Here is a 56,716-nt window from a genome sequence, read left to right as displayed (position 1 = left end):
TACAAGCGGGTTACCGCCAATGACAAACGTTCCAAATGTCGCAATCACTCCTCCAGCTTCTGCTTCAGAGAGAATGGAACGAGTAGTGGAAACGTTCAACCCCAAGCGGAATAAAGTTAGTAATAATAGCAATGTCGGGAAGACAGCAAACTGCAGAGCTTCATCCATGTTCATAGACACAAGGATGACAATCAGGGCAAGGGTAATATTAATAAGTATGAAAAAGCTAAGGAGCCACCCCGGCAACGGTATGACAAGCATGACGATAATTAAAATCACGCCGATAAGTACAGATAAATCTCTTGCTGACATAAGGGTTTACTCCTTTCTTACATTTTTCTTTCTAATTGATAGACATAAGCCAATACTTCAGCAACAGCTTTATAAAACTGTTCATCGATCGGCTTATCAATTTCTGAATGCTGGTACAAAGCTCTCGCCAGTGGCCTATTTTCCACAGTCACCACATTGTTTGATTTCGCCACTTCCTTGATTTTAAGAGCGATAAAGTCCACGCCCATCGCGACCACATAGGGAGCATCTGACTGCGCCTCATCATATTTGATCGCTATGGCATAGTGAGTAGGGTTGGTAATGACAACATCAGCTTCCGGAACCTCACTCATCATTCTCGCTGCTGACATCTGGCGCTGCTTTTCCTTGATTTTGGCTTTAATTTGCGGATCACCTTCCATGTTCTTGTGTTCATCTTTAATGTCTTTTTTGGACATCCGTATATTTTTTTCATGGTCATATTTTTGATAGGTGTAATCCAGAACAGATAAGATCAACAAGGCTAGCGCAGAAGCCAGCCCCATGATGGTCGTAATCGTTCCAAAAAAAGCCAGTGCCGATTCCACCGACTTCTGGGACATCATCATCATTTGGTCTTTATTGACCCAAATGATGGCAAACGTGATGACCCCAACCATGCTGATCTTTAAGAGTGATTTAAGCAACTCGACCAATGCTCTTGCAGAAAAAATCCTTTTCGCACCTTTGATGGGATCCAATTTTTTCAAATCCATTTTCAAAGGTTCTGCTGTGAACATAATCCCTACCTGAAGGAGATTCGAAGCAATACCAGCAACAACCGCTACCCCCATGATGGGTGCGATGATTTTGGTTATTTCCATCGTCATCTCCACGAACATGGCATGGGTCTGTTCTTGAGAAAGATCTTTATGTATGTACTCATTGAACGCCACTTTGTACATGCCTTTGAGTGTCCCTTCCATATAACCCCCTAGAAGGAAAAGCGTTCCGAATATGAGGAGCAGTAAAAAGCCGGTATTCACATCCTGGCTTTTCGGGACCTGCCCTTTTTTTCTTGTATCTTCACGTTTTTTCGGTGTGGCTTTCTCTGTTTTTTCATCTGCAGCAAAATACTGGAGATCAAGCTTTAACCAAACCATTATTCTCAACCTCCGAATACTTGCATAAGATCACGCATCGTCACCAGCATCGTTTCAAATAAATTCTGTATGAGCATGACATAAAAAGTCATGGCAATGACAAGCACAGACAGGGCTACAAAAATTTTCAATGGTAAACCAACAACAAATACATTCAGCTGAGGTACTGTTCTCGCGATGATGCCAAGAGCGATATCCACTAAAAACAGACAGCCGACGATTGGAACGGCCATAAGAAAAGCAACAACGAACATTTGGTTGAAAGATTGAATGACGAACATAATCCATCCTTCTTCTCTTAAAGGTAAAAATTGATCGATGGCAATCATTTCATAGCTGTAAAACACGCCGTCAATCATCAGATGGTGACCATCCACAGCTAAAATAAATAATAGAGTGATAATATATAAATACTGTCCAATTAATGGACTTTGAGCACCCGTCTGCGGGTCAATGACGTTAGCAATGGCAAAGCCCATCTGGAAATCTATGAATCCCCCTGCGATTTGGATTGCTGAGAGAATTATGTAGGCTAAGAGTCCGACACCGATCCCTACGGCCATTTCTTTAAACAATAATAGAAAATACTCTGCATCAATGGTCAGTTCAGGCGCAGGAACGGTGAAGTACATGATCGCAGCCAAGAAAAAACTGAAGGCGACTTTATGTCTCGTCGGAACGGTCCGATATGAAAAGAGAGGAAGCGTTACAAAAAAAGACGTCACCCTTACTAATATGAGCAAAAACGCTGGCACATTGGCCCAATCGATCGTATCCAGCATCTTATCCCACCAGGATATTCAAGTTATTAAAAATATTAGCAGTGAATTCAACCATATTGGTAAGCATCCACGGCCCGAAGACGATGAGACCAATCATAACAGCCACGATTTTTGGAATGAAAGCAAGCGTTTGTTCCTGAATTTGCGTCGTTGCCTGAAAAATACTGACAAGTAATCCAATGGCCAGTGCCAAAATCAATAATGGACCCGAAATGAGGAGGACGGTATAAATGCCTTCTTTAGCAAACGAGATCACCATATTACTGTTCATTCTTTAAACCTCCGATCTTAAAAGCCTTCCAATAAAGATTTTGATATTAAGTACCACCCATCCACTAGGACAAAGAGTAGAATTTTAAATGGCAGGGAGATCATGACGGGCGGAAGCATCATCATTCCCATGGACATAAGGACACTCGCTACAGCCATATCAATGACTAGAAAAGGAACAAAGATCATAAATCCCATTTGAAAAGCCGTTTTCAATTCACTGATGGCAAAGGCTGGAACAAGAGTCGTGAGCGGGACATCTTGAATGCTTTCAGGTGCTTCCAAGCCTGAATAATTCATAAATAATGCGAGATCCTTTTGTCTCGTATGTTTTCCCATGAATTCTTTCATAGGTTCACTTGCTTCCTCATAGGCTTCATCTAACGTAATTTCTTCATTGAAAAGCGGTGTCAATGCTTCTTCATTCACTTCCTGAAATGTGGGGGCCATAATGAAGAAAGTGAGGAATAATGCGATCCCGATGAGAACTTGATTGGGGGGCATGGATTGAGTAGCCAGTGAAGTCCTGACAAATGACAAAACGATCAAAATTCTTGTGAAGCTTGTCATTAATATTAAAATGCCCGGTGCCAAGGATAGGACCGTCAGCAATAAAAGTAATTTGACTGAAGTTGCGACACTCTCCGGGTCAGAACTTGAGAAGATATCAATGAATTCATTCATGCTCAGAATCCCTCCTCTTCTCATCCATAACTTTCTTCCTTTTATCTTTCATATCGTTCAATTGATTTTCAAACAGTTGTTGAAATTGGATAGAAGAGGAACCGCTTGATTCCTGTCTGTCTTTCCATTTGTTCGTCCATTTTTTTATGTTCAAGTTTGGAGATGGACTCCCGTTCTGCTCCTGATTCAACAACGTCTGCTTTGTCTCTTCTTCGGTAATTTCAGTTATGATTTGTACCGTCTCCCCCACTCCCAGGATAAAGACTTGTTCACCAATACGTACAGCCTGGATCGAGAGGCTCGGGCCCAGGTTCATTCCACCCAGGTTCTCCATCGTACGGTTCTGATTAAACATTTTATTTTTTTGGTTAAAGAACTTAAGCAAACCATATAGAAGAGCCACTACAAAGATCAATGCAAAGATCAGTTTAACTACATTCCAAACAAGACTACCCCCGCCCTTCATTTCTACAGGAGAATCTGATGTCTGCTGATCTTCTTTCTGCCCACCTTCAGAGGAAGGACAACCCTCAAGCTGAGGGTTCTCCAAACATTCGAAGGCCGAGGGCTGGGCAAATCCTTGTACAGGAAAAACTGCCATCATCAGGATGATGAGCACGGCTGCCACTGTCACTCTTGTTGTAGAAATCATGGACATTCTTCTTAACTCAACGCTTTTTGAATAGCCTCGATTACACGATCAGCCTGGAATGGTTTAACGATAAAATCTTTCGCTCCAGCCTGAATGGCATCCACAACCATGGCTTGCTGTCCCATAGCGGAACACATAATCACTTTGGCATCCGGGTGTTGGCCTTTAATTTCCTTCAATGCCGTAATTCCATCCATCTCCGGCATTGTAATATCCATCGTAACCAAATCCGGCTGTTCCTCTTTATAGAGTTCAACGGCTTTTTTGCCATCTTCCGCTTCCCCAGCAATTTCATAACCGTTTTTCGTTAAAATGTCTTTTACCATCATTCTCATAAATGCTGCGTCGTCTACGATCAGTATTCTTTCTGCCATATTAAATCCTCCCTAATAATGCACTATTTATCGTAATTTTGTTAAACGTTCTTTAGGACTCAAGATATCCGTCACACGTACGCCGAAGTTCTCATCAATAACAACAACTTCCCCTTTGGCCATCAATTTTTCATTGACATGGATATCCACGGGCTCTCCCGCTAATTTATCAAGTTCAAGCACAGAACCTGATGATAATTCCAGTATTTCTCTGACAGAACGTTTCGTCCGCCCAAGCTCTACCGTCACCTTCAAAGGAATGTCCATCAACATATCCAAATTCTTTTGTTCAGACCCATTCAATTGCACAGGCGTGAAACTTTGAAACTCGGCCGTTTGAACATTTGCATCATCTGCTGACTGTCCGGCCGGTCCTCCTACATATTGCGGAGAATGAGGCGGCTCTTCTGTCATGGGAGATTCATAGAATGTATGTTCAGACATGTTGTCCCCCTGCTTCTCATGATTTTGAACAGAAGGTTGCTCTTTCACCGGTTCAGTTTCACTCTTTGAAAGTGGTTCTTCTGCAGACGTAAAGCTCTCTCCAGCCTTAGATTCTTCCTGCTGTGGGTTCATTAATTCTTCCACAAGCTCTTTAGCGAAACTCACCGGGATGAGCTGCATGATATTGGAATCAATCAAATGCCCTACCTGGAGTTGGAAGGAGACTTTTACCAGCACTTCCTCGTCCGGAATCTTGTGCGTACCTTCATCTTCCTCCAAATTCAGCACATCGATGGCTGGCGGAGATATGTCTACTTTTTTATTAAAGATCGTCGACATACTCGTAGCCGCAGATCCCATCATCTGATTCATCGCTTCCTGTACGGCACTCAATGCAATTTCATTCAGGTGATCATCCGGGTCGGTACCGTCACCGCCAAGCATTAAATCAGCAATAATGGCGGCATCCTTCGTTCGAATTACGAATACATTTTCACCTGAAAAACCGTGGGTATAAGTAACGCCGACCGCTACGTGCGGCTTCGGGAATTCATCCGGTAAATTCTTTCTTTCCAAGACGGAAATCTGCGGTGTTGTAATATCAACCTTCTGATTCAAAAGTGAAGATAGGGCAGTCGCTGAACTCCCGAATGAAATGTTGCCGATCTCACCTAAGGCGTCTTCCTCCAATAACGATAACGTTTCTTCATTATCCGAGAGGCCCTCTTCGTTGTCATTGTCACCCCCGCCGTTTAATAGCGCATCAATTTCATCTTGGGATAACATATCATCACTCATTTTCTCCGGCACCCCCTTGATATTCCTCTAATACTTGCACAGCCAGTTTATTTCTTGATTTCCCTGGCTGTATGTAAAATTTAACTTCATCATCCACCTTCATTTTCAGCGGTTGATCGATGGGCTGGTCAAGACGGATGACATCCTCTTTACTCAACCCTAAAAATTGTTCGATGCTCATGTCAGCCTCTCCGAGGACCGCCCTAACATCCAGCTCTGCTTCCTTGATGGTATGACTGATGGCTTGGACTTCTTCTGGATCCCGTTCTTTTGGTTTTTCTTTCTGCATCCAGTAGTGCACAGATAATCTTGGGATAATCGGCTCCAGTACAACATGCGGAATACAAATGTTGATCATCCCGCTTGTCTCGCCTATGGTCGTGTTCAATGACACAACGACTACGGTTTCATTTGGTGAGACCATTTGTAGAAATTGCGGATTCACTTCAAATTCTTCCAGTAAAGGATCGATATCGACAATCGAGCCCCATGCTTCTTGATAATTCTCTAAAGACCTTTCAAAAAGATGAGACATGATCGTTGTTTCAATTTCGGTTAAATTCTCGATCTTGTTGACGCTGCTTCCTTTACCTCCAAGCACACGATCCATCATGGCGTAAGAAACGTTGGGATTTGCCTCTAAGAGAATCCGTCCTTCAAGGGGAGGCACGCTGAAAATATTCAGGATCGTCATCGTAGGAATCGACCGGATAAATTCTTCATAAGGCAACTGATCCACTGATGCCACTTCAATGTTCACATAAGTTCTCAGTTGCGCTGAAAAATAAGTCGTCAACAACCTGGAAAAATTTTCGTGTATTCGTGTTAAACTTCTGATCTGATCCTTAGAAAAGCGGAGCGCTCTCTTAAAATCATAAACTTTTACCTTTTTTTCATTATTTTCGTTCTTTAACTCCTCTGCATTCATCTCCCCGGTAGATAGGGCCGAAAGCAATGAATCGATCTCATTCTGCGAGAGAACCTCTTCTGCCAAAACCTCACCCCCCTTTCTTTTTCTCTATTATTGAAGGACCTTGTTTACCGTATAGACGTCTGTGACTTCTCCTTCATCCATGAAATCATTCAGTCTTAATTTGACTTTCGCTTCAAGATCTGAGAGTCCAGACTGAAACGTATCTGAATCCATAGTCGATAATTCTTTCAGAAGAACATTTTGCATTTGAAAGTCTCTTTTCTTCATTTCTTCCATCGATTCTTTGCTATCCGTCACAACCCGAAAGCTGATCCGGACATAATCTCCGTTTTGCAAATCCGTAGTAATCTCTTCTGTTAAAAAAGAGGCTTCACGAATATCATCAATCGATCTTTCCCCACTCGCTTCGCTTTCTCCATTAAAATTGAGAACAAGCACAAGTGCTACGACACCGATGACGGTCAACGTGCTTAACGTAATCACCATCACTTTAAATCCATTCATTCGTCATCCCCTGCCTTGTCTCTCACCCCGACAATACCGATGTTTTTATAAAAACTCGTGACCTTTTCAACGACCTCAGCTTCACTTTCTTTCACGAGGATCGTCCGGCCTGTTGTTGTGATCACTGTCGTATCAGGGTTCGATTGGATTTGCTCTATGTAGATAGCATTGAAAGTAAAAAGCTGGCCGTTTAATTTAGTTAAAGTAATCATTGATATATAGAGAGGGGCGGATATTCAACCCCTCTACCCCCTTTTATCGTTTCAAGTTGACGAGTTCTTGTAAGATTTCATCCGATGTAGTGATGATTCTTGTGTTTGCCTGGAATCCACGTTGAGCCGTTATCATTTCAGTGAAGGACTCCGCAAGATCGACGTTGGACATTTCCAGTGCTCCAGATACTGTCTGCCCCGTACCGTTTTGACCAGGAGCAATTAAATCATCGATACCTGCTAAACCTTCGCCATCAACGGAGTAAACTCCAGCGTTATTCGTATTCTGGAACGCATTTCCTCCAATTTTCTGAAGACCACTCGGGTTAGAGAATTGCGCCAAACGAATTTGACCAGCTACAGCAGTATTACCAGTACTATCGATGTAGTTGACTGTGCCGTCGGTCTGTATACTGAAACTTTGGGCATCTGTAGGAATGGTGATTGCTCCTGCTCCTCCACCTTCGCCGTTCTGACCAATCAAGTATTTTCCTTCACCATTTACAATGGCTCCATCACTATCCAGATAAAAGTTCCCTGCACGTGTAAAAGATAAATTAACAGCTTGCAAATCCAGAGCAGCATCATCCGTCGAAATGGGAAGCTCTGCTGTACCTTCACCCAAAACGAACATCCCATCTCCTTCTAAAGCTAAATCCAATGGACGGTTCGTCGTTTGCCTGTTTCCCTGAGTGTGGATGGTATCAATTGAACCCACTTGAGACCCAAGCCCCACCTGGGAAGGATTCAATCCCCCTCTTATATTCTCTCCGTCAGCCAAAGCGGTAGGCCCTTGAGCGGCAGACATCGTCTGGCTCATCATATCCTGAAAAGTGACTCTCCCTTTTTTAAAACCATAAGTGTTGACGTTTGCGATGTTATTTCCAATCGTATCGAGTTTTGTCTGAAAGCCTTTCATACCAGAAATCCCTGAGTACATTGAACGTAGCATATTGACGACATTCCTTTCCTTCGGTAGGTTCACCTGCATCAATCGGTCAGCAGATGGTAAGGCCTCCCGTTAAGGGTCCAGCCTATTCGTTTACAAAAATTGTTCCATTAATATTGGTGAAAATCTGAGATTGTGTCTCCTCGCGGTCCATGGCGGTTACAACCGTTCGATTTTTTGAGCTGACCACGAGGGCTGCTTCCTTAAGTACGACCAAGGATTGGTCGACCCCTTTTTTGCGGGCTTCGATCATTTTCTCTCCAATTTTTGACCAGGTTTTTTCACTGATCTCAATCTTCCGCTCTTGTAACCTGTCCATCGCATGTTTACTTACTTTGATTTCTTTCGCTCCATGAAGGAACTGTTGAAAAGGAACATTAGCCTTCTTAGCCCGCGGCTGCTTTTTTGGTATGGATAACGGCCTGTGTAAAGATTGAATGCGCGGGTCCATCTTATCCCTCTTCAACCTCTTTCTCAGAATTTCCGTCCACTTCACCTACTTTGGTAATGTATGCCACTGAGATTTTCTCTCCTGATTCGAGTTCCAGGTAAGTTTCTCCTCCGGACTGGTTGACCGCTTGGACAATGTCTGATTCCGTACGATCCACTAGTCCTGTTTCCTGATCATAAACTGGATAAGAAACTTCTTTTCCAATCAGCCCACTGTATTGAATAAGCGGAGGGAGATTCTGGGTGTCTATGAATCTTTGAAAGGACTGTGACATATTTGTCATCTGTTCAAGGCTTGAGAACTCTGTCATTTGTGAAATAAACTCTTTGTCTTTCATAGGGTCCAGCGGATTTTGGTTTTTTATTTGAGCCATGAGGATTTTCAAGAAATCATCTTTACCGAGCGTGCTGCTCCCGGTCCCTCGAACCTGCTGATTCTGCAAATAGAGAGAGGGATCAATACTTGTCATACCATCACCTATACTTTCTCATTCATTAAGATTTCGTGGAAACTGAGTTCTTCGTTCTCTGTCATTTCCATATCATCCTGCTCTTCAACATGCTGATTATGGTCATTTGGTTGCTCCCGGTCTTTACTGCTGCTATCCATCTGCTCATGGAGCTGTTGCTGCAAAGCAGATGATTCCACCTTTTCTATCACCACTTGCTGAGGGGAAAACATATGTCTCAGTTGCGTTTTGTTCCCTTCGAGCATCTCTTTAGCGGCTTGACTCGTTACTAATATCTTCACTGCCATTTCCCCATTAACCTGAGCAAATTTTACGGTTAGATCCCCAAGGTTCCCCGGTTTCAACTTAATCAGCATTTCCATACTGCCTTTAGGATTTGTGAGCAGCCGACTGGATTGAATGATTTTCTCCAGCTGCTGGATCATCTGTTTTTGAGAAGATGCGCTCTCTTGATTCTGGTTCATATGGATGACATGTTGTTCCACTTTAGTCATGGGCATCGTTACATTATTGGATAATGGCTGATACTTGGGGGCTTGAAGTTTAGGCTCTTGTTGAAGATCTTCCCCCATTGCCTGCTTCACCCATTTAACGATGTCCTTTCCTGTTAGAGGTGTTTGTTGATGGTAAGTTTTTGGAACATCCGTCCGGTTTTGATACATATGGATCAATTTACTGAACACCTGTCGCTCTTGAAGCGTACCTTCCTGAGTAATCCTTTCAAGAACACCCTGCCCTGTTGATTTATGATTAGGTAGCGACTCAACAAGATGCATGAACTTCTGTAACAATTCCTTCATTTCTTTCCCAGCTTTATGAGAAGCTTGAGGAGAAGGATCTTTCTCATGAAAAGTCTGAATGATGCTCTTCATCTCCTGCCATGTCTTATGTAAGTTTTTTTCTATGTGGTCAGGATTTGAAGCAGATACAACCTCTTCCCCAGTAAATAAAGGAGTAAGGTGCTGCAGGGAGCTTTCACTCTTTGTCGTCACTGTTTTCAGAAGTAATGCCAGTTCTTTGAATGTTCCTGCCAGTTCCTGGGTCTGTTCGGATAAATCAGCAAGGGGTTCTTCAGCGATGAGTTGCTGTCCCAGTTCTTCCATGGGTGAAATTATTTTTGAGAAAAGTCCTTCAGAGACAGCTCCTTTAGCATTGCGAATGGTTTCATTCCAATACGCACCTTGACCATCAGACCATTCACCTTGTTCTATCAGGTTCGAAATCATGGCCTCGATTTTATTAAAAAGCTCCATGAATTTTTCTTTTGTTTCCTTCAGGTTGCTTTCCTCTGGAATTGACACTGTGGTCCTTCCTTGAAGATCGAGAAGAATAGATCCAAACAAAACTTCTTCAGTGGCTCCCTCTTCCTCTTTTTTCATAATAGAATTCATCACTTTTTTGTGAGATGGCCCAGAGAGCGTCATTAAAGCTGTATTCATTTTTTGCACCCCCTTTCAAGGAAGTCTTACTCTTCAATCAGCATACTTGCAATGTTAGCTGCAGCTTCAGGGTCCATCTGACCCAGGATTTCTCCTTTTTCTTCACTGGCTACTTCACTCAAGACTTGGACCGCTAGATTTTGGTTCATACTTTCGAGGATAGGAGCCGCTTCTTCTGGATCCATCTCCTGAAAGGAGCGAGCCATTGCTGATACTTTTGAATCCTCATTGTTCCCCTCTTCTGCCACTGCCTCTTCCAAATCAGCTTTCAACTGCACCACTTGTTGTTCCAGTTCATTGATTTGACTCTGTTTACTATCAGCTTCTGATTGGAGTTCTTCCACTTCCGCTTCTTTGTTGGCAATGACGGCCTTCAATCGGTCCATCTCGCCACAATCTGTATCTTTACCTTCAGATGAAGCAACAGAGGATAGACCTGGAATACGACTGGCGTACCTCTCAACCTCCTCAAAAACATTTACGCCACTCAAGGTGAGTACAATCAATGTCAGTGTGATAAGAAAAATCAAGGGAAAGATAATGGCGGTGATGATTTTCAAAAAGGATTTTTTGTCTTTTTTCGTGTATGTACTCTTTGTCATTCCATCACCTATTCTGAAAATTCAAGTATTGTTGCATGGATAGTTCATCCATCTGCTTGGTTTCTTCATGTTTCATAAAATTCCATTGCTCTTCCTGCTTATGCTCCACAATCTTTTCAAACTTCTTCACCTCTATATGAGCCCTGGAAAGTTTGGCTTGTTTTTGCTGCATATTCACTCTGGCATTTTGCACAGCAGGTTGGAGGTGGTCGATCGTTTCCTGTAAACTTTGTATGTATCGCTGGTGCCGCACGATCGCATCCGCTCTCACTGTTTGGTTCTTCATTTCTTCTTCAAAGCTTTTTTCCGCTAATTCCTTTTTTCTCAGGCATTCATAAAGTTTTTCTGCCTGTTTTTCGAAATCATTGACCGCATCCTGATAGACCTTGTGGTTTTGTTGTTTCTCTCTATCTCTCAAGTCTCTAATTCTTTGGAATGTTTGAATTTCAGCCATGTCATTCAGCCTCCTATAGGAACAGATTTCTCAAATCTTCCACGGACTTCTCAAATCTTGCTGGTTCGTGAATCCCTTGTCTTAAAAATTGAATGATGGCAGAGTGATAGGATATCGCTTGGTCGATTTCTTTACTGGACCCTTTTTTATAGGCCCCGATTTGAATCAACTCACTATTTTCTTCATACGTAGCTAAAAGAGCTCGCAACTTCTCAGCTGATTCCTTATGCTCGTAAGAGACAATTTGCTTCATCACTCGGCTGATGGACTTCAAAATATTGATGGCTGGAAAATGTCCTTGTTCCGCGAGTTTACGATCAAGAACAAAATGACCATCTAGAATTCCCCTTACAGTATCAGAGATCGGTTCATTCAAATCATCACCATCAACTAAAACTGTGTAAAAGGCTGTAATCGTTCCATTTGTACTGGACCCCGTTCTTTCTAATAGTTTGGGTAAGAGTGCAAAAACGGAGGGCGTATAGCCTTTGGTCGTCGGTGGTTCTCCAGTTGCAAGACCGATCTCACGCTGCGCCATGGCAAAACGAGTGACAGAATCCATCATCAAATTGACGTTATACCCAAGGTCACGAAAATATTCACTGATGGCTGTCGCTGTGTAAGCTCCCTTTACTCTCATCAAAGCTGGCTGGTCGGAAGTAGCAACGACAAGAATGGAGTTTTTTAACCCCTCATCACCGAGATCATTCTCAATGAACTCCCTCACTTCCCGCCCTCTTTCCCCAATCAAGGCGATCACATTTAAATCGGCGGAGCTGTTTCTGGCGATCATTCCCATCAAGGTACTTTTACCAACACCGCTTCCTGCAAATATACCGATTCTCTGTCCTTTGCCGACCGTCAACATGGTGTCAACAGCTCTCACGCCTACTTGAATCGGTTCATGAATCGGTGGACGCATGAGAGGGTTGGGAGGATTCTGGTCTGTAGGATACCCCCTTAAACCTAGTGGCATCGATGCACCATCTAACGGGTGCCCTGTAGCATCCAGGATCTTACCGACAAGCCCCATCCCGACTTTGATTCGCATAGGTTCACCGGTAGCTTCGACAATGCTTCCAGGCCCCACTTCCTTTAATTCTCGAAAAGGCATCAAAAGGATGTTTTCATTGTTGAAACCGACCACTTCGGCTGCGATTTTTTCTTTTTGTTCAGAAGTATGGATATAACACAAATCACCGACAGAGGCTTCCGGCCCTTTGGATTCAATCATAAGTCCGACAACCCTATGAATTTTCCCGTACCTTTTCATAGATTTTGCATTGGCGATCGCATCAAAATAACGCTGACTATTCATTTCCCATCTCCTCATATGCCACCGAGAGCAGTTGATGCCTAAGTTCTGATAACTGAGTATCTATGCTTCCATCAAGTCTTCCAAACCGTGACTCCACGATACATGCGTTAGGGTCTAACTCTTCTTCTGCATAAATACTTAAGTATGAGGATGGTGTAATCAGCCTTTCAAGTTCATCAGACTGCTTATGGACCAAACTATATTTTTCCGGGTGGACATACAAGGCGACTTCTGGTTGTCCTTTGACCTCTTCCATCACTTTTTTAACCACCGGCATAAACGAAGTCGGATCTTCTTCCAGTTTCTTGTTAAGAATCTTTTCGGCAGTTTTCATAGCTACTTCTACAATCGTTCTTTCACTATTTGTAACCATACGGTCATGCGAATCTTTCGCTTGAAGGATCATATCATTAGCCTGGGATAACCGGGTTTGGAAGGTTTCGTATCCTTCTTTATGACCTTGTTGAAATCCCTCTTTCATCCCTTTCTGATAGGCTTCACTTTCAATCATTTTTCTTTCTTCTTCCCAAGTGGCTTTCAAAGACTCTATTTCTTCTTCCGTGGAACGAATCAATTGATTCCTTTGCTTCCTGGCGGCCTCTAAATCTTCTTGAGCCTGCTGTAAGTGCTGCTTGATTTGCAGCCTTTGCTGGTCTTGTTCTTCTTCATTTGTGCGATGTCCTTGAAAATGAACAGGTCTTAAGCCAATGACACGGCCATTGGAAGAAGATCCGCCATTAGACAATGATGTCATCTCCTCCACCTCTTGCTATTACGATTTCTCCAACATCTTCTAAACGGCGAATGGTGGAAACTACTCTCGTCTGCGCTTCTTCCACATCCCGCAGTCTGACAGGTCCCATAAATTCCATCTCTTCTTTAAAAGTGGTTGCCATCCGTTCAGACATGTTACTGAATACGATGTCCTTCACTTCTTCACTGGACACTTTAAGTGACAGTCGCAGATCATCATTTTCAACATCACGGATGATCCTCTGTATCGCTCTGTTATCCAGAGCAACAATATCCTCAAACACAAACATCCGTTTCTTAATTTCTTCTGCGAGTTCCGGATCTTGTATTTCAAGGGAGTCAAGGATCGTCCTTTCTGTACTACGATCAACACCATTTAAAACTTCCACAACCGCTTGAATTCCACCCGTTTCTGTATAGTCCTGAGTGACTGTTGCAGACAACTTTTTCTCAAGAATTTGTTCTACCTGACTGATCACTTCAGGGGAAGTGGAATCCATAGTGGCAATCCTTCGAGCCACATCTGCCTGAAGTTCCTGGGGGAGTTCTGATAATATCTGTCCAGACTGTTCAGGGTCGAGGTAGGACAATACTAGTGCTATGGTTTGTGGGTGCTCGTTTTGAATAAAGTTCAAGATCTGATGAGCATCCGCTTTTCTCGCGAAGTCAAATGGCTTCACTTGCAAAGATGAAGTGAGTCGCCCGATGATATTTGATGCTTCATCCGAACCAAGTGCTTTCTCAAGAATCGTTTTAGCATAGCCGATTCCACCCTGTGAAATATAATCCTGAGCTAATGCAATTTGATGAAACTGATCCAGGATTTCTTCTTTTTCTTTACTATCCACTTTTTGAACAGAAGAGATTTCCAATGTCAATTGTTCAATCTCTTCTTCATCTAAATGTTTGTAAACTTGAGCAGCAACATCCGGACCAAGAGAGATCAACAGAACAGCCGCTTTCTGCTTGCCAGTCAACTTTGTTTTTCTTAAGGCCATACATAGACCTCCTTAATCTTCCGCAATCCAAGATCGCAATAATTTCGCGAAATCTTCCGGTTTTTCTTTCGCCATTTTTTCCAACTGTTTCCGTTTACGCGTTCCTTCATCTTCCCGCTCTTCTATAGAAGGGATTTCCTGAGGTCTGGATTCTTGTACCTCTTCTTCAAAGAACCTATAGTCTTCCTCATCCTCGTCTACCTTCGCTCTCTTTCTTCTAGCGATAACGATGAGAAGTACGAGAATCGTAAATAAGAGTAGGGCTCCGATAATGTAAACCCATAGAGGAATGCCTTCCCGTGCATCAGGGAATTCGGGTTCCCCATTGAATTCCTGGAACACGATGGATACTTTCTCCTGTGTATCTATTTCTCCGTATTCGCCATTAATCGACGTGGTAATCATTGAATCCACAATGGACTGTACGCTCTCTTGCACAGTTTGTTGTTCAGCAGCAGTCAGGTATTCGATCTCTCCTTCTGTACCGACACTCTTAGTATTATCAATCGCTACTTGAATTCCTAAATCCCTGACCTTATATGGACTTTCTTCAATATTCTTCTTGATTCTGTTGAACTCATTGTTGATGGTTTCACGATTCATTTCGTAATCTCCACCAGAACCTTCTGTGCCAGCCGGGTATTCAGGTATGTCCCCTTCTTCTGTACCTACAGGGCCACCTTCAGGAATACCCCCTTCGTAAGTTTCTTCAATTCTTTCTACACTCACAGGCAGCCCTTCCATTGTTTCAGGGTCTACGGGCTCAACCAGTTCCTCTACACGATTTTCCTTAGTGAAATCAATATCTGCTGTAACCGTTGCTATCACTTTTTGCTGGCCGATCATCATGCCCAGCATACGCTGAAGACGCTGCTTAATGTCTCTTTCAATGTCTTTTTTTACATTCTGCTGATATGTATAAGCATTGTCAGAACCACCCATTTGAGATTTGTTGATATCAAAATAGTTGAAATTCTGGTCCATAATGACGATATTATCTTTAGGCAGATTCGGTACAGATTTTGAAGCTAAGTTATAAAGTGCTTCGATTTGACCGTCCTCAATTTGGTGCCCCGGCTGTACATTGAGCACAATAGAGGCAGAGGCCGGTTGCGCGGATTCAGAAACGAAAACCTGTTCTTCCGGCATATTGATCATGACTTGAGCATCCTGAATGCCTGTGATGCCTTTCATTAAATTAGCAAGTTCAGTCTGCATCGCATCCAGTTTAATGACATCAAACTCATTATCCGTCATCCCCCAGGATGTATTTCCACTGAAAAAACCATAATCTATGGTTCCACTATTAGGCAGGCCAGCAGCTGCGAGATCAACAAGTAAACCTTCTGCCTGCGTGTCTGGAACAAGTATCGTAGATCCTCCTTGATCCAGTTCATATGTAACTCCTCTTGTTTCCAGTTCCGTCTTAATTTGACCAATTTCCTGTAATGTCAAATCTCTGTATAAGGGAACCATATTCGTACGTGAAGCGAACACACCAGTTAGGATAAAGATAAAAATAATGGCAGCCACCCCACCGATTATCCACCCCTTTTGTGATGTTTTCCGCTCTTTCCAAAAGGTTGTCATTCTTCCTTGATATTTTTTTATTTTTTCTTTCATAGTTGCCCCCAAAAAAAGCACGACCTAAGCGAATGGTTTAGTGCGAATTAAATATAAAGCAGAGTTATACCTGCATACGCATAATTTCTTTATATGCTTCCACGACTTTACTCTGCATTTCCACAGTTGTCTTCATCGTGATGCTTGCCTTTTGTGAAGAGATCATCACATCGTGCAAATCGTTGATATCTCCCCGTGCGAGTGCTTTTGTCTTTTCATTAGACAAAATTTGAGCTTTGTTCACTCCTGCAACAGCATCCTTTAATTGATTGGCAAATGTTGCATGAGCTTCACCAGGAGAAATATTTTTCTTCCATTGGGTTTGAGAAGGTTGGCTTAAGGGGATTGTGTTAATTATAGGGTTGGACATTCTCTATTCTCCTTACTTTATCTTCCGATTTCCAAAGCTTTCATTAACATACTTTTAGAAGCATTGACGGCCGTCACATTCGCCTCATACGAACGTGTGGCACTCATCATATCAACCATTTCTTTTAAAGGGTCGACATTAGGCAGTTCTACATAACCATCCCCGTTGGCATCTGGATGATTTGGGTTGTATACGAGTTTAAAAGGCTCTTCGTCCTCAATGATTGCTGTTGCTTCCACACCACTTCCTTGTGATGAATCGCTGACTGCTTTATGTAAGAAACTCTTGAAGTTGTTTTCAGACGGCTCAAAGACGACCATCTTGCGCCGGTAAGGCTGCCATTCCCCATTTTCATCAAAAGTGGCTCTTGTTGTGTTTGCGTTCGCCATGTTCGATGAAGCTACATCCATACGTAAGCGCTGAGCTGTGAGTGCGCTTGCACTATTGTTCATTGCATGAAAGATACTCATCTGTTAATTCCCTCCCCTGATAACAGATTCCAGGCTGCGGAATTTACCACTCATGCGGTCAACTAAAGCCTGATACTGGATTTGATTTTGTGCCAGTTCATTCATTTCTTTATCGATGTCCACGTTATTTCCGTTATGATTGTATACCGTATCTGTTTTTGTAAACGTCCGGTACGGTTGGCCAGTGTTATTCGTAAAGGGTAAATGACGATCATTCGTTCTTTTCGCCTGCAGGAATGAATGTTCCTGATTTAAGACATCTTTGAAAGCAACGCCTTTAGCTTTATACCCCGGTGTATCCACGTTGGCAATATTATTAGAGATCGCTCTGTTTTTAGCTGATGAATAATCCAAGGCATTCTCTAAACTTGTAAAAGTGCTACTGAAAAGAGCCATTACTCCACCTCTATTCGACATTTTTCCATACTCACAGACACAATTGTAAAAAAATTCACGTACTTGTGTCTATATAAAAAGCTACTTTTTTACGAGAGTATTACAAACACCCCAAAAGAATCAGGTCTATATTCCTTAATTTTTAACTTTTGTTTCCAAGTGTCGAAATCTTTCCCATAATGAACATTATTACATAACTTTTTGTCGAATAGTGAATATATTTTGGATATTTTTAAAACACGACATAAGATAGTGAAAATAGGTTAAACTGTTAAAAAACACATCAGCCTGGAAAAAATGGTCTTTCTTCGTTTTAATATATGGAATTAATGTAAAAGGTTGCTATCACGACGATTATAGAGGAGAGAAATCCACCCTTTTTCGTGAAGTTCAGTAAGCCTTTTGAATCACATTCGAATTTCTGCGTTCTTTTTGTTTACTTCATGGGCTTCATCCAGCGTTTATATCACAGATTAGCGTAGCTGCAGATTTCATGTGAAAACCCTCCATTCCCGCTTCCGTTCTCCGACTTCTCAATGTTCTTCAAGAACTCTTATGATAATAACGACTTCATGAAAGTGAGTCATTTCCTCTCCTGATCAGGTATTGAGGTAAAAATAATCATTTTTTATAGCATGAGAGTGAGTAAAAGAGAGCTCTCGCGCATGAAGGTTCTTCTGTAACATCAATCGGGTGGGCCCGCTTAAGAAACTTCAGATCTCCCGCTGGCCGACGGATATTGAATAGAACAGGCCGGACGCTGTGCTAAAGCCTCGCTACACCCTACAGGAAAGTGTCATTGCAGAATTTCCAGGAGATAAACGTGTCTGAACGATGAAGCTCATCCCATCACCACGATGTTAAGGAATAACAGGGCCTATTGAAACTCAATAAACGCATAAAAAAAACCGCCACTTTGTAAAAAGTGGCGGTTTGGTTTTACTTAATTGGTACGAAGCTTTTGAAGCTCCAGTAGGAAGTTGTTATTCAACACTTTGATATAGGTTCCCTTCATCCCTAATGAACGAGACTCGATAACCCCTGCACTTTCCAGTTTTCTAAGGGCATTAACAATCACTGACCTTGTAATTCCTACACGGTCGGCAATTTTACTTGCTACAAGCAGCCCTTCGTTCCCTTCCAGCTCTTCAAAAATGTGTTCGATAGCTTCAAGTTCACTATAGGATAGGGAGCTGATCGCCATTTGTACGACGGCTTTGCTTCGTGCTTCCTGTTCGATTTCTTCTGTTTTTTCATGAAGAATTTCCATACCAACTACAGTAGCCCCGTATTCAGCTAGCAGAAGGTCATCTTCATTAAAATTACTATTCAGACGGCTCAGAATAAGCGTACCTAAACGCTGGCCACCACCAATGATCGGAACGATTGTTGTTAGACCATTTTCAAACAGTTCACGGTTTTCAACAGGGAAAGCCGTGTATTCACTGTTGATATCGATATCCGGCGTAGTTTCTTCTATTTTGAATAGGTTTTGTGTGTACTCTTCCGGGAATTGACGCTCAGAAAGCATGGCCTTCATTCGCTCATTCTCAATTTCCTGATTAATGGCAAAGCCTAAAAGCTTCCCTCGACGGCTTAAGACGAATGTATTCGCCTCAATCACGTCTCGCATTGTTGCGGACATATCATTGAAGTCCACGGATTTACCTGTGGTTTTTTGCAGCATTGCATTGATTTTACGTGCACGGTCTAATAGTTTCATGTTCATTTCCTCCTTGTTGTTCACCCTATAAAATAAATCGACTCAAATCTTTGTTTTTTACAATAGATGATAGTTTGCTGTCTACATACTGCGGTGTGATTTCAATGGTTTCCATCGTTACGTCAGGGGCTTCAAAAGATAAATCCTCAAGCAGTTTTTCTAAAATCGTATGCAGTCTCCGCGCCCCAATGTTATCTGTTTCCTGATTTACTTCATGAGCGATTTCTGCGAGTCTAGTAATAGCATCGTCAGAAAATTCAACCTTTATACCTTCTATTTCAAGTAATGCCTTATATTGTTTCAAAAGAGCATTCGAAGGCTCAGTTAAAATGTTCTTGAAGTCAGAAACACTGAGTTTATTCAACTCTACACGGATGGGAAACCTTCCCTGCAGTTCTGGAATTAAGTCCGAAGGCTTCGCCATATGGAAAGCACCGGCAGCAACAAATAGAATATGGTCAGTTGCAACAGGTCCGTATTTCGTGACGACCGTCGAGCCTTCGACGATTGGAAGGATGTCTCTTTGCACACCTTCCCGTGATACATTCGCCTGGTTGTCAACCTTGGCCGCCACTTTATCGATCTCATCAATAAAGATCATCCCGGCTTGTTCTACTTTAGCTACAGCATCCTGACCGACTTCATCCATATCCACCAATTTGCCTGCTTCTTCCTGTGTTAATACTTTTCGTGCTTCGGAAACAGGAAGTTTACGTTTCTTTTTCTTTTTCGGCATGAATTGACTGAATGCATCCTGCATATTCATACCCATCTGTTCCATACCGGAGCCTTGCATCATGTCAAACATGGAAGATTGAGATTCTTCCACCTCGATGGTTACCATACGGTCCTCCAGCTCACCAAGATCCAATTGATGACGAATACGGCTTCTTTTTGTCTCTATTTCCGCTTCTTCGCTCTTTTCATCAGGCTCAACTTCCTGTTGATTGCCTTGATTAAAGATCATCTCAAATGGGTTTTTGAAATTATTGGACTGTTTTTTCTTAGAAGGGACGAGCAGTTTTACAAGGCGCTTGTTCGCTTGTTCTTCTGCTCTGTCTTTCACAGCCTCCATTTTCTCTTCCTTCACCATACGTACGGCCATTTCCACTAAGTCACGTACCATGGATTCCACATCACGTCCTACGTAACCGACCTCAGTGAATTTGGTAGCTTCTACTTTAACAAAAGGAGCCCCGACTAATTTCGCTAAACGACGGGCAATTTCAGTTTTACCTACTCCTGTAGGCCCCATCATCAAGATGTTTTTCGGTACGATTTCATCTTTTAAATCATCTGTTAGCTGCATGCGGCGATACCTGTTACGAAGAGCAATGGCTACAGATCGCTTCGCGCTCTCCTGGCCAATAATATATTGATCAAGTTTTTCAACAATTTGTCTTGGAGTCAAGTTTAATGACATACATGGTCCCCCTTAATCGAGAACTTCCAGAATTATTTGATCATTAGTAAACACGCAGATCTCTCCTGCAACCTCAAGTGCTGCTTTGGCAATTTGAGAAGCAGATTGTTCCGGTGAATAACGTTTCAAGGCTCTCCCTGCACTCAGAGCGAAGTTACCACCTGAACCGATAGCAAGAATACCATCGTCCGGTTCTATTACTTCCCCAGTACCTGATACAAGAAACATATTTTCTTTATCCATGACGATCAGCATCGCTTCTAATTTCCTCAGAACGCGATCACTCCGCCACTCTTTGGCAAGTTCTACAGAAGCTCTAGCAAGGTTCCCATCATAGCTTTCCAGCTTTCCTTCAAACTTCTCAAATAGAGTAAAAGCATCGGCCACAGAACCAGCGAAGCCTGCTAATACTTGATCATTAAATAATCGGCGGACTTTCCTTGCCTTGTGTTTCATCACTACTTGATTTCCTAATGTAACCTGACCATCTCCGCTCATCGCACACTCTCCGTTGTGCTGGACGGCGAAGATCGTTGTTGCATGAAATTGCTGCTCCATTATTTTCACCTCTTATTCGCTCGGGGATGACTGTTCATATATACATTTTTCAATCGATCTTTCGATACGTGCGTATAAATCTGAGTGGAAGAGAGCCGTTCATGCCCTAACAATTCCTGTACAGAGCGCAGATCTGCCCCTTCGTTCAGCAGGTGGGTAGCAAACGAATGCCTCAATTTATGGGGGTGAATATCCACCGTCATTGCAGCATTTTCCACCATTTTTTTCAATATAAGCCTGATCCCATCGGCTGTTAAAGGACCGCCTTTAGCATTCAAAAACAACCGTTTACTCGATGTATTTTTCTTAGAAGCCAATTGATTCCTGCCATCATTTATATATGTGTGAAGTGATTTTGCAGCAAACTGCCCATATGGAACGTAGCGGTCTTTACTTCCTTTTCCATGAACAAGAGCTGTATTCAATGAAAAATCAAGATCAGAGAGGTCCATTTTCACACATTCACTGACACGTATACCCGTTCCATAAAGAAGTTCGATGAGAGCCTGGTTTCTCTGTCCTAAGGGCGTATGAAGATCACTCACTGTGAATAGTTTCTCTAATTCTTCTTCATAGAAGAAGTTCGGTATAGGACTTTCTTTCTTAGGCAACACCACATTTAAAAATGGGTTCTGACCGACAATTTCTTCTCGTTCTAAAAAACGGAAATAGCTTCTCAAACTTGATATTTTTCTGGAGACTGTCCTTCTTGAATGCTGCGCATCATACTGCCTTGATAAAAAGATTCGAATGATGGGGTATTCACATTCCTGAATCGTTACCCCCTCGGATGTGAGAAACGATTCAAATTCATCCAAATCCCTTCCGTAATGTTTTAAAGTAAGAGGCGAAGCGTTTTTTTCAATTTGAAGGTATTCCATAAAAAGATCTTTGTATGACTGCATAATTCCTGCCACCTCTCAAAGGCGTCTAAATTTTATCACAACACTCATAGACATAACAATGCATTTAATTAAAATGTAACAAAATTCTGAATTGTTTCCAACTCTTAATAACCAAGGAGTCTCAGAAATCGTAGTTTCATTAGGATATGTGTCAAGTATGTATACTTACCAAAGCGTAATTATAGCGTCCCATATTATAGCTGTCAATCAAAAACTTACGTTCCATAAAAACTGGTCATCGATTTCATAATTTATCCCTATTCTTTAAGTCTTAGGTTGCACCTTTGATCTGTTTAGCAGCTGTCATGTAATCCAACATCTGTTGAAACAAATAAAAAAGAGTCTATAACTAAAAGGATAGTCATAGACTCTTGGTTTTATAACTAGATCATGATTGAGGCTCTTCTTTATAGTCACATTCGGTACACTGAATCTGAGTGCCCTTCTTCGACTTCTTCTCCACAAGGAGAGATTCACATTTCGGACAAGGTCTGCTGATTGGCTTATCCCAAGATATGAAGTCACAATCAGGATAGTTTTCACAACCAAAGAACTTGCGGTTTTTCTTACTTTTCCGTTCAACGACTTCTCCATCTTTACATTTCGGACAAGTGACTCCGACCTTTTTAAGAATCGGTTTCGTATTGCGGCAGTCAGGGAAATTCGAGCATGCAAGGAACTTCCCGTACCTCCCCATTTTATAGACCATTTCATGCCCACATTTCTCGCAATCAATTCCTGCAGGCTCATCTTTTATTTCAATTTCTTCCATTTCTTTTTCCGCTTTTTCTAAGCGAGGCTGAAAACCATTATAGAATTGGCTGATGATATTCACCCAATCCTCTTTTCCATCCTCAATTGCATCAAGGTCATCTTCCATACCTTTCGTAAAATCGACGTCAATGATTTCCGGGAAGTACTCTCTCAATTGCTCAAGAACAATTTCTCCGAGCTCCGTTGGAATAAAACGTTTATTATCCAGAGCGACATAACCACGACGCTGAATGGTATCAAGGGTTGGTGCATAAGTTGAAGGACGCCCGATCCCGAGCTCCTCAAGTGTCTTAACCAGACGCGCTTCCGTATACCTTGGAGGAGGCTGCGTGAAGTGTTGGTTCGGTTGGATTTCTTCTGCTTTTACAGTCATCCCTTCTTCAAGATGAGGCAAAAGCTTGTCTTTCTCTTTCTTATTATCATCCCGACCTTCAATATACACTTTCATAAACCCTTTGAATTTCACTTCAGAACCTGTAGCTCTGAATTCCACCCCTTCATTGTAAAGGTGTACAGTCATTGTATCCAACACGGCTGGCGCCATTTGGCTTGCTATAAACCTGTCCCAAATCAATTTATACAGACGATACTGATCACGGGATAATATGCTCTTCATAGCTTTTGGATCACGATCTGCTCCTGTAGGCCTGATGGCCTCGTGTGCATCTTGTGCTCCTTCTTGCTTTTTGGCCCCTTTGCTTTGACCAAGAAACTCTTTACCGAAATTACCTTCGATGTATTGCTTAGCGTCCTCTTTGGCCGAATTCGACAAACGTGTGGAATCCGTACGCATATACGTAATTAAACCAGTAGTCCCCTGCTTTCCGCCAAGATCGATTCCTTCATAAAGCTGTTGAGCAATCATCATTGTCTTCTTCGCACGGAAGTTCAATTTACGTGCCGCTTCCTGCTGCAGTGAGGAAGTGGTGAAAGGAAGAGACGGGTTCCTTTTTCTTTCTCTTTTGTTTACTTTCTCTACAGAGAAATCTTTTCCTTTCATCCGCTTTTGGATTTCATCAACATCATCCTGTGTTTTCAAATCCTTTTTCTTGCCATCAACACCGTAAAAGGAACCTTCAAAGGTCTCTTTTTCTTTTAAGAAATCAGCTTCAATGGTCCAATATTCTTCGGGTTGGAATTTTTTAATTTCATTTTCGCGATCAATGATAATTTTCACGGCAACGGATTGAACACGACCCGCACTCAAGCCCTTTTTCACTTTCTTCCAAAGAATCGGGCTGATGTTATATCCGACAAGGCGGTCAAGAATCCGGCGGGCCTGTTGAGCATCCACCAGATCTGAATCGATCGATCTCGGGTGTTTAAATGAATCTTTTATTGCTTCTTTGGTGATTTCGTTGAAAACGACTCTACAATCTGAAGTATCATCAATTTCCAAACTGTGGGCTAAATGCCAGGCAATCGCTTCCCCTTCACGGTCGGGGTCGGCAGCGAGATAAACTTTCTTTGCCTTTTTGGCGGCGGTTTTTAGCTCTTTTAAAACAGGGCCTTTTCCCCTGATCGTTATATATTTGGGATTGAATTCATTTTCAACGTCCACACCCATTTGACTCTTAGGCAAGTCACGCACATGTCCAAGGGATGCTTTGACTTTATATTTCTTTCCCAGGTATCGTTCAATTGTTTTTGCTTTTGCAGGTGATTCTACTATTACCAGATAATCTGCCATATAGGTTCCTCCCATAGAGGTGTTTTCTCTTTATGTTTCATACACTCTTTTTACATTTTTGTTTTTTTAATTTACCTATCGCTCTAAAACTTAATCAAATGGAAAAAGGAAGCCTAACTGTCTTCTCCAGTAAGAAAAAGTCACTCGAACGTGGTCATCTTTCCATGCTAGTGGGTGAATCAGCTTTTTATAAAATAAATCTTCCCTATTATTAAATACAATGAAACCGTTTGTCAAACATATATTTTTCAAAAAAGTCACAAATTGGTCCAATCTCACCCTTGAATGTAACACCTTTGTAACGGATTATTCAAATTTTTCTAACCAATCTTCCAGAATGTCGTGATACGTATGAACCAATTTTGCGCCCTCATTAATCATTTTATGACACCCTTCACTGGTTATCCTTCCTGCAGGGCCCGGAAGTGCATAAACATCTTTCCCCTGCTCCAAGGCCTGGTCTACTGTAATCAATGTTCCACTCTTCAATCGAGCTTCAATGACAAAGGTACTCGGAGTCAATCCGGCGATCAGGCGGTTTCGCTCAGGGAAATGATACTTTTTCGGGGGGCAGTTTGGCGGGTATTCACTAATGACTAAGTGATTTACAGACAAGTTATGGTATAGTGCAGGGTTGTTCTTAGGATAAATATGCTGAAATCCAGAACCGAGAACTGCAATTGTTTTTCCATTGTATTCACTTGCTAACGTGTGGGCAAGTTGATCAATTCCCTGTGCCATCCCACTGACTATGGTAAAGCCGGATTTTATAAGAGGAATAAGTACAGCTTTCATAGAAGGAAATGCATACGATGACGGCTTCCGAGTGCCGATTACACTGATGGAAAGGGGGTTATGAAAAAAAGATACATCTCCTTGCGTATAAAGGACATAAGGTGGGTCGGGAATCGTTTTTAAAGACTCTGGATAAGTATGATCAAAGACGGTGACAATTGTATATTTTTGATCATATATGTCGAGTTTCTTCATTATATTAGGTGCTGTTATATGACGGAGGATGGATTGTGATCTAGAAAGAGGAATGGATAGATCTTTGGATAACTGTGAAGCTGAACATGAAAAGGGGTGAAATAAAGAAGCATCAATCTGAAGTAATTTTCTCACGAGCGGTCTTGTCATGTGAGGAGAATCATGAAGAAGGAGTAAGCGTGTTCTACGGTCTTTCATCAGGCACCTCATTTCCATAATTTAGAGGCCGTACCTGTTCATCGATACGGCCTCTTTCTTCATTTAATTAGTGGGTTTTACACTTATCGAATAAATTCTGATCTTTTAAAACCCCGATTAATGTTTCACCCATCACTGAAGGTGTTTCAGCCACTTGGATTCCACATTCGTTCATGACACGGATTTTTTCATCAGCCGTACCTTTACCACCGGAAATAATTGCACCAGCGTGGCCCATGCGTTTTCCTGGAGGGGCTGTACGACCGCCAATGAAGCCGACGACAGGTTTGTTCATGTTCGCTTTCACCCATTCAGCTGCTTCCTCCTCGGCAGTTCCGCCAATTTCACCAATCATGATGACCGCTTCAGTATCAGGGTCTTCATTGAAAGCCTTCAGGACATCGATGAAATCGGTCCCATTCACAGGGTCACCGCCGATTCCTACCGCAGTGGATTGACCAATGCCAGCTTCAGAAAGCTGATGGACCGCTTCATATGTCAGTGTACCAGAACGAGAAACGACGCCTACATGACCTTTTTTATGGATGTAACCAGGCATGATGCCGATCTTACATTCATCAGGAGTGATGACACCAGGACAGTTCGGTCCCACAAGGCGAGTTTTCTTTCCTTCCATGTAACGTTTAACTTTGATCATATCCAAAACAGGAATATGTTCAGTGATGCAAATAGCAAGATCCATTTCTGAATCTGTCGCTTCCATGATGGCATCCGCTGCAAACGGTGCAGGGACATATATGACGGAAGCATTTGCTCCAGTTTTCTCTACAGCTTCTGCAACTGTATTAAAGACTGGAATTCCTTCAACCTCAGTGCCGCCTTTACCAGGCGTTACACCGCCCACAATTTGTGTACCATACTCAACCATTTGTTTTGTATGGAAAAGTGCTGTCGATCCTGTAATTCCTTGAACAATGACTTTTGTGTTCTTATCAATATATACACTCATCTGATTACCCGCCTTTCTTACTTGACTAGTTCAACGATTTTTTGTGCGCCTTCTGCCATAGAATCTGCAGAAGTGATGTTCAAGCCTGATTCATCAAGAATTTTCTTCCCAGCATCTACGTTCGTACCTTCCAGACGAACAACGAGCGGCAATGTAAGTCCGATTTGTTTCGTCGCTTCAACCACACCCTCAGCGATGACATCACATTTCATAATGCCTCCGAAGATGTTAACGAAAATTCCTTTTACATTTTCATCAGAAAGGATGATTTTGAAAGCTTCGGTAACTTTTTCTGTTGTAGCGCCGCCTCCGACATCCAGGAAGTTGGCAGGGTCTCCACTATAGTGTTTGATTGTATCCATGGTAGCCATCGCAAGACCTGCACCATTAACCATACAGCCAATGTTTCCATCAAGTGCGATGTAACTAAGGTCGTATTTGGATGCTTCTACTTCTTTTGGATCTTCTTCTTCAAGATCACGAAGTTCAGCAATGTCTTTTTGACGGAAAAGAGCGTTATCGTCAAAGTTTAACTTGGAGTCAAGCGCCATTACTTCCCCGTCACCTGTTGTAACAAGTGGGTTGATTTCTGCAACAGAGCAATCCTTTTGTACAAAGACGTCATAAAGGCCAAGCATAAACTTAACTGCTTTTCCTAAAGATTCTTTCGGAATATTAATATTAAATGCAAGTCGACGCGCCTGGAATGGTGTAAGACCTGTCACAGGATCAATGACTTCTTTGAAGATTTTTTCAGGAGTCTTTTCTGCGACTTCCTCAATTTCTGTGCCACCTTCTTCAGATGCCATCATCGTCACACGGCTAGTCGCGCGATCGAGAACAAGACCGACATAGTACTCGCTCTTAATATCGCAGCCTTCTTCGATAAGTAAGCGCTTTACTTCTTTGCCTTCTGGTCCAGTCTGATGGGTTACAAGAGTTTTTCCTAGTATTTCGTCAGCGTATGTACGCACCTCGTCAAGATTTTTAGCAATTTTGACTCCGCCGGCTTTCCCGCGGCCACCTGCGTGGATCTGCGCTTTGACAACTGTGACATCGCTACCTAATTTCTTTGCTGCTTCGACAGCTTCATCTACGGTATATGCGACGTGTCCATTTGGCACAGATACGCCAAAATCACGCATGATTTCTTTTCCTTGATACTCGTGAATGTTCATGTTTCATCCTCCCATCAAATTTCACTGCATGTACATTGTATAAAAAAACGCTATCAATTGTCCATACTAAGCTAGATATCTGTCGAAAAATTCAATAGATTACCAGGTATATTATTATGTAAACTAGATTAAAAATGATAAATTTACCCTATCCATTTCCTCCAAACATCCCCTCGATTGAGGAAAACTCATTTTCAATATTTCTGGTTAGTGAATGGAGCTGCGGGGAATATCTTGCTTTCCACGGGATCGCGGGGAGCCTCTGCCATTAGAAAGGAACTTCCCAGATCTATGGAGCGCTCAAATCTGTGTTTTCCCCAATAAAATGCTGTTACAAAGCGCCTTATGTCTACTGGACAAGCGGAAATATGCGTCCCTTGAGGGTTCGTTTATCACCATCACCCATGGGATGCTGGGAAGCTGCGAGACTCCTACACAGGAGTACCAATGCGGCATTCACCTGGTTAGGCACGACTGGAAATACAAGGCCATGAACACCGAAAACAACTCGATGACGAGCCTTCACTATCCTGTCATAGCCTTACAAAAGTGTTATTTATTAAGTTCCTGCTCAACGTTGTAAATGAAGGCGAAAACTTCAGCAACCACCTGATAAAGATCTTCCGGGATTTGTTCATTGATGTTCAACTCCGAAAGCAATTCGACGAGCGTAGCGTCTTCTTGTACAGGAACTTGATGCTCTTCTGCTGCTTTTAATATATTTTCAGCAATGATGCCCTTCCCTTTTGCCACAACCTCGGGAGCAGCCGCTTTTTCAGATTGATAAGTCAAAGCAATGGCTTCTTTTCTTTTTTCATTCATATTCTGAGATCCACCCCTTCTATCCCCTCCTCATTTATGTTGGACCCAGGGGTTTTCGAGACTTCTTTCGTGACACGTGCCTTCAAAGAGTTCAATTCAAACCCCGCCTTTTCTAAGCCTATTTCTAATTTCTGTTGATACGGTTTGAAAAGCTTTTCCAGCTCTGGTTTCTCATTATAAATGACGACAGAGACACGGCGTTCAACGATCTGAAGGTCTATGACGGTTTCCTCCAGCTGAGAAAGATGTAAGTAGAACATGACATGACAATAGTCAGAATCTATTTGGCCATCCTCATTCTTCCGTCCCTCCATGTTCATGTGAACATCCTTTAAAGCCCCTAAGAAATCACCTGGAAATTGAAGGGCTATTTGCAGTGTTTGAGGGTTATCCTGGTAGGACGCAATTTGAGTGCCATTGATGAGGTTTATCAGTCGATTTGCCGTATCTGCTTTTACTTCTGAACCTTCATTTGCCGCCTTGATGAGCAACGATTTTAATGAGCTTTCTGACTGCACAGGTACATCACCCTTTTCAAGGGCTCTTGCTAGAAAATGCTCATCATTGAAACCTGTTTCATTTACTATTGCTTTCAATTGGATCCACATTTTGTCTTTGTCAGATACGGATACATGTTGACTTAATGCGTGCAATGATTCAACAAGGAGCTTTTGCTGCTCCATTGATAGTTGTTTTCCAAATAATTTTTGCATAGTAGCAACAAAAGAACTAAATTCAGTTCTTGTAAAAGGGGGTTTTTCAATCTGGCTCTGATCTGAAAAAGTGACGGCTTTATCCATAAAAACCTTAGTGGACTCCTGCAAATGCGGAGTTATTCGTGCTAATATTTTTTGGTCCACCATTTTCCTTAAAGTCTCCGACCAATGGCTGCGTATTTGGCGAGGCAACATGGAGAAATCACTGTCAGAAGGCTGCGGTGCCCAGAGTGACAGGATTTTTTCCGATGTATTCATCCATTGTTTGATCGTTTGATTTTCTGAAGCTGTCAGAGGCAGTTGATTTAGTAACAACTGATGTAAAGAAACCGCTACCCGTCTTTTTGAAAAAGGTAACGTATCCATGGCGGGGTTGTTTTGAGACCACTCTTCCTGAAATGATGAGAGGGTATGCTTATTGTCTATGAGCGTGGCTTTCTTAAGGAGATGAAAAGTCACTTGTGAACCCTGTGCTAGTTTAGAGCTTAATCTATTCAAAGCATCCCTGTCTGCATAGGGGTTTGGTTCTGCTCGTAAAGTTCGAATCATTGATAAAATTTTTTCGTCAGAAAGAGAGAGTGATTTTCCGCCTAATTGGTGCTCAACATCTGACAAAGCTTGAGAATATTCAACTGTGTATTTCATAGATAATGCCGCATATACAGAAGGTTGAATGGGCATCTTCCTGCTTACCATATGTAGTAATAGATCGCGTGAAAATGGCTGGTTGGAAGAAGACTGTACCAAGCTGAACGCTTGGACCAAATCTTTCTTATTCAATGGTACCTTTAAATTAACGATAGCTTTCATCAGTGACAGGTTGTCTTTGTTTACTTTTACACCTATTTGCTTTAAAAGCGATGCATGATCTAATTGTTCTGAACGCGCTTCAGAACGAGAGACAGCTCGTAATAAGAGAGATGGTTCAACCTGCTCGATTTGGAATAAATAAGATGAACCTTTCATCAACGACTGACTCACGATAGCTTCCACACTTTTCTTTCCCAAGTTCACCACAACTTTGTTGTCTTGCAGGGATTGAATGACTTTCCCTTTTATCAGTTGGCCTGATTTAAGTTCAGCAGACAGAGGTGCGTGGGTAGATAAACGTGTAAGACCATTGATTATATGATTCATCTCTTTTTCATCCCTTTCTTAAAGCAGATCTTTCACAGGGGCAAATGTTTTTCTATGAACCGGAGAGGGCCCGTGACTTTTTAGTGCTTCGACGTGTGGTTTTGTTCCATATCCCTGATTGTTACGGAACTCGTACATTGGATACCTTTCGTCTATTTCAGCCATCATGCGGTCTCTTGTCACTTTGGCAATGACACTTGCTGCAGCAATCGAAACACTTCTCTCGTCCCCTTTAATGAGCTTTGTTTGAGGACTCGAAATCGCGTCCAGTTCCATCGCATCAATTAGTAAATGTTCCGGTTGCCCTGAAAGATCTCCAACGGCTCTCTTCATAGCAAGTTTAGATGCTTGATATATGTTGATTTGATCTATCTCTTCATTCGTGACAATACCTACACCCCAATCAGCATCGGCTTTGATCCGCTCAAAGTATGCCTCCCGATTCTTCAAAGAAAGCTTCTTCGAATCATTCAGTCCTTCTAAGTAATAATCACGAGGTAAAATAACAGCACCGGCCACAACAGGACCGGCAATGGGCCCTCGCCCTGCTTCGTCTATTCCTGCAATCTGTGTGAATCCACGTTGGAAGAGATCTTCTTCAAAGACCATCATTTTCTCATACTGACTTCTCAGCTCTTGCTTTTGACGAATTTCCTTATGGTAACGCTGCACAAGTTGCTGTACCCCTTTTCTCGAATCCTCTTTAAACAAAGCTAACTCTTGAGAGGTTAATGTATCGTCATTCAGTCTTTCCTTTACCTGGGCTACTGTCAATTGGGTCATGAAGCTTAAACCCTCCATTTCTTATCATATCGGACAATTTTCATCATTCTAAAATCAAATAATCGCTTTCTATTTAATATAAAAATGTTACCACTGGGATGGATTTGTGTGAACATTAATGCTTGAGACACTAATATGGCCATGGATGAATGATTTAGAGGTGCAATTCATAAATAAGCTCATAAAAGAAAGCGCAAGGGCCTGGAGCCTCTTTGCGCTTTCTTTTATGAGTCAGGGTGTTCAAGGGTGATCATACCCAGCTTCCCTGTTCGTAAGTCTTGTAAGATAATGTCAGAGACTTTTTCGAAATTAATCCGGCCTCCACTTTCGAGGCAGCCTCGTTTTTTCCCAATGGTCTCAAATGCTTCCATCATATCATCCACATTCTCAAGACTAAATCTCTCTTCAAGCCGTTCTGGATAGGATTGATGGAGAAAATGAAGGACATAGGCGGCTACATCTTCTTTAGGAAGGATTTGATCTTTAATCGTGCCAATCGCAGCTAAGCGATATCCAACTTCCTCTTCTTCGAACTTCGGCCATAGAATTCCAGGGGTATCAAGCAATTCAAATTCTTTTTTTACTTTTATCCACTGCTGCTTCGTGGTGACGCCTGGTTTATCTCCTGTTTTAGCCATTTTCTTGTTGGCCAGTCTATTGATCAACGTTGATTTACCTACGTTCGGGATGCCTATGATCATCGCCCGTGAGGCTCTTGGACGGATGCCTTTCGCTTTGAGTTTATCCATTTTCTCTTTACCTAACTCTTTTGCCAGCTGGACAACTTTCTGTACATCCTGTTTATGATTTGCCTCAATTGCGACGGCTGGAATACCTTGTTCTTTAAAATGTTCAATCCACTCCGTGGTAACATGGGTGTCGGCGAGATCTTTTTTCATCAACACCATCATTTTTGGCTTTTCTTGTAGCGTGTTATGAAGCATGGGGTTCTGAGAAGACATTGGGGCACGTGCATCTACGAGTTCAATTACGAAATCCACGAGTTTAAGTTTCTCAGCGACTTCCCTTTTTGCTTTGGCCATGTGGCCCGGGAACCATTGAATGGTCATATAGATCCTCCTAGTTCACAAGCTGGATGCGATTTAATGGCCAATAGGAAACAACAGCTTCCCCTACCATCTGCTCTTGATCAATCATGCCGAGCATCCTGCTGTCTGTCGAGTTGTTGCGGTTATCACCAAGCACGAACAAATGACCCTCCGGGACTTCTTTGTAGTTGCCTGGCATATCCTCTTCCATGATGAAGTCATCAGTCAACGGGCGGGTGCCACTTAATTGCTGTTTACGTTCATCAAGAAAAGGTTCTTCCACGGGTTCTCCATTTACATAGAGTTGATCATCTTCATAGGCAATATGATCACCAGGAAGGCCGATCACCCGTTTGATATAGTCTTTACGTTCTGTTGCATGAAATACAACGACATCAAATCGCTCCGGCGATCCAAGCGTATAATTGAGTTTGCTCACGATCAAATGATCTCCGCTATGTAAAGTGGTCAACATGGAAGGTCCTTCAACGACGACGGGTGCAAACAAAAACACTCTTACGATGACAGCTAATACACCGGCGATAAGAAATGCTTTCAACCAGTCCAACCATTGTTGTTTCATCATTATCCCTTCTTCCTTGAATGAAGGAGTCTGGAGCGGCAAAACCACAGTATACAGGCTGTAGAGACACAGCCTTTCCATAATACAGGGTTAAATTTGCTGCTGAATGCTCGCTTGTCTTATGTTATAGTCTTATAAATCATATCATAAATTTCATAAACCTTGGTTCCATTTTCATTTAGCATTGTTTTTGAAAACTCAATTTTGAAAGTCTCATGAGGGGTTAGATGCTTTTGAAAAATCATGTCTCGAAAATAATACCTATAGATAAGTAGAAAAAAGGAGCTTGACATCGCAAGCTCCTTTTCACTGAAATTAGATAATTTCTTTAATACGTGCCGCTTTACCGCGTAGGTTACGCAAGTAGTAAAGTTTCGCACGACGTACTTTACCACGACGAGTACGCTCGATCTTAGCGATACGTGGAGAATGAACTGGGAATGTACGCTCAACACCTGTTCCGTAAGTAATCTTACGAACAGTGAATGTTTCGCTGATTCCGCCGTTCTGACGCTTGATGACAACACCTTCGAATACCTGGATACGTTCACGTGTACCTTCGACAACTTTCACGTGTACTTTCACAGTATCACCAGGACGGAAATCAGGGTGATCCGAACGAAGTTGTTCTTTTGTAATGTCATGAATCAATTGTTGCATGATTTTCACTCCTTTTTAACTAATGCTCTTGTCTTCTAAGAGGCAGCGGAACATCGTTTTCCACTTAAACCGTACGTTTAAGCACAAGATTTAATATACCATATGGAGAGACAAACATCAACAGGGCTCAACGATTTTTCCACTCTTCCACCCACGTTTGTTCTTTCACAGATAATTCTCTTCCTTCAAGCAGATCCGGTCTTCTCTCATAGGTTCGTTTTAATGACTGATAATGACGCCATTCATCGATTTTAGCATGGTTTCCTGACAAAAGAACATCCGGTACTTTGTGACCTCGAAAATCCGCCGGTCTCGTATAATGCGGATGCTCCAGCAAACCGTTTGAGAATGAGTCCATTGGGGCCGACTGTTCATTACCGAGAACTCCTGGAAGAAGTCGGACTACGGAATCAATGACAACCATCGCACCAAGCTCTCCACCAGTAAGGACATAGTCACCGATGGAAATTTCATCGGTCACCAGTTCCTGTCTGATCCGTTCATCATACCCTTCATAATGGCCGCAAATAAAGACAAGATGATCTTCTTCGGAAAGTTCTTCCGCTTTTTGCTGGGAGTAGGGTTCTCCCTGCGGGCAAAGAAGCACGACACGTGGAGGTTTTTCTGCTGTGTCTTTGATGGACTGAATGCTGTCAAAGATGGGCTGCGGGGATAGAACAAGCCCCGCTCCTCCACCATAAGGGTAATCATCAACTTTATTGTGCTTGTTTTCAGTGTAATCACGGAAATTGACATACTGATGTGAAAAGGCGCCTTGTTCCTGAGCACGCTTCATGATGGAATTCTGCAGTACACCATCAAACATTTCTGGAAAAAGTGTCAGAATATCGATATGCATTAGTCTAGCAGCCCCTCTATTGGATCGATGATGATGGTTTTCCGCTCCGGATCCACTTCTTTAACGACAGGTTCGATATACGGAATGAGAACATCCGGCTGATTCTTACGCTTCACAACCCAAACGTCGTTCGCGCCAGGGGTAAGAATTTCTTTGATTTCACCTAACTCTTCTCCTGACTCTAAAAACACGGTACACCCAATGATTTCATAAAAATAGAATTCATGATCATCAAGCTCTTCATGATCTTCTTCTGAAACCATCAGCTTTCCATTCTTGTATCCTTCGACATCATTAATCGTAGGATGATCCTCAAAGCTTACAAGGTCGAAACCTTTATGATTACGGTGTGTCCGAATGACCAGTGGTTTCGGCTCGCTGTTATCACTTACCCAATACAAAAGCTGACCTGGTTCAAATCGTTCATCAAAATCAGTGACACGATGAACTTTCACTTCTCCTTTGATGCCGTGTGTGTTTATGATTTTACCAACATTAAATAACTGTTTTTCCATGAGTGCAATTACCTCGCTCGTATGACTTTTCCGTCTTCCACGACGATTTGACGATCCTGAATGACCTGTTCCCATTGATCGCCTTCTTCAACTTCAATCAATGCCTGTACTTCATCCGTTTCAAGTTCACTTCCATCTGGCAGGATATCCAACTGTTTACGTTGATATTCCAGCCACTTCAGTTGATCTTTTCTCCGACCGATTTCTTTCGAAAAACGCCGCTCCACTTCCTGCCTGGAAACCCCGGGCTTACGTTCCAGCTTTTTCTGTTCAAACGAAAGCTGCCTGCATTCACGTTCCAGACGTTGGTATCTTTCGTCGAACTTTTCCTTGATTTGCGCACGGCTCGTCTCTGTCAAAATCTGTTTGACAGGTACTGTTCGGATGATCTGCATCTTTCGCCCGCCCCTCTGCTATTCCTTGAGAATAGTAAAAAAGGGAAAAGGTTTCCCTTCTCCCTTCTTACACCAATAAAATTAGTTCTCTTACATGATATCCAAATAGATCCGTTTTTCAGAATCTGAACCTGCCGCATAAACGACAGTCCGAATCGCTTTCGCAATCCGCCCGTTCTTACCGATTACTTTCCCTACGTCATCCGGGTGGACCGTTAGATGATAAACCACTTTGTGATTTTCTTCTTTCTCATCCACCACAATGTCATCAGGATGATCGACAAGCGGAGTTACGATCGTTTCGATTAAGGTTTTCATGGGATCACCACTACTTTATGATTTATTGGTTTTTCTTATCGTGGAACTGCTTCATGATGCCTTCGTTAGAGAAAAGGTTACGAACAGTGTCGCTTGGCTTCGCGCCGTTAGACATCCAGTCGATCGCTTTCTCAGCATCAAGTTTAACCTCTACAGGGTTAGCAACTGGGTTATATGTTCCGATTTGCTCGATGATACGTCCATCACGAGGAGAACGAGAATCAGCAACTACTACACGATAAAATGGGTTACGCTTAGATCCCATACGTTTTAGGCGAATTTTTACTGCCATTTTTAACAACCTCCAAAATTTCTTTAATGTTTCACACAGATTTAGATTTTAGCAGAACTTCAAGGGTGTGTAAAGGTTTTTTCCATTACATAAAAGGAAATTTCATTCCTTTGCCTTTTTTCCCTTTCGTATTGCTCATTTGTTTCATCATTTTCTTCATTTCTTCAAACTGCTTCAACAGTCTATTGACCTCTGAAACAGAAGTTCCGGAACCTTTAGCAATCCGCTTCTTACGGCTTGCATTCATAACAGAAGGGTCCTGTCTTTCATTTTTAGTCATCGATTGGATGATGGCCTCGACATGAACAATCTGCTTGTCATCGAAGGACACATTCTGAAGGCCCTTCATTTTGTTCGCACCAGGAATCATGTTTAAAATTTCATCCAGCGGCCCCATATTTTTCACTTGCTCCATCTGCTCAAGGAAATCCTCAAAAGTAAAGGAAGCATTACGCATTTTCGACTCCAGCTCTTTCGCTTGCTTTTCATCCACCTGCGTCTGTGCTTTTTCAATTAAGGTGAGCATGTCGCCCATTCCGAGAATCCTTGACGCCATACGCTCGGGGTGGAAAGTCTCAAGCTGGTCAAGCTTTTCACCCATACCTGCGAATTTAATCGGTTTACCTGTCACGGCTTTGATGGATAATGCGGCACCACCACGGGTGTCTCCATCCAGTTTCGTGAGAAGAACACCGGTAACGTCCAGCTGCTCATCGAAGCTTTCTGCTACGTTTACAGCATCCTGACCCGTCATGGCATCGACAACAAGGAAAATCTCATCAGGATTGACAGCTTCCTTGATTTCCTGCAATTCACCCATCAAGTCGCCATCAATATGCAAACGACCAGCGGTATCAATGAGCACATAATCATGATGCTCCTCTTTGGCTTTGGCTATCGCATTTTTGGCGATGTCCACAGGATTTGCTTCGGTACCTTCCTCATGAACAGGCATATCCAGCTGTTTTCCGAGTGTCTGCAATTGCTGGATGGCAGCTGGACGGTAAACGTCCGCACCAACGAGTAATGGCTTCCTGTTGTAGCTTTTGCGCAACAGATTCGCAAGCTTCCCGGTAGTGGTCGTTTTACCTGCCCCCTGCAAACCGACCATCATAATAACCGTCGGAGGACGCTTGGCAACAGCAATCTTACTTTCGTCGCCACCCATCAGATCGGTAAGCTCTTCTTTAACAACTTTGATAACCTGCTGCCCAGGGGTCAGGCTTTCCATGACCTCTTGACCGACGGCGCGTTCACGGACACGCTTCACAAAATCTTTAACGACTTTAAAGTTTACATCGGCCTCAAGGAGGGCGAGACGGACCTCCCTGGTCATCTCTTTTACGTCTTGTTCGTTTACCTTCCCTTTGCCTTTGATTTTCTTGATCGTTTCCTGCAAACGGTCGGATAAACCCTCAAATGCCATCGAAGATCCCCTCCTATTCTAATTCTTGTAATTCGTGCAGCCATGATTCATAAGGGGCAGGGAGCTCGTCTTTTTTAAACTGAGCCTCCATTTCCTTAATCACTTTCTGCCGCTTTTCAAACTTCCCATATAGATGAAGCTTTTTTTCATATTCTTCAAGCATCGTCTCTGTTCGGCGAATATTATCGTAAACGGCTTGACGTGAGACATCAAAAGTTTCCGATATTTCACCAAGAGAATAATCTTCGAGATAGTACAACTCCATATAGTTTCTCTGCTTAGGAGTTAACAACGATTGATAGAAATCAAATAGATAATTAATCCGTGTCGTTTTTTCAAGCATGCTTGAAGCACTCCTTGTTAAGTGAAATGCCTTTACACATAAATACTAAAGGAACATGTACCTTTATGTCAAGGCTTATGAAAGTTCTTCTTCTTCTTCATATTCTTCAATCATATCTGCGAACAGACCATAAACGAAAGCATGAGCATCGAATGTTTCAAGATCGGTCACTTTTTCTCCCAGGCCGACAAGTTTTACCGGGATCTCCAATTCATTTCGGATGGCAAGAACGATTCCGCCTTTTGCTGTTCCATCAAGTTTTGATAGGACAATGCCGGAAACATCCGTCGCTTCGGAAAATGTTTTTGCCTGGCTCATTGCATTCTGTCCTGTTGTAGCATCCAGGACAAGCAGCACTTCATGAGGAGCTCCAGGAATTTCACGTTCAATGACACGTTTCACCTTGGAAAGCTCATTCATCAAGTTCACTTTATTTTGCAGACGACCGGCAGTATCGCAGATGAGAACATCGGCATTCTTCGATTTCGCCGATTGAATGCCATCATAAATGACAGCAGCAGGATCACTGCCTTCACTATGCTTTGTGACATTCACCCCTACACGTTTGCCCCACTCTTCCAGTTGCTCTATAGCACCTGCACGGAATGTATCTCCTGCGGCAAGGGTTACGTTCTTCCCTGCACTTTTCAATCGGTGGGCGAGTTTACCAATGGTCGTTGTTTTCCCTACGCCATTTACGCCAACAAATAGATAGACTGTCAAACCATCTGGATTCTCATTCAACCCTTCGATCTCTTCAGCGCGATCATCACCGTAGTAGATTTCAACCAGTTTTTCGGAAATAATTTCTTTCACTTTTTGAGGATCCTGAACGTTTCTGCGTTTCACTTCCATTTCCAGCTCCTCAATCATTTCCATCACGGTTGTAACCCCGACATCAGCAGAAATCAACACTTCCTCTAATTCCTCAAAGAAATCTTCGTCGACGGTTCGGTAACGAGCGACGAGATCATTAATTTTAGTTGAAAATGAATTCCTGGTTTTAGCCAGTCCCATTTTAAATTTAGAGGCGATCGATACTTTTTCATCCTCTTCCTGACTCTCTGGATGATCATCTTCTGTCATAGATTCATCCAGAGCTCCTACATTCTCCTCGTCATCATCAACCACAGATGATTCTGCAGCCTCTTCTTCTACTTCCTCTTCAGGTTCAGTTGCGTCTTCTCCATCCAAAGAGTCTTCCGTTTCTTTCTTTTCTGTTTCTCCCTGAAGGTCGGTCACCTCTTTATCTGCGCTATCTGAGAGTGGTGCATCGGACTCCTGAGAATCCTCCCGATCGTCGGAATCCTCTGTGTCTTGGGCCTGCTGTTCCTCTTTTTTTTCATCCGACTCAGGATCTTTTACGAATTTTTCTTTCAGTTTCTTAAAAAAACTCATCGAATCATCCTTCCTATGCTTCCAATAATTCCGGTGTTTCTTCTAGTCTGACAGATACAAGTTTAGATACCCCTGACTCTTGCATGGTCACACCGTAAAGTACATCCGATTCTTCCATTGTCCCTTTTCTGTGAGTAATGACAATGAACTGTGTCTTTTCACTGAATTCTTTCAAGAATTTAGCAAAACGATCCACGTTCGCTTCATCCAATGCTGCTTCCACCTCGTCCAGTACACAAAATGGAACAGGACGGACGCGCAGAATCGAGAATAGCAGAGCGATTGCTGTCAGAGCACGTTCGCCACCTGATAGCAAACTCATATTCTGCAGTTTCTTACCCGGAGGCTGGGCAACAATATCAACACCTGTTTCTAACATGTCATTCGGATCAGTGAGTTGCAAGTCGGCTCGTCCTCCACCGAACAAAGTACGGAAGACTTCACCGAATTCAGCACGGATTTTAGTAAAGGTATCTTCGAATTTCCGTTTCATTTCACCGTCCATCTCATTAATGACTGTATGAAGCGTTTGTTTGGCTTCCAGTAAATCGTCTTGCTGGCCTTTCAGGAATTCGTAACGCTCTTTAATCCGGTCATACTCATCGATGGCACCCAAATTCACAGTGCCAAGCTCTTCAATAGCCCGCTTGATCAGCTTGACCTTCGTTGATGCTTCATCAATATCACCGACTCCCGGATAGTCTCTCTTCGCTTTTTCAAATGTCATCACATACTCTTCCTGCAAGTATTGAAGCATATTCTCAAGCTCCACGTCCAGCCTGTTTGCTTTGACTTCCTTCTGCTGCAAATCCTGGGTGAAGTTTTGATGCCTACGCTTCCATTCTTTCAGGCTCTGTTCTGCCTGCTGAATGTCTGCAGCAAGCTCTTGACGCTCTTTCCTCTTCGAATTGATGGTCGAAGCCGTTTCTTCTTTGGCCGTACGCATGCTTTCAATTTGGGATTGAATCTCATCTTCCGTCTGGTTGGACTCTTTAACCTCCATCAGCTGTTGATAAGAGACCCGGTTGCCTCGTAACTCCTGCTCTATCAAGTCTTTCTCCTGCTGATAACGATCTGTTTTTTCCTTTTGGTTGTTTACCGATGATTCTTGCTCGGCTAGTTGGATTTGAAGCTTCTGCTTACGTTCCTGCAAGTTAGCTTCGTCCTCTTTCTGACGTTCTTTTGTAGTCGTCAGTTCTTCGATCTTTGTATTAATCGAGACAAGTTGTTCCTCTAGAGTTTGCAGGGTTTCATCAAGGTCGCTCAACTGCTGATCTGCATGGTGAGAATCCTGATCGTATTGAGCCTGGTCCTGGTCGAACAATTGAAGTTGATCATTCAAATGGTTGAGTTTCAGCTGCACTTCTCTTTGGTCGGACTGTTTTTCATACTCTTCCTGCTTTAACTCCGAGAGTTTCACATTCCACTGCTCTTTTTCCTCTTCCTGCTCAGCCAAGGTTTCTTTCAACTTCTTTACTTTATTCTCAACTTCCAACGCCTTTGCATCATAAGCAACGATTTTCTCACTAAGTTCCTGCAATTCCTTTTCTCTTGTAAACAAGGATTGTTTCGATTGTTTTTTGGCCCCTCCTGACATGGAGCCGCCAGGATTAACGACATCTCCATCAAGCGTCACAACCCTGTATTTTCTATTCAATACGCGGGCGATTTGGTTTGCGTGCTCCAACCCTTCAGCTATGACGATATGACCCAGAAGGTGCTGGATTGGTTTTGAATGGGCCGGATCATATTGGATAAGGTCGGCTGCTACTCCTACATACCCCTCTTGTTGTGAGAGCGATGCAGCCCCATGGACAGAACGAGGTTGAATCGAGGTAAGAGGAAGGAAAGTAGCTCTTCCTTTATTGTTCGTTTTTAACCAGTGAATCGCCTGTCTTCCGGTTTGTTCATCTTCTACGACAATATGTTGTGCCTGAGCACCCAGGGCAGTCTCAATCGCTGTCAAGAGATGAGAAGGGATATCGATCAATGCGAGCACGGCTCCATGAATCCCCTGCAGCTGGCCTCTTTGGGAAGCTTTCAAAACCTCACGGACGCCATGGAAATACCCGGAGAAGTCTTCCTTCATCTCTTCAAGCATTTCCTTTTTCGATCGCATGTTCTCCAAATATTGATAGCCTTTATAAAGCTTTTCCTGCCATTCCTGATACGTCTGTTTGTTTTTTGCGTGTTTCTCGTTCAACTCCTGGACTTGCGTCTCCAACTCTTCCCGTTGTTTTGTAAGGTTTCCCAACTCTTTTGTCATTGAAGTCAATGTTTCTTCAAGCGTAGCTCGTTCACTTCTAAGATCTTTGAATTTATCAATCTGACTTCCCTTTTTAGAGTGAATTTGGTCCAACTGTTTTTCTAAGAGTTGTTTTTCGTTCCGTTTGGCTGCCTGCTTATTAAGCAATTCAATATATTCACTCTTCAAATCTTCAATTTCTTCTTCAATTAAATGAAGATCCTGTTTTAATGCTTGAGTGGTTTGGTTTAGTTCTTCCTTTGTAGATTCTCTTTTTTCTTTAATCTGTGCTAACTTTTGGGCTTCTTCTTCGGCGATTGACTTTAAATTCACCAGTTTATCAGAGAGATCTTCGTAGGCCTCTTCCAATTTGGATTTATTTTCTTCAAAATGTTTATGCCGCTCTTTCATCAGCTGCTTTTTACCCTCAAGGTTTTCGAGGTCTCTTGTTAAAGAGAGCAATTTTTCCTGCATATTTTCTATAGAAGCATCCAGAATTTCCACACGATCTCTTTGATCTTTTAGTGAAGCTTCATCCGCCTCGATCTTCCCACTCAACTCGTTTTCCTGGGTTTTAACTTCTTCCAGTTCTTTAAGGATTCTTTCCCATTCCCCATGAACCTGCTGTATCTGAGTGATCAATAATGAGATCTCAACATTCTTCAGTTCGTCTTTTTTCTCTAAGTAATCTTTCGCGACAGCCGCCTGTTCTTTTAACGGTTCAAGCTGACCATCAATCTCCCATATGATATCTTCCACACGGTTCAAATTTTCCTGTGTTTCCGACAACTTATACTCTGCTTTCTTCTTCCGCTGTTTGTACTTAAGAACTCCTGCCGCTTCTTCAAAAATGGAACGGCGGTCTTCTGCTTTGGAGCTGAGGATTTCTTCTACTTTACCCTGGCTGATGATAGAGAAAGCTTCCCTGCCAAGCCCGGAATCCATGAATAGATCTACAATATCCTTCAAACGGCATGTCTGGTTATTTATATAGAACTCACTTTCACCGGAGCGGTAAACGCGTCTCGTCACGCTGACTTCCTGATAATCCAGAGGCAGTGCCTGGTCTGTATTATCAAGAGTCAAAGTCACTTCTGCCATATTCAATGGAGATCTGGTTTCACTACCTGCAAAAATGATATCTTCCATTTTGCTACCGCGAAGCGACCGGGCTGATTGTTCACCTAATACCCATCGAATCGCATCCGTTATATTACTTTTTCCACTACCATTCGGTCCGACGACAGATGTGACTCCAGAAACAAAATCCACGGTCACTCGTTCGGCAAATGATTTAAAACCTATCGTATCTAATTGTTTGAGGAACATATTCATCCTCCTGTTTTTTCACAAATCTTTCATTCACTCAACTTATATATTTTATCATAAAGAACGCCCCTACGGTAGGAACCCCAGTCTACTTTTATAACACCATGTGAAATCCCATTCAACATATTCTCCCTTTAGTTGAAGACTCAGTTTCGAGATTTTTGTTGGGTGGAAGGGGGCTGCGGGGAATAGCTCGCTTTCCGCGGGAGCGCGGTGAGCCTCCTCGGGCTGCGTCCTACGGAGTATCACCCTGCACTTTTCCCGCAGTACGCAGTCCGAGGAAGCTCGGCGCTCCCCCCACAGGAAAGCGAGTAGCTTCCCAGCCACCCCGGACGCTCAACCCGGGCAACGAACCCCGGAAAGTCTCGAAAGTGAGTCTTCAAGAAACCTGCCATATACTTTAATAAGTAATTATATTAATGAAGGGTTTTAAAATTCGGCAAAGTCCTTTATCATATGTAATAGTCTATATAACGAGCCCTGAAGGAGGATTCATTTTTGAGTTTACAAGAACCGAATCAAGAAAACCTGGAAACCATCATCAATGACATGGCTGAAAAACTGCAGGTCGTGAACCGTTCCCTCATGGACCCAGAGGATTACGATCTGAATAAATACGAAGAAATCAAATCCCTTCACGACATCATTGAAATGAAAGGGCAATTGAGCGTTTCTGAAATACAGGCATTCGTTCAGGAACTTGGCCAATACAGAAAATAACCAGCCGTAAAAAAGACCGTTTCGGAGTCGCTCTCCGAAACGGTCTTTTTATAATTGCTTTTACAGGCGGATTATAAGTGGGCTCCTTGGTTTTCTAACGCCTGTTGAGCCGCTTTCTGTTCCGCTTCTTTCTTCGTTCGGCCTACACCAATTCCGCCGATGTCATCCTGAATCAGTACATGAGCGATAAACTCCCGGCTGTGTGCAGGTCCTCTCTCTTCAACGATTTCATATTCAATTTTACTGTTTTTATCCCGTTGAATAAATTCTTGTAGCTGACTTTTGAAATCCATCGCATGAGAAAAAGCACCTTTTTTCACTTTCGGATACACATACGCTCTTAAGAACTGTATGACTGCATCGTAACCCTGGTCTAAATAAAGAGCGCCAATGAACGCTTCAAAAACATCAGCAAGCAATGCCGGTCGATTGCGTCCTCCGGTCAGCTCTTCACCTTTACCAAGTAAAATCAGGTCTTGGAAATTCAGCTCATTCGCAAATTCTACTAATGAGACTTCACACACAATCGAGGCTCTGAACTTCGTAAGCTCTCCTTCAGCCATATCCGGGAACTCGCGGTACAAATACTGTGAGACTCCTAGTTCAAGAACGGCATCTCCCAAGAATTCCAGCCGTTCATTATCCTCTCGATCGGTTTTCCGATGCTCATTCACATATGATGAATGTGTAAAAGCCTGTTCCAGTAACGAGATATCATTGAATTGTAATTTTATCTTTTTCTGGAAACTGGAAAAATCATCCATAAATCACCTTGTCCTTTGCAATGAATTTCTTGAAAAATATAGGAAAGGCTGCCCGAATAAACGGACAGCGATCCTATTACGACTGGCTGCTTATGTAATTCACAGCGTCGCCTACTGTATTGATTTTTTCAGCTTCTTCATCAGAAATTTCCATATCAAACTCGTCTTCAAGCTCCATTACAAGCTCAACGACATCAAGAGAGTCTGCTTCTAGATCTTCTTTGAAGGAAGCTTCCATAGTCACTTTAGACTCATCAACATCAAGACGATCGACGATGATTTGTTTTACACGATCAAATGTTTCTGCCATTGGAACCTCACCTCCCTTCAGTAATTATAGTAATGTGTGTCCAAAAGCGCAAGAGGCTGTTTTAGCCCCGGCTCATAGAAACCGTCGTCCCTTTACTCTAAATGAGATGGACGATTCATAAGATTAGGTTATTACATGACCATGCCGCCATCGACATGCAATGTTTGACCTGTCATGTAAGCTGCATCTTTGGAAGCTAGAAAACGGACAACGCGCGCAACATCTTCCCCTTCACCAAGACGTTTGAGTGGAATCATGGCAAGCATTTGCTCGCGCTGCTCATCTGTAAGGGCATCTGTCATATCTGTCGCGATATATCCGGGAGCTACAGCGTTCACGTGGATGTTTCTAGCGGCTAATTCTTTAGCATTCGATTTGGTCATACCGATGACACCCGCTTTAGCAGCGACATAATTTGCCTGCCCGGGGTTCCCTGAAACACCAACGATTGATGCAACGTTGATAATTCGTCCATACTTTTGTTTCATCATCTGACGTGTCACCCCTTTTGTACAGAGGAAAACGCCTTTCAAGTTCGTATCAATAACGGAATCAAATTCTTCTTCCTTCATTCTCATCAGGAGATTATCCTTTGTAATCCCTGCATTGTTGACAAGGATATCCAAACGTCCGTATTCATCAACGACTGTTTTTACCATACGTTTGACATCGTCATCATTAGAAACGTTAGACTGTATTTTAATGGCTGCACCGCCCTGTTCATGGATCTCCTGAACAACCGCCTCAGCTTTATCTTCGCTCCCTGCATAATTGACGGCCACTTTCGCTCCTTGACGAGCAAGTTCAAGCGCAATAGCCTTTCCAATTCCACGGGATGCTCCTGTGACAAGAGCCACCTGGTCCTGTAACATTACGATTCCTCCTTATACCAATCGATGAACGCTTGCAGTGACTCTGGGTCCTGTACACTGAACGTTTTCATACGACGTTTTACTTTTCGGACAAGACCACTCAATACTTTGCCCTGTCCCACTTCTACAATCGCATCGACCTCTTCTTCGACGAATGCCTCAAGGATCTGCTGAAACCTTACAGGGGAGTATAGTTGTTCAACGAGAAGCTGTTCTATTTCTTCCGCATTTGTGACCGGCGCAGCAGTCACATTAGCATATACGGGCACGTTGGCATCATAGATCTTTGTTTCAGATAAATGGTCAGCAAAATCATCACTGGCTGACTTCATGAGACGAGAGTGGAATGGACCACTGACGTTAAGAGGGAGTACGCGCTTCGCACCTGCCTCTGACAACTGTTCAGAAGCTTTCTCCACGCCTTCCTTTGTTCCAGAAATGACAATTTGACCTGGACAATTGATGTTGGCAAGGTCAACGGCCAGCTCCCCATCAAAGTCACGCAGAACCTCTTCTATTTCTTCTTGTGAAAGGCCAAGTACAGCCGCCATTGTTCCCATGCCTGTAGGGTAAGCTTCTTCCATCAGCTTCCCACGGACATGCACAAGTTGTACGGCTTCCATTGGATCCAGTGCTCCAGCTGCGACCAAAGCACTGTACTCTCCTAGACTGTGACCTGCCGTCATAGAAGGAGCCACTCCTTCTTGCTGTAGTACACGTTGGATAGCTATACTGTTCAAAAGCAATGCGGGTTGAGCATTTTCTGTTTTCGTTAATTCTTCTGAAGGGCCTTCGAACATTAAACGAGTTAAAGAATATCCAAGAGCTTCATCCGCTTCATCAAACAATTGTTTCACAGCAGGATAAGCCTCATACATCGCCTTCCCCATACCTACTTCCTGGGACCCCTGCCCTGGAAAAACACATGCGATTCGCTTCATGATTCATCCTCCTCTTTGTCCATTTCAGCAAGTGTTGTTGAAATGGTATTCGTTACATCAAGCTCAATCATGTGGCAAGCCTGACGGATTGCATTCAAAACAGCTCGATCATTGGAAGAGCCGTGCGCCTTAATGACAGGTGCGGCCAAACCAAACAACCCTGCTCCGCCATATTCACTATAATCGAGCTGGGCTTTTAAATTTCGCAGATCATTTTTTGCTAAGCCAGCCGCAATTTTTGTTTTAAAGTTACTCATAAATGTTTGTTTAATCATTGAGAACATCGTCATAGCCGTTCCTTCAATCGTTTTCAAGGTTACATTCCCTGTGAACCCATCAGTGACGACTACATCGGCTACGCCTTCAAGAAGATCACGAGCCTCAACGTTCCCGACAAAGTTAATCGGAGCTTCTTTCATCAGTTCAAACGCTTTTTTGGTCAAGTCACTTCCTTTGCCGTCTTCCGTACCGACATTCAAAAGTCCGACTCTTGGCTGCTTAATTTCTCGTACATTTTCCGCATAGATACTCCCAATCACTGCATATTGCAACAAGTGATCAGGTTTTGCATCCACGTTTGCACCGACATCCAGCATAAGAAATCCTTTACCGTCCGACGTTGGAAGAGTCGGGCTAAGTGCAGGCCTGTCGACCCCTTTCATTCGACCGACGACAAACAAACCTGCGCTCATCAAGGCCCCTGTATTTCCAGCAGATATACAGCCATCCGCTCGCCCTTCTTTCACTTCCGTGGCCGTCAAAACCATAGAGGATTGTTTCTTTCTCCTCACCGCTCTTACCGGCTCATCATCAGAAGTGATCACTTCTGTAGTATGTAATATAGACACATTTGACTGCCCTTTTAAGAAAGGTTTGATTTGATCTTCATCCCCTACAAGGGTGATTTCCAAACCTTCAATTGTGTCTGCGGCCATTACCGCCCCTTTTACGATCGCTTCTGGGGCATTGTCGCCGCCCATAGCATCAATGGCTAGCTTCATTCTCGATCCATCTCCTTCTGTTGGTTCGAACGATACATCTCAAAAGTTCCAGCAAATACTTCTTCGTTGTCGACGTAACTATGCACATTCACAAGTGTTCGCCCTTTTTCATCGTCGCCTTTGACCGTCGCTTTAGCCACCACACGTTCTCCAAGTTTTACTGGACGTGAGAATGTAATTTCCGACTGGGCCGTAAGCGCCAGTTCATCATTAATCAAGGCAACGGCGAGAGAGTTAGCCTGTGCGAATAAGTAGTGACCTCTGGCTATATGGTTTCTGGAAAAGACATGTTCCGGACGGATGTCCAAGATTGAAATCGCACGGTCGTCCAATTCCAGGTCGACCACTTCTCCAATGATTTCTTCCACAGGCAAGGCTTTTACCGTTTCATTCCATTCCTGCGTGGCGACTGACTTGATCCGTTCCCGCAGTTCAGGAATTCCAAGTTCCATCCGATCCAGCCTTATCGTCTGAATACTGACCCCGAATGTCTTTGCCAGTTCTTCGTCTGTAATGAAGGGGGTATGGTCTATTTTCGTTTTCAATTCTTCCTGACGTACTTTTTTAGACTTCTTCATACATATGCCACCGTTCATTTAGCCATAAATTCTTGCTTTATGACTAGGTACTAATAGTAATATATAATACCAAGTTCAATTACGCAAGGATTTGCTTATGATTCCCTATTTTCTTATCAATAGTAATCCCACTACAGTCTGACTCTGAAAGGTTTTGTTCAGGGGAAAGAAAAAAACACCCGGCATTTGAGCCGAGTGTTTGAAAGTTAGTCCAACACATTGCCAAGAAGATGTTGGTCACTGTAGACGTGCTCCTTTAAAGCTTTGTAACGTTCATCGTTATCCAGGGTGTTTTCCATAATTATTTCAGCGGCATCTTTTCTTGCGGTTTCAAGAGCCCGGTAATCATGGACCATGTCTCCGACTTTGAACTCAGGTAGACCACTTTGTTTTTTGCCGAAAAAGTCACCAGGACCACGCAGCTTCAAATCTTGTTCGGATAATTCGAACCCATCATTCGTCTCGGTCATAATTCTCATCCGTTCTTTTCCTACGTCTCCCTTGGGATCACCAAGAAGAATACAGTAACTTTGATCTGCTCCACGCCCAACACGGCCTCTCAACTGGTGAAGTTGGGAAAGACCAAACCTCTGGGCATCATAAATGACCATAACAGTTGCATTCGGTACATTCACACCCACCTCTACGACAGTGGTGGAGACAAGAATCTTCAGCTCGTTTGCTGCAAATTGTTGCATAACGTTTTCTTTTTCTTCATTGTGGAGACGACCATGCATCAACCCGACTGATGTGGCGGGCTCAAAAACAGCGCTGAGTTGATCATAGAGATCAATGGCATTTTGAATATCAAGTTGGTCCGACTCTTCTATCAGCGGACAAATGACGTAAGCCTGGTGCCCTTGATCAATTTCTTTCTGAATGAAGCTCAACACACGGTTGGTCATTTCTCCCTTGACCCAGTACGTATCTACAGGTTTCCTACCTGCAGGCATTTCATCAATCACACTTACATCCATATCGCCGAAGGCTGTGATCGCAAGCGTTCTCGGAATAGGTGTTGCCGTCATGAAGAGAACATCAGGAGAAAGACCCTTATCCCTTAATGCCCGGCGCTGTTCCACCCCAAAACGGTGCTGCTCGTCAACGATAACGAATCCAAGGTTTTTGAAGACCACCTCATCCTGGATCAATGCATGGGTTCCGACCAGGATGTCAATCTCTTCCTGTTCTACGGATTCTAAGATCTCTCTCCTCCGCTTTCCTTTAATAGACCCGGTCAATAAAGCGACCTTCGCACGCCCCTCAAACATTTCTTTCAAGGATTGATAATGCTGTTCTGCGAGAATTTCTGTTGGGACCATCAAAGCTCCCTGATGTCCTGCGGTAATGGATGCATATAGAGCGATTGCAGCAACAGCCGTCTTACCTGAACCAACGTCTCCTTGCAGTAGTCGATTCATTCTGTGAGGACTTTTCATGTCGGTTAAAATTTCTGCAAGCGACCTTTTCTGTGCAGACGTTAATTCAAATGGCAATGATTGAACAAAGGCAGTCAATTGCTCATTGTCATAGGTTTGTACAACCCCTGAGGTAGATTCACGGTTATGTTTTCTTAAGAGCTGCATTTTCAATTGAAATAATAGAAACTCTTCATAAATAAAACGGCGTTTTGCATGTTTTAACATCACCCGGGTTTCCGGATAGTGCATTTGATTTAAAGCTTGAGGACGGTCTGGGAGCTTATAAGCAAGAGCCAGATCTTGAGGAAGAATCTCGGGAATATCTGTACTGTAATCATCAAGCGCGTGTTTGATTACTTTCCTCAATGTGTTGAGGTTGACCCCTTCTTTCAATGTGTAAACCGGCTGAATGGGTTCCTGACTTTTGGACTCTCCCTTTTTGAACTGGCTTACTGTTATTTGAAGTCTTTGTTGATCCCATTTCCCTGTCACCGTAACGGTGTCTCCTTGATTCAACTGTTTCTTAGCAAAAGCGCGATTGAACATGACCGCTTTTACAGCGAACTGATCAACTTGAAGAGTAAAAGTCAACCGCGATTTCTTCCTGCCATAAAAACTTAGAGCAGGTTCAGAGACAATTTCACCTTCGATGGTCGCCTTCTCATTGTGCGTAAGTTCAGTAAGAGGCTTCACTTCATAGGAATCATAACGGTGGGGAAAATAGAATAATAGGTCCTCGACTGTAAAAAGTCCCAGCTCATTTAATTGCGATTGTAGTTTGTCACCTACTCCTTTGACTTCACTGATCGATTGGTGCAGCACATCATTCACTCTTTCTTCAACGATATTCCGTACACTTTGGCTTCTAATTCACGCCCTGTTGGGGTCGCGGCAAGTCCTCCCTGAGCCGTTTCCCTGAAGGCTGAAGGCATGCGTTGACCGACTTTGTACATGGCATCGATCACCTCATCACAAGGAATGCGGCTTGTCACACCTGCAAGTGCCATATCTGCAGCAACAACGGCGTTGGAGGCACCCATGGCATTTCTTTTCACACATGGGACTTCTACTAGACCAGCAACCGGATCACAAATGAGTCCAAGCATATTCTTTAATGTTATCGCCATGGCTTCGGCAGATTGTGAAGGTGTACCCCCTGCCATTTCAACAATTGCAGCAGCAGCCATTCCAGCAGCTGAACCGACCTCTGCCTGACAGCCTCCTGCAGCTCCGGAGATCGACGCATTATTTGCTACTACAAAACCGAAGGCACCAGAAGTGAACAAATAGCGAACCATTTGTTCACGTGTAGGATTCAACTGATTCTTTACTGCAAAAAGTGTTCCTGGCACACACCCGGCGCTTCCTGCGGTAGGTGTAGCACAGATCGTCCCCATGGCTGCGTTCACTTCATTAGTTGCAACAGCTTTACTGACAGCATCCATTAGCAGGTTTCCTGATAAAGGGGTATGGTTTTTCATATAGTTTTGGATGAGCACCGCATCCCCTCCAGTTAATCCACTGTGGGACTTCACCCCTTTTAAGCCATCTTCAATGGCTTTTTCCATAACATCCAGATTTCTTTCCATTTGAGAGAACACTTGCTCCCTCGATAGTTGTTTGACTTCCATCTCCTGACGAATCATCACCTCAGAGATTTGGATATTTTCACTTTCTGCTAATTCTACGAGTTCAGCGACATTTCGAAACATGTGACCTCTCCTTTCTTTTAGTCTGATATTTTAGCTACTTGAGTTATGTGATCGGCTCGTTCTAGTTCATCCAGGATCGCATCATCAATGTTCTGATCTACTTCAATGACCATTAAAGCTTGTTCTCCCTGAGCTTTACGGGAGACTTCCATGCGTCCGATGTTAATTTCATTTTTTGCTAAAATGGCAGTTGCCGAGGCAATCGCACCATAACGGTCATTGTGGATAAGCAGAATCGCCGGATGACTTCCTGATAGACGAAGTTCAAAACCATTCAATTCTGTGATTTCTGCTTTTCCTCCCCCGATGGATATGCCGACTAATTCAAGCTCACCATCGTCATCCCCGATTTTAACCTTCGCGGTGTTCGGGTGATCTGTATGAGCATCCTCTTCATGAAACCTTATTTTCATTCCATTCTTCCTTGCCGTAACAAGAGATTGACTAATACGTTCATCATACGTATCGTAGTCGAGCAATCCACCGATGATGGCTACATCAGTGCCGTGACCTTTATACGTTTTAGCAAATGATCCATACAAATGGATGTGGGCATATTTAGGTTCCCGTCCAAATAAGTGGCGTGCTGCACGACCGATTCTGGCCGCTCCAGCGGTGTGGGAACTCGATGGTCCAATCATCACGGGACCAATAATATCGAAAACTGAACGATATTTCATGAGAATCACCTTCCCTTTTTCATCTATATATAAAGAAAGAAAACGCTTTCTACTATATTATAATCCTTTTACATCTTAACACAAACTGTTGTTCTAGACCTCATTTTTTACAAAAAGCGAACAAATCAGCTTGATAGATTGCTTATTTACGAGTAAAATAAACGTTTGTGGGTTACTCGGTAACCGGGTGGGAGAGGGATAAATTTCATAGAGGAGATTTAAATGCTCAATCAGCATCATCAAAAAGTGAGCTGGAAGAAAGAAGGTTTGGCAGGGTTAATCGGTTATTTCACGACGGTCTATATCGTCGCCGTAAACAGCCAAATCCTTCACAGTGCAGGTCTGCCGCTTGAAAGCGGAATGATTGCAACAATTCTTGCCAGCGCACTCGGCTGTTTGATCATGGCCATATACGCCAATGCGCCTATGGTTCTCATTCCAGGTATGGGTGTCAACGCCCTATTCGCCTACTCCATCGTTGAAGGTACGGGATTAACTTTCCAAGAAGGGCTGGCTGTTGTATTTATAGCTTCCCTGATTTTTCTAATCACGGCTTTCACGAAGCTTGGAGACTGGTTGAAACACGCAATTCCGGCTTCCTTAAAGCATGCAATTACGGTTGGGCTTGGACTGTTTTTGACATTGATCGGGTTAGAGAAAGGTGGTCTTGTAGTCAAAGGGGAACACTCTTTGATTACACTCGGCAACCCATCTTCCGCAATTGTCATTACAAGCATCCTCACGTTGTTTATCGGGATCTTCCTTTTCACAAAAAATGTTCCTGGTAACTTCTTAGTGACAATGATTGCAGGTACCATAATTGCTCATTTCACAGGAGTTCTTGGAGAGCGGGGAGATTCTCTCGCTCTCAGTGAACAATCGTGGATTTTCATGCCGGACTTTGGAAGCGTGACAGAATTTGGTTTTTGGATGGCTGTTTTCCCCCTAGCGATTGTTCTCATTTTCGAGAATATGGGCCTCATTCACGGACAATTGGATATGCTTGATCAACAAAGCAAGTTCAAAAGGTCCTATCAGGCTTCTGCCTTTTCAGCATTAAGTACTGGATTCCTAGGTACATCACCGACGGTTTCTTCAGCAGAAAGTGCGGCAGTTATTGCTTCAGGTGGAAAGTCAGGAAGAGCAGCACTCACTATGGCTGTTTTATTCATCGGCACCATCTTTTTGATTCCTTGGATTTCCATGGTACCATCGACTGCTATTGCACCAATCCTCATCATTGTCGGAGCACTGATGGTACAAAACATCAAGGAAATTCCACTGGATCAATTGTCAGAAGCGATGCCAGCCTTCCTGATTATCGTGATGATCCCCTTCACCTACTCCATCGCTGATGGAATGGCTTTTGGGTTTATCGCTTATCCAATCGTAAAGTTTGCCATCGGAAAACAAAGAGAACTAACGACGCCGGTCGTACTCATTGCCATGGTCTTTCTCATTGAATTTATCATGCGCTCGCTTGGTCATTAATTTAGCTGCAGTGCTACTATGTTGTATTTTATATGAATACAATACAAAAAATATAAAATCCCGTACATCTAAGATGTACGGGATTTATTGTACTCTCCATCGTAGTACAATGGTTAACTGACAGCATTCGACTTGTTGGTTCCTTGCAGTCAAGTGGATTTTCATCCGGTCTGGATTATAATCAGCTTGAAAGGGAGATTCTACACCGGTACTTCGGATCAACGTGTTCACTTTCGATTGATCTGATTCCTGAGCAGCCCCCATGACATCATTTGCGAAGTCATGGGAACTGCTGATTTTCCCCACTACTTTTCTGGCATCATTCATCAGTGTTTCCATCTCTGAGGCAGACTGTACAAACATGTCCTCATCGACTTCCGGGTATAAACGGATATATGGTCGTTGAGGATTGTGATGATAAACATTAGGTATAACAAAAGGTACATAGCACGGAACCCAAACGACATACATTCTAAAAACCCCCCGGGTCCTTCAGAACCTTTCCTTCCTTCTTGAACCATTATTAAATATATGTACTCCACAAAATTTCAGAATCCCTAAACTCCCTAATTCCTGTAAAGCTACCTTTAGTTGAAGACTCAGTTTCGAGATGATTGTAAGGTTCTAGGGGCTCCGGGAAAAGGTTCGCTTTCCATGGGGCGGGCGGTGAGCCTCCTCAGGCTACGCCTTCCGGGGTCTCACCTGTCCCACACGTCCCATAGGAGTCTCACCGTTTCCCTCCGCCCCTTGACCTTTTAAGTGTCTCGAAACCACTTCTAAAAGGGGCAGCTTGTATGGTTGAGGGAAGTGGATGATTAGACCACATGTATTCTTAAACAAGGTTCCAATTCTTCTCCCCTAGGCGGGCGTATAGTGTGTTGTATCAAAGATTTCCGTTTGCTAAACGGCAATGGGGTAGAGTTTACATCATTCACTTCTAATAACCATACAAGCTAAGTTTTCCAGTAGTGGTTTCGAGACTCTGATATAGTAAAGGGGCGAAGGGGAATGGCGAGACTCCTGCGGGAAAAAAGTGCTTGGTGAGACCCCACAGGACGCAGTCCGAGGAGGCTCACCGCGCTCCCGCGGAAAGCGAGTCATTCCCCGCAGCCCCCATCCACTCAACAAACGTCTCGAAACTGAGTCTTCAAGAAACCTGCCATTTAGTTTAATATCGACAGATGAGATAATCATAAACATGCAAGCATCATAAAACGCCCAGGAATTCTGGGCGCCTTTTTTTGTGTGGATGGATTATTGATCATCCACGTCAATGACGTTAATGGTGGAGTGATGTTTTGGAAATACAATGGTCAGAACGCCACCTTTAAAAGATGCACTGCTTGCTGTATCTGCGACAGCAAATGGAAGGGTGACCACGCGCTCTTTTTGACTTATGGCATGGGACCTATTGTAATACTGAGCATCTTCATCTTTCACTTCCCGGATCTGCCTTTCATCCACGCGAATTCTCAGCTGATTCCCGGAGCGATCAATGCGTATTTGCTCCCGAGTCACATTAGGAAGATAAGCTTCGACTGTGACATCCCGGTCTGTTTCAAACACTTCCACTGGAATAGTTGTTTGTTGAAAGAAATCATGTACATGTTTAATGGATTCATCAAAGAATGAATCGAATGCTTTGACTATGTCACGAAAGCTTTGATCAAATAAATCCGGCAATTGTTTATGTTTATCATCCATTCCTTTGCACCTCATTTACATAAAGTCTGCCCTACACTTTATGCACGGGGCTGGGTTTGGTGAATATTTCATTCATGAATGGAAGTCTTGACCTGAAGTAACCGGTCGAATGTAGCCTTTGCGTATGACAAAATCACCAAATCTTTCATGATCTTCCCGCTGTTTCGCATAATGGACAAGTAACGGTTTTAACTCTTGTAAAATCTCTCTTTCCGAGATATTTTCGCGGTACAGTTTATTCAACCGGTCCCCTGCGAACCCAGCTCCTAAATAAAGGTTGTATTTCCCAGGGGCTTTACCGATAAAACCAATCTCCCCAAGGGCTGGGCGTGAACATCCATTTGGACAACCTGACATTCTTATTATAATTTCTTCATTTCTCAATCCCACTTCATCCAGGACTTCTTCTATTTGATCAATGAGCGAAGGCAAATACCTTTCCGATTCAGCCATGGCCAGCCCGCACGTAGGCATAGCCACACAGGCCATCGAGTTCCTTCTCAATGCAGAATTCTGTTTACCGTCTGATAATCCGTATTCTTCAATAACGGCTTCAATTTCTGGTTTATTCTCATCCTTGATTTTCGAAAGCGTAACATTCTGATTAGGGGTCAGCCTGAACTCTCCAAGTCCCAGTTCGGCAATTTTCCGCATTCCTTCTTTTAGTAAATAGGTGTCTTCATCTTTAATGCGTCCATTTTGGATGAAAAAGGTATGATGCCAATCCCCATCTTCCCCCTTCAACCATCCATATCGATCCCCATTATGATCAAAATGATAGGGTTTCGCCTCTTCCAGCTCCCAACCTGTTCTCCGGTTCAATTCCTCACAGATCCACTCTACGCCAAGCCGATCAACCGTGTATTTGAAACGAGCATTTTTCCGGTTCGATCGGTTTCCGTAATCACGCTGGATCGTCAGGATTTTTTCTGCCACCTCTTTTCCTTTTTCTTTTGGACAAAAACCGATAACACGCCCTAATTGAGGATAGGTCGTCTCATCCCCATGGGTCATGCCCATTCCACCGCCAACAACGACATTGAAACCAATCAGCCTTCCTTCTTCCTCAACGGCAATGAAACCGAGATCCTGCGAAAAGACATCCACATCATTGGAAGGTGGAACAGCGACACCGATTTTGAACTTCCGCGGCAGGTAGTGGGAACCGTAGATCGGCTCTTCTTCCTCTTTGCCATCTATGACTTTCTCTTCATCAAGCCAGATCTCATGGTAAGCCCTGGTCTTCGGAAGTAAGTGTTCACTTATTTGTTTAGCAAACTGGTAGACTTCAGCGTGGTAAGGGGATTGATCCGGATTCACATTAGCCATGACATTCCGATTGACATCCCCACATGCAGCAATGGAATCTAACAATGCTTCATCCATAGCCTGTATGCTATTTTTCATGTTCCACTTCAGTATCCCGTGGAGCTGAAAGGTCTGCCTTGTCGTAAGTTTTATCGTTCCATTTCCATAATCATCAGCCAACGTATCCATCGTCAGCCACTGATCTGGTGTCGCCACACCCCCGGGGAGGCGGACACGGACCATGAATTGATAAGCAGGCTCTAACTTCTGCTTTCTCCGCTCATTCCTCAAATCACGATCATCCTGCATGTAACTTCCGTGAAATTTTAATAGTTTCGTATCATCCGCAGGGATACTCGCACTGATCCGGTCTTCAAAACTATCTACGAGCGTCCCTCTTAAAAACCGACTTTCCTCTTTGATTCTTTCCATATCATCCGGGGGACCTTCAGGCCTTATGGTTTTGTTTTCCGCCACTAGACTTCCTCTCCCTTCCTTCTTCTCCTTAATAAACGTCTCTTTGGTAACGCTTCGCTTTTCTCAATTCTTTCAAATATTCCTCTGCTTCTTCTCC

At 43.1% G+C, this 56,716-nt stretch carries 62 protein-coding genes (2 of these 62 only partly in view); 2 read left to right on the top strand and 60 right to left on the bottom strand.

The features are described from left to right. The 47 genes from flhA to smc form a co-directional block, all read right to left on the bottom strand. Positions 1–312 carry the 5' end (the start) of a flagellar biosynthesis protein FlhA gene (gene flhA, locus GLW00_RS09005; RefSeq protein WP_160913226.1) on the bottom strand. The gene continues 1,719 nt to the left of window position 1, outside the view, so the window shows 312 of its 2,031 coding nt (coding positions 1–312); its start codon is at positions 310–312; its stop codon lies off the left edge, out of view. Between the two features lie 17 nt (positions 313–329). After that, positions 330–1,415: a flagellar biosynthesis protein FlhB gene (gene flhB / locus GLW00_RS09000; protein WP_160913224.1), complete on the bottom strand. Its 1,086-nt coding sequence runs from the start codon at positions 1,413–1,415 to the stop codon at positions 330–332. Between the two features lie 5 nt (positions 1,416–1,420). Then, positions 1,421–2,197, bottom strand: a complete 777-nt coding sequence (fliR, locus tag GLW00_RS08995; RefSeq protein ID WP_160913222.1) for a flagellar biosynthetic protein FliR — start codon at positions 2,195–2,197, stop codon at positions 1,421–1,423. 1 nt (position 2,198) lies between these two features. Beyond that, on the bottom strand, positions 2,199–2,468 hold the full coding sequence (gene fliQ / locus GLW00_RS08990; protein ID WP_089652403.1) for a flagellar biosynthesis protein FliQ: 270 nt from the start codon (positions 2,466–2,468) through the stop codon (positions 2,199–2,201). 17 nt (positions 2,469–2,485) lie between these two features. Beyond that, on the bottom strand, positions 2,486–3,151 hold the full coding sequence (gene fliP, locus GLW00_RS08985) for a flagellar type III secretion system pore protein FliP (protein WP_160913220.1): 666 nt from the start codon (positions 3,149–3,151) through the stop codon (positions 2,486–2,488). Continuing rightward, entirely contained in the window at positions 3,144–3,803 is a 660-nt protein-coding gene (locus GLW00_RS08980; protein ID WP_160913218.1) for a flagellar biosynthetic protein FliO, read from the bottom strand. Before GLW00_RS08980 ends, fliP begins: the two co-directional genes overlap by 8 nt. 11 nt (positions 3,804–3,814) lie before the next feature. Continuing rightward, on the bottom strand, positions 3,815–4,177 hold the full coding sequence (locus GLW00_RS08975) for a response regulator (RefSeq protein ID WP_160913216.1): 363 nt from the start codon (positions 4,175–4,177) through the stop codon (positions 3,815–3,817). Between the two features lie 27 nt (positions 4,178–4,204). Further along, positions 4,205–5,419, bottom strand: coding sequence for a flagellar motor switch phosphatase FliY (gene fliY, locus GLW00_RS08970; protein ID WP_160913214.1), 1,215 nt, complete (start codon positions 5,417–5,419; stop codon positions 4,205–4,207). Further along, a complete protein-coding gene (fliM, locus tag GLW00_RS08965) occupies positions 5,412–6,413 on the bottom strand; it encodes a flagellar motor switch protein FliM (RefSeq protein WP_160913212.1) in 1,002 nt (333 codons plus the stop codon). Before fliM ends, fliY begins: the two co-directional genes overlap by 8 nt. A gap of 27 nt (positions 6,414–6,440) precedes the next feature. Continuing rightward, positions 6,441–6,857, bottom strand: a complete 417-nt coding sequence (gene fliL, locus GLW00_RS08960) for a flagellar basal body-associated protein FliL (RefSeq protein ID WP_160913210.1) — start codon at positions 6,855–6,857, stop codon at positions 6,441–6,443. Next, positions 6,854–7,069, bottom strand: a complete 216-nt coding sequence (locus GLW00_RS08955) for a flagellar FlbD family protein (protein ID WP_160913208.1) — start codon at positions 7,067–7,069, stop codon at positions 6,854–6,856. The genes fliL and GLW00_RS08955 overlap by 4 nt, the downstream gene beginning before the upstream one ends. A gap of 43 nt (positions 7,070–7,112) precedes the next feature. Continuing rightward, entirely contained in the window at positions 7,113–8,021 is a 909-nt protein-coding gene (flgG, locus tag GLW00_RS08950; protein ID WP_160913207.1) for a flagellar basal body rod protein FlgG, read from the bottom strand. Positions 8,022–8,103: 82 nt separating this feature from the next. Further along, a complete protein-coding gene (locus GLW00_RS08945) occupies positions 8,104–8,469 on the bottom strand; it encodes a TIGR02530 family flagellar biosynthesis protein (RefSeq protein WP_160913205.1) in 366 nt (121 codons plus the stop codon). Between the two features lies 1 nt (position 8,470). After that, on the bottom strand, positions 8,471–8,938 hold the full coding sequence (gene flgD, locus GLW00_RS08940; RefSeq protein WP_160913203.1) for a flagellar hook assembly protein FlgD: 468 nt from the start codon (positions 8,936–8,938) through the stop codon (positions 8,471–8,473). Between the two features lie 8 nt (positions 8,939–8,946). Beyond that, positions 8,947–10,377 (bottom strand): flagellar hook-length control protein FliK, encoded by a 1,431-nt coding sequence (locus GLW00_RS08935; RefSeq protein ID WP_160913201.1) that lies wholly within the window; start codon positions 10,375–10,377, stop codon positions 8,947–8,949. 26 nt (positions 10,378–10,403) lie between these two features. Further along, complete coding sequence (locus GLW00_RS08930; protein ID WP_160913199.1) at positions 10,404–10,979, bottom strand: magnesium transporter MgtE N-terminal domain-containing protein; 576 nt, start codon at positions 10,977–10,979, stop codon at positions 10,404–10,406. A gap of 4 nt (positions 10,980–10,983) precedes the next feature. Beyond that, entirely contained in the window at positions 10,984–11,433 is a 450-nt protein-coding gene (gene fliJ, locus GLW00_RS08925) for a flagellar export protein FliJ (RefSeq protein WP_160913197.1), read from the bottom strand. A gap of 13 nt (positions 11,434–11,446) precedes the next feature. Next, a complete protein-coding gene (gene fliI / locus GLW00_RS08920; RefSeq protein WP_160913195.1) occupies positions 11,447–12,751 on the bottom strand; it encodes a flagellar protein export ATPase FliI in 1,305 nt (434 codons plus the stop codon). Further along, complete coding sequence (gene fliH, locus GLW00_RS08915) at positions 12,744–13,505, bottom strand: flagellar assembly protein FliH (protein ID WP_160913193.1); 762 nt, start codon at positions 13,503–13,505, stop codon at positions 12,744–12,746. Before fliH ends, fliI begins: the two co-directional genes overlap by 8 nt. Continuing rightward, positions 13,489–14,502 carry a flagellar motor switch protein FliG gene (gene fliG, locus GLW00_RS08910; protein WP_160913191.1) on the bottom strand — a complete coding sequence of 338 codons (1,014 nt, stop codon included), beginning with the start codon at positions 14,500–14,502 and terminating at the stop codon, positions 13,489–13,491. The genes fliH and fliG overlap by 17 nt, the downstream gene beginning before the upstream one ends. 12 nt (positions 14,503–14,514) lie before the next feature. Next, entirely contained in the window at positions 14,515–16,125 is a 1,611-nt protein-coding gene (gene fliF, locus GLW00_RS08905) for a flagellar basal-body MS-ring/collar protein FliF (RefSeq protein ID WP_160913189.1), read from the bottom strand. Positions 16,126–16,189: 64 nt separating this feature from the next. Then, the gene (gene fliE / locus GLW00_RS08900; RefSeq protein ID WP_160913187.1) at positions 16,190–16,495 is read right to left on the bottom strand and encodes a flagellar hook-basal body complex protein FliE; all 306 of its coding nucleotides are present in this window, start codon (positions 16,493–16,495) and stop codon (positions 16,190–16,192) included. Positions 16,496–16,512: 17 nt separating this feature from the next. After that, complete coding sequence (gene flgC, locus GLW00_RS08895; protein ID WP_160913185.1) at positions 16,513–16,965, bottom strand: flagellar basal body rod protein FlgC; 453 nt, start codon at positions 16,963–16,965, stop codon at positions 16,513–16,515. A 3-nt stretch (positions 16,966–16,968) separates the two neighbouring features. After that, the gene (flgB, locus tag GLW00_RS08890; protein ID WP_160913183.1) at positions 16,969–17,361 is read right to left on the bottom strand and encodes a flagellar basal body rod protein FlgB; all 393 of its coding nucleotides are present in this window, start codon (positions 17,359–17,361) and stop codon (positions 16,969–16,971) included. 943 nt (positions 17,362–18,304) lie between these two features. Further along, positions 18,305–19,084 (bottom strand): GTP-sensing pleiotropic transcriptional regulator CodY, encoded by a 780-nt coding sequence (gene codY / locus GLW00_RS08885; protein WP_160913181.1) that lies wholly within the window; start codon positions 19,082–19,084, stop codon positions 18,305–18,307. A gap of 25 nt (positions 19,085–19,109) precedes the next feature. Continuing rightward, positions 19,110–20,507 carry an ATP-dependent protease ATPase subunit HslU gene (gene hslU / locus GLW00_RS08880; RefSeq protein ID WP_160913179.1) on the bottom strand — a complete coding sequence of 466 codons (1,398 nt, stop codon included), beginning with the start codon at positions 20,505–20,507 and terminating at the stop codon, positions 19,110–19,112. A gap of 12 nt (positions 20,508–20,519) precedes the next feature. Further along, the gene (gene hslV / locus GLW00_RS08875) at positions 20,520–21,065 is read right to left on the bottom strand and encodes an ATP-dependent protease subunit HslV (RefSeq protein ID WP_160913177.1); all 546 of its coding nucleotides are present in this window, start codon (positions 21,063–21,065) and stop codon (positions 20,520–20,522) included. 5 nt (positions 21,066–21,070) lie between these two features. Then, positions 21,071–21,970 carry a tyrosine recombinase XerC gene (gene xerC, locus GLW00_RS08870; RefSeq protein ID WP_160913175.1) on the bottom strand — a complete coding sequence of 300 codons (900 nt, stop codon included), beginning with the start codon at positions 21,968–21,970 and terminating at the stop codon, positions 21,071–21,073. A gap of 388 nt (positions 21,971–22,358) precedes the next feature. Beyond that, a complete protein-coding gene (gene topA, locus GLW00_RS08865) occupies positions 22,359–24,434 on the bottom strand; it encodes a type I DNA topoisomerase (protein WP_160913173.1) in 2,076 nt (691 codons plus the stop codon). A gap of 306 nt (positions 24,435–24,740) precedes the next feature. Further along, a complete protein-coding gene (gene dprA / locus GLW00_RS08860) occupies positions 24,741–25,622 on the bottom strand; it encodes a DNA-processing protein DprA (protein WP_160913171.1) in 882 nt (293 codons plus the stop codon). Between the two features lie 67 nt (positions 25,623–25,689). Beyond that, the gene (gene sucD, locus GLW00_RS08855; RefSeq protein ID WP_160913170.1) at positions 25,690–26,592 is read right to left on the bottom strand and encodes a succinate--CoA ligase subunit alpha; all 903 of its coding nucleotides are present in this window, start codon (positions 26,590–26,592) and stop codon (positions 25,690–25,692) included. 17 nt (positions 26,593–26,609) lie between these two features. Next, positions 26,610–27,770, bottom strand: coding sequence for an ADP-forming succinate--CoA ligase subunit beta (sucC, locus tag GLW00_RS08850; protein ID WP_160912433.1), 1,161 nt, complete (start codon positions 27,768–27,770; stop codon positions 26,610–26,612). A 552-nt stretch (positions 27,771–28,322) separates the two neighbouring features. Then, a complete protein-coding gene (locus GLW00_RS08845; protein ID WP_160913168.1) occupies positions 28,323–28,592 on the bottom strand; it encodes an EscU/YscU/HrcU family type III secretion system export apparatus switch protein in 270 nt (89 codons plus the stop codon). After that, positions 28,589–30,445: a TP0910 N-terminal domain-containing protein gene (locus tag GLW00_RS08840; RefSeq protein ID WP_160913166.1), complete on the bottom strand. Its 1,857-nt coding sequence runs from the start codon at positions 30,443–30,445 to the stop codon at positions 28,589–28,591. The genes GLW00_RS08845 and GLW00_RS08840 overlap by 4 nt, the downstream gene beginning before the upstream one ends. Positions 30,446–30,463: 18 nt before the next feature. Beyond that, complete coding sequence (rnhB, locus tag GLW00_RS08835) at positions 30,464–31,228, bottom strand: ribonuclease HII (protein ID WP_160913164.1); 765 nt, start codon at positions 31,226–31,228, stop codon at positions 30,464–30,466. A gap of 224 nt (positions 31,229–31,452) precedes the next feature. Continuing rightward, positions 31,453–32,298 carry a ribosome biogenesis GTPase YlqF gene (ylqF, locus tag GLW00_RS08830; RefSeq protein WP_160913162.1) on the bottom strand — a complete coding sequence of 282 codons (846 nt, stop codon included), beginning with the start codon at positions 32,296–32,298 and terminating at the stop codon, positions 31,453–31,455. 10 nt (positions 32,299–32,308) lie between these two features. Further along, positions 32,309–32,860 (bottom strand): signal peptidase I, encoded by a 552-nt coding sequence (lepB, locus tag GLW00_RS08825; RefSeq protein ID WP_160913800.1) that lies wholly within the window; start codon positions 32,858–32,860, stop codon positions 32,309–32,311. A gap of 315 nt (positions 32,861–33,175) precedes the next feature. After that, positions 33,176–33,520 carry a 50S ribosomal protein L19 gene (gene rplS / locus GLW00_RS08820; protein WP_160912444.1) on the bottom strand — a complete coding sequence of 115 codons (345 nt, stop codon included), beginning with the start codon at positions 33,518–33,520 and terminating at the stop codon, positions 33,176–33,178. A 127-nt stretch (positions 33,521–33,647) separates the two neighbouring features. After that, positions 33,648–34,379, bottom strand: coding sequence for a tRNA (guanosine(37)-N1)-methyltransferase TrmD (trmD, locus tag GLW00_RS08815; RefSeq protein ID WP_160913160.1), 732 nt, complete (start codon positions 34,377–34,379; stop codon positions 33,648–33,650). Continuing rightward, positions 34,379–34,894, bottom strand: a complete 516-nt coding sequence (gene rimM / locus GLW00_RS08810; RefSeq protein ID WP_160913158.1) for a ribosome maturation factor RimM — start codon at positions 34,892–34,894, stop codon at positions 34,379–34,381. Before rimM ends, trmD begins: the two co-directional genes overlap by 1 nt. Before the next feature lie 8 nt (positions 34,895–34,902). Continuing rightward, a complete protein-coding gene (locus GLW00_RS08805) occupies positions 34,903–35,289 on the bottom strand; it encodes a YlqD family protein (protein WP_160913156.1) in 387 nt (128 codons plus the stop codon). 90 nt (positions 35,290–35,379) lie between these two features. After that, a complete protein-coding gene (locus tag GLW00_RS08800) occupies positions 35,380–35,607 on the bottom strand; it encodes a KH domain-containing protein (protein ID WP_089652440.1) in 228 nt (75 codons plus the stop codon). 22 nt (positions 35,608–35,629) lie between these two features. Continuing rightward, on the bottom strand, positions 35,630–35,899 hold the full coding sequence (gene rpsP, locus GLW00_RS08795; RefSeq protein WP_089652441.1) for a 30S ribosomal protein S16: 270 nt from the start codon (positions 35,897–35,899) through the stop codon (positions 35,630–35,632). Between the two features lie 85 nt (positions 35,900–35,984). Next, entirely contained in the window at positions 35,985–37,325 is a 1,341-nt protein-coding gene (gene ffh / locus GLW00_RS08790) for a signal recognition particle protein (RefSeq protein WP_160913154.1), read from the bottom strand. 13 nt (positions 37,326–37,338) lie between these two features. Then, positions 37,339–37,668 carry a putative DNA-binding protein gene (locus GLW00_RS08785; RefSeq protein WP_115824939.1) on the bottom strand — a complete coding sequence of 110 codons (330 nt, stop codon included), beginning with the start codon at positions 37,666–37,668 and terminating at the stop codon, positions 37,339–37,341. A gap of 75 nt (positions 37,669–37,743) precedes the next feature. Then, positions 37,744–39,066 (bottom strand): signal recognition particle-docking protein FtsY, encoded by a 1,323-nt coding sequence (gene ftsY, locus GLW00_RS08780; RefSeq protein WP_160913153.1) that lies wholly within the window; start codon positions 39,064–39,066, stop codon positions 37,744–37,746. 13 nt (positions 39,067–39,079) lie between these two features. Further along, entirely contained in the window at positions 39,080–42,640 is a 3,561-nt protein-coding gene (gene smc, locus GLW00_RS08775; protein WP_160913151.1) for a chromosome segregation protein SMC, read from the bottom strand. Positions 42,641–43,138: 498 nt separating this feature from the next. Between smc and GLW00_RS08770 the strand changes: the two genes are divergently transcribed. Continuing rightward, positions 43,139–43,360, top strand: a complete 222-nt coding sequence (locus GLW00_RS08770; RefSeq protein ID WP_160913149.1) for a DUF1128 domain-containing protein — start codon at positions 43,139–43,141, stop codon at positions 43,358–43,360. Between the two features lie 71 nt (positions 43,361–43,431). On the opposite strand, the gene rnc is transcribed toward GLW00_RS08770, so the two are convergent. The 9 genes from rnc to sdaAB all read right to left on the bottom strand — a co-directional run bounded on the left by rnc (position 43,432) and on the right by sdaAB (position 51,639). Then, on the bottom strand, positions 43,432–44,124 hold the full coding sequence (gene rnc / locus GLW00_RS08765; protein WP_160913147.1) for a ribonuclease III: 693 nt from the start codon (positions 44,122–44,124) through the stop codon (positions 43,432–43,434). Between the two features lie 76 nt (positions 44,125–44,200). After that, the gene (gene acpP / locus GLW00_RS08760) at positions 44,201–44,434 is read right to left on the bottom strand and encodes an acyl carrier protein (RefSeq protein ID WP_035505393.1); all 234 of its coding nucleotides are present in this window, start codon (positions 44,432–44,434) and stop codon (positions 44,201–44,203) included. 131 nt (positions 44,435–44,565) lie between these two features. Next, entirely contained in the window at positions 44,566–45,306 is a 741-nt protein-coding gene (gene fabG / locus GLW00_RS08755; RefSeq protein ID WP_160913145.1) for a 3-oxoacyl-[acyl-carrier-protein] reductase, read from the bottom strand. Then, positions 45,306–46,247, bottom strand: a complete 942-nt coding sequence (gene fabD / locus GLW00_RS08750) for an ACP S-malonyltransferase (protein ID WP_160913144.1) — start codon at positions 46,245–46,247, stop codon at positions 45,306–45,308. Before fabD ends, fabG begins: the two co-directional genes overlap by 1 nt. Next, positions 46,244–47,248 carry a phosphate acyltransferase PlsX gene (gene plsX, locus GLW00_RS08745; protein ID WP_160913142.1) on the bottom strand — a complete coding sequence of 335 codons (1,005 nt, stop codon included), beginning with the start codon at positions 47,246–47,248 and terminating at the stop codon, positions 46,244–46,246. Before plsX ends, fabD begins: the two co-directional genes overlap by 4 nt. After that, on the bottom strand, positions 47,245–47,826 hold the full coding sequence (fapR, locus tag GLW00_RS08740) for a transcription factor FapR (protein WP_160913139.1): 582 nt from the start codon (positions 47,824–47,826) through the stop codon (positions 47,245–47,247). Before fapR ends, plsX begins: the two co-directional genes overlap by 4 nt. A gap of 206 nt (positions 47,827–48,032) precedes the next feature. Further along, positions 48,033–50,069 (bottom strand): ATP-dependent DNA helicase RecG, encoded by a 2,037-nt coding sequence (gene recG, locus GLW00_RS08735; protein ID WP_160913137.1) that lies wholly within the window; start codon positions 50,067–50,069, stop codon positions 48,033–48,035. A 5-nt stretch (positions 50,070–50,074) separates the two neighbouring features. Continuing rightward, positions 50,075–50,959 carry an L-serine ammonia-lyase, iron-sulfur-dependent, subunit alpha gene (sdaAA, locus tag GLW00_RS08730; protein ID WP_160913135.1) on the bottom strand — a complete coding sequence of 295 codons (885 nt, stop codon included), beginning with the start codon at positions 50,957–50,959 and terminating at the stop codon, positions 50,075–50,077. A 17-nt stretch (positions 50,960–50,976) separates the two neighbouring features. Further along, positions 50,977–51,639 carry an L-serine ammonia-lyase, iron-sulfur-dependent subunit beta gene (gene sdaAB / locus GLW00_RS08725; RefSeq protein WP_160913134.1) on the bottom strand — a complete coding sequence of 221 codons (663 nt, stop codon included), beginning with the start codon at positions 51,637–51,639 and terminating at the stop codon, positions 50,977–50,979. Between the two features lie 222 nt (positions 51,640–51,861). Here sdaAB and GLW00_RS08720 point away from each other — a divergent pair, with 222 nt between their 5' ends. Then, on the top strand, positions 51,862–53,130 hold the full coding sequence (locus GLW00_RS08720) for an NCS2 family permease (RefSeq protein ID WP_160913132.1): 1,269 nt from the start codon (positions 51,862–51,864) through the stop codon (positions 53,128–53,130). A gap of 84 nt (positions 53,131–53,214) precedes the next feature. Here the strand turns inward: GLW00_RS08720 and GLW00_RS08715 are convergent, their stop codons facing one another. From GLW00_RS08715 to GLW00_RS08700, 4 genes are all read right to left on the bottom strand, one after another. Then, on the bottom strand, positions 53,215–53,601 hold the full coding sequence (locus GLW00_RS08715) for a YuzC family spore coat inner layer protein (protein ID WP_160913130.1): 387 nt from the start codon (positions 53,599–53,601) through the stop codon (positions 53,215–53,217). Positions 53,602–54,384: 783 nt separating this feature from the next. Further along, the gene (locus tag GLW00_RS08710; RefSeq protein ID WP_160913128.1) at positions 54,385–54,834 is read right to left on the bottom strand and encodes an Hsp20/alpha crystallin family protein; all 450 of its coding nucleotides are present in this window, start codon (positions 54,832–54,834) and stop codon (positions 54,385–54,387) included. A gap of 72 nt (positions 54,835–54,906) precedes the next feature. Next, a complete protein-coding gene (gene cysI, locus GLW00_RS08705; protein ID WP_160913126.1) occupies positions 54,907–56,619 on the bottom strand; it encodes an assimilatory sulfite reductase (NADPH) hemoprotein subunit in 1,713 nt (570 codons plus the stop codon). A gap of 28 nt (positions 56,620–56,647) precedes the next feature. Continuing rightward, positions 56,648–56,716: the end of an assimilatory sulfite reductase (NADPH) flavoprotein subunit gene (locus GLW00_RS08700; protein WP_160913798.1), read on the bottom strand. It continues 1,728 nt past the right edge of the window; 69 of the gene's 1,797 nt are visible here — the last part of the coding sequence; its start codon lies beyond the right edge, outside the window; the stop codon is at positions 56,648–56,650.

This window comes from Halobacillus litoralis (assembly GCF_009856445.1).
Taxonomy (GTDB): domain Bacteria; phylum Bacillota; class Bacilli; order Bacillales; family Halobacillaceae; genus Halobacillus; species Halobacillus litoralis.
This window is presented reverse-complemented; position numbering and strand designations above follow the sequence as displayed.

What these genes read in the sequence shown, in the direction of transcription:
- fliL (WP_160913210.1), bottom strand. Translation starts at nt 6,857, where the DNA reads ATGAATGGATTTAAAGTGATGGTGATTACGTTAAGCACGTTGACCGTC.
- ylqF (WP_160913162.1), bottom strand. Translation starts at nt 32,298, where the DNA reads ATGACCATTCAATGGTTCCCGGGCCACATGGCCAAAGCAAAAAGGGAA.
- flhB (WP_160913224.1), bottom strand. Translation starts at nt 1,415, where the DNA reads ATGGTTTGGTTAAAGCTTGATCTCCAGTATTTTGCTGCAGATGAAAAA.
- GLW00_RS08845 (WP_160913168.1), bottom strand. Translation starts at nt 28,592, where the DNA reads ATGAATGAAAAAAGAAAAGAAGCCATTGCTTTGACTTATCAATCTGAA.
- GLW00_RS08935 (WP_160913201.1), bottom strand. Translation starts at nt 10,377, where the DNA reads ATGAATACAGCTTTAATGACGCTCTCTGGGCCATCTCACAAAAAAGTG.
- fliP (WP_160913220.1), bottom strand. Translation starts at nt 3,151, where the DNA reads ATGAATGAATTCATTGATATCTTCTCAAGTTCTGACCCGGAGAGTGTC.
- fabG (WP_160913145.1), bottom strand. Translation starts at nt 45,306, where the DNA reads ATGTTACAGGACCAGGTGGCTCTTGTCACAGGAGCATCCCGTGGAATT.
- GLW00_RS08840 (WP_160913166.1), bottom strand. Translation starts at nt 30,445, where the DNA reads ATGAATCATATAATCAATGGTCTTACACGTTTATCTACCCACGCACCT.
- rpsP (WP_089652441.1), bottom strand. Translation starts at nt 35,899, where the DNA reads ATGGCAGTAAAAATTCGCCTAAAACGTATGGGATCTAAGCGTAACCCA.
- flgD (WP_160913203.1), bottom strand. Translation starts at nt 8,938, where the DNA reads ATGACAAGTATTGATCCCTCTCTCTATTTGCAGAATCAGCAGGTTCGA.
- codY (WP_160913181.1), bottom strand. Translation starts at nt 19,084, where the DNA reads ATGAAACTATTAGACCGTGCACGTAAAATCAATGCAATGCTGCAAAAA.
- rnc (WP_160913147.1), bottom strand. Translation starts at nt 44,124, where the DNA reads ATGGATGATTTTTCCAGTTTCCAGAAAAAGATAAAATTACAATTCAAT.
- fliE (WP_160913187.1), bottom strand. Translation starts at nt 16,495, where the DNA reads ATGTCCAACCCTATAATTAACACAATCCCCTTAAGCCAACCTTCTCAA.
- fliG (WP_160913191.1), bottom strand. Translation starts at nt 14,502, where the DNA reads ATGGCCTTAAGAAAAACAAAGTTGACTGGCAAGCAGAAAGCGGCTGTT.
- fliQ (WP_089652403.1), bottom strand. Translation starts at nt 2,468, where the DNA reads ATGAACAGTAATATGGTGATCTCGTTTGCTAAAGAAGGCATTTATACC.
- flgC (WP_160913185.1), bottom strand. Translation starts at nt 16,965, where the DNA reads ATGAGTATCTTTCATGCAATGAACAATAGTGCAAGCGCACTCACAGCT.
- hslU (WP_160913179.1), bottom strand. Translation starts at nt 20,507, where the DNA reads ATGTCATTAAACTTGACTCCAAGACAAATTGTTGAAAAACTTGATCAA.
- rnhB (WP_160913164.1), bottom strand. Translation starts at nt 31,228, where the DNA reads ATGACCCAATTGACAGTAGCCCAGGTAAAGGAAAGACTGAATGACGAT.
- ffh (WP_160913154.1), bottom strand. Translation starts at nt 37,325, where the DNA reads ATGGCATTTGAGGGTTTATCCGACCGTTTGCAGGAAACGATCAAGAAA.
- sucC (WP_160912433.1), bottom strand. Translation starts at nt 27,770, where the DNA reads ATGAACATTCACGAGTATCAAGGAAAAGAAATCATGCGTGATTTTGGC.
- GLW00_RS08945 (WP_160913205.1), bottom strand. Translation starts at nt 8,469, where the DNA reads ATGGACCCGCGCATTCAATCTTTACACAGGCCGTTATCCATACCAAAA.
- sdaAB (WP_160913134.1), bottom strand. Translation starts at nt 51,639, where the DNA reads ATGAAATATCGTTCAGTTTTCGATATTATTGGTCCCGTGATGATTGGA.
- GLW00_RS08785 (WP_115824939.1), bottom strand. Translation starts at nt 37,668, where the DNA reads ATGCTTGAAAAAACGACACGGATTAATTATCTATTTGATTTCTATCAA.
- fapR (WP_160913139.1), bottom strand. Translation starts at nt 47,826, where the DNA reads ATGAAGAAGTCTAAAAAAGTACGTCAGGAAGAATTGAAAACGAAAATA.
- ftsY (WP_160913153.1), bottom strand. Translation starts at nt 39,066, where the DNA reads ATGAGTTTTTTTAAGAAACTGAAAGAAAAATTCGTAAAAGATCCTGAG.
- GLW00_RS08720 (WP_160913132.1), top strand. Translation starts at nt 51,862, where the DNA reads ATGCTCAATCAGCATCATCAAAAAGTGAGCTGGAAGAAAGAAGGTTTG.
- smc (WP_160913151.1), bottom strand. Translation starts at nt 42,640, where the DNA reads ATGTTCCTCAAACAATTAGATACGATAGGTTTTAAATCATTTGCCGAA.
- fliI (WP_160913195.1), bottom strand. Translation starts at nt 12,751, where the DNA reads ATGAATAGTCAGCGTTATTTTGATGCGATCGCCAATGCAAAATCTATG.
- GLW00_RS08975 (WP_160913216.1), bottom strand. Translation starts at nt 4,177, where the DNA reads ATGGCAGAAAGAATACTGATCGTAGACGACGCAGCATTTATGAGAATG.
- fliR (WP_160913222.1), bottom strand. Translation starts at nt 2,197, where the DNA reads ATGCTGGATACGATCGATTGGGCCAATGTGCCAGCGTTTTTGCTCATA.
- dprA (WP_160913171.1), bottom strand. Translation starts at nt 25,622, where the DNA reads ATGAAAGACCGTAGAACACGCTTACTCCTTCTTCATGATTCTCCTCAC.
- sucD (WP_160913170.1), bottom strand. Translation starts at nt 26,592, where the DNA reads ATGAGTGTATATATTGATAAGAACACAAAAGTCATTGTTCAAGGAATT.
- rplS (WP_160912444.1), bottom strand. Translation starts at nt 33,520, where the DNA reads ATGCAACAATTGATTCATGACATTACAAAAGAACAACTTCGTTCGGAT.
- fliF (WP_160913189.1), bottom strand. Translation starts at nt 16,125, where the DNA reads ATGAAAGAAAAAATAAAAAAATATCAAGGAAGAATGACAACCTTTTGG.
- GLW00_RS08955 (WP_160913208.1), bottom strand. Translation starts at nt 7,069, where the DNA reads ATGATTACTTTAACTAAATTAAACGGCCAGCTTTTTACTTTCAATGCT.
- topA (WP_160913173.1), bottom strand. Translation starts at nt 24,434, where the DNA reads ATGGCAGATTATCTGGTAATAGTAGAATCACCTGCAAAAGCAAAAACA.
- fliH (WP_160913193.1), bottom strand. Translation starts at nt 13,505, where the DNA reads ATGACATCATTGTCTAATGGCGGATCTTCTTCCAATGGCCGTGTCATT.
- fliJ (WP_160913197.1), bottom strand. Translation starts at nt 11,433, where the DNA reads ATGGCTGAAATTCAAACATTCCAAAGAATTAGAGACTTGAGAGATAGA.
- GLW00_RS08980 (WP_160913218.1), bottom strand. Translation starts at nt 3,803, where the DNA reads ATGATTTCTACAACAAGAGTGACAGTGGCAGCCGTGCTCATCATCCTG.
- plsX (WP_160913142.1), bottom strand. Translation starts at nt 47,248, where the DNA reads ATGAAGCTAGCCATTGATGCTATGGGCGGCGACAATGCCCCAGAAGCG.
- GLW00_RS08805 (WP_160913156.1), bottom strand. Translation starts at nt 35,289, where the DNA reads ATGCAGATCATCCGAACAGTACCTGTCAAACAGATTTTGACAGAGACG.
- lepB (WP_160913800.1), bottom strand. Translation starts at nt 32,860, where the DNA reads ATGAAACAACAATGGTTGGACTGGTTGAAAGCATTTCTTATCGCCGGT.
- trmD (WP_160913160.1), bottom strand. Translation starts at nt 34,379, where the DNA reads ATGCATATCGATATTCTGACACTTTTTCCAGAAATGTTTGATGGTGTA.
- flgG (WP_160913207.1), bottom strand. Translation starts at nt 8,021, where the DNA reads ATGCTACGTTCAATGTACTCAGGGATTTCTGGTATGAAAGGCTTTCAG.
- GLW00_RS08715 (WP_160913130.1), bottom strand. Translation starts at nt 53,601, where the DNA reads ATGTATGTCGTTTGGGTTCCGTGCTATGTACCTTTTGTTATACCTAAT.
- hslV (WP_160913177.1), bottom strand. Translation starts at nt 21,065, where the DNA reads ATGGAGCAGCAATTTCATGCAACAACGATCTTCGCCGTCCAGCACAAC.
- acpP (WP_035505393.1), bottom strand. Translation starts at nt 44,434, where the DNA reads ATGGCAGAAACATTTGATCGTGTAAAACAAATCATCGTCGATCGTCTT.
- GLW00_RS08800 (WP_089652440.1), bottom strand. Translation starts at nt 35,607, where the DNA reads ATGAAAACCTTAATCGAAACGATCGTAACTCCGCTTGTCGATCATCCT.
- sdaAA (WP_160913135.1), bottom strand. Translation starts at nt 50,959, where the DNA reads ATGTTTCGAAATGTCGCTGAACTCGTAGAATTAGCAGAAAGTGAAAAT.
- xerC (WP_160913175.1), bottom strand. Translation starts at nt 21,970, where the DNA reads ATGCAGTCATACAAAGATCTTTTTATGGAATACCTTCAAATTGAAAAA.
- flgB (WP_160913183.1), bottom strand. Translation starts at nt 17,361, where the DNA reads ATGGCTCTTTTCAGTAGCACTTTTACAAGTTTAGAGAATGCCTTGGAT.
- rimM (WP_160913158.1), bottom strand. Translation starts at nt 34,894, where the DNA reads ATGGAAAAACAGTTATTTAATGTTGGTAAAATCATAAACACACACGGC.
- GLW00_RS08930 (WP_160913199.1), bottom strand. Translation starts at nt 10,979, where the DNA reads ATGACAAAGAGTACATACACGAAAAAAGACAAAAAATCCTTTTTGAAA.
- fliY (WP_160913214.1), bottom strand. Translation starts at nt 5,419, where the DNA reads ATGAGTGATGATATGTTATCCCAAGATGAAATTGATGCGCTATTAAAC.
- fabD (WP_160913144.1), bottom strand. Translation starts at nt 46,247, where the DNA reads ATGAAGCGAATCGCATGTGTTTTTCCAGGGCAGGGGTCCCAGGAAGTA.
- GLW00_RS08710 (WP_160913128.1), bottom strand. Translation starts at nt 54,834, where the DNA reads ATGGATGATAAACATAAACAATTGCCGGATTTATTTGATCAAAGCTTT.